The following is a 57,671-nucleotide window of genomic DNA, read 5'->3' as shown; positions in this document are numbered from 1 at the left end:
CCCATAAAATAAGCGCCAGCACAAATAAACCGATCACCAGTTTATTCTTTATTGAAAAACGGATAATGGAATGGATCATGAAATACTTTTAGTTCAGGTACAAATCGTCAAACGGCAGACGTGAACGCTTCGCCGCAGCGGCGATACCTCGCATCCTGGTTATTCGCTCGCAGGCGAACCTCAACATGGCTCATGCGATCGCCAGGCGATCGTACGCATGAACGTCATTACCGGTGTTTTGACAGACTTACTTTAAAAAAATGCAGGGTGTAGCATACACCACAGCCATACCTGGTATACTATAACCAGTTATGTCTGAAAAGTTGTCGATGATTTTTATTAAGCGCCGCGGGGAGGTTGAAAGATATCTGCTACTGCCAGTAAGGAGTGATTATCTTCATTATGCAGAATAAACTCGTTCTTTGTTTCGGTGCTTCTTACCGTACATTCGATCGCGGTAGTAGCCGGACATTCACAACATACGCTCGTGTAGGTTACGCTACAGTCAGTATGCCGGAAGGGCAATTGCTGGTCGCGCTGGTAATCCTCATCATGTATATATTGGTGAATGTAGTGCTCGTTCAAAAAAGCCAGCAGGGAAATCTTCGGGTCCTGTTGCCGGTGCTCTACGAAATGTTGTATCAATACCGGCATACGCAGAAACTGATGCAGTTCTGAGAACGACAGCATATAAATACTCATGAAAAATATGGCAACGGTCTTTTTCACGGCCCAAATGTACAAAACAGCCCGGCAATTCACACCCCAATAATCATTTTTTAACCTCGGTTAAGGCCCTAACAACTTATTATCGAACATGGTATTACAATGATTGTTGATAAGTATAAGTGTATCTTTACCTTCCCATCAAGATTGTTCTATGGTATTTAACCGACCGTTTCCTTTAGATACACCCTCGCGTAAATCGTTCCGGTATACTTTTTACGCAGCGCTGGTGGTGTACCTGATCCTGGTGCTGTTACAACCTTTTGGTATTGATGAGCTGAATACCCCCACCCTGTTACTTCACGCCGCCTTATATGCGCTGGTCACTTTTATCTGTACAACAGTCAACACCTTTCTGCTGCCCTGGCTTTTACCAGCCATTTACCGCGAAGAAAAATGGACAGTGGGCAAAGAGCTGTTGCATATGTGCTGGCATCTTATCCCCATTGCCATTGGCAACTGGCTGTTGACCCACTGGTTGTACCGGTCGCCATTATCGGCTCAGAACCTGTTCAGCTTTTTATGGATAACGTTCGTGGTAGGTATTTTTCCCCTCGCACTGAATGTTTTATTAAAACAACAGCGGCTGCTAAAAAAATACCAGGCCGGCGCTTCCCGCCTCGAAGAACAACTGAAGCAACCGGAAAATCTGCCGCAGGCCACCACACCGCTATTTTCAGTGCCGGAGACTATTGTTTTTACCAGCGAGAATGGCAAAGAGCAATTCGTCATTCCCGCCAACGATATCCGGTACATTAGTTCGGCAGACAATTATGTGCGGATCCATTATATAAAAGACGATCGGCCCGTCTCGCAGCTGTTACGCAAAACCTTGCGAAAGGCAGAAGACACCCTGTCGCCATTCCCCGAATTTTTCCGCTGCCACCGCGCCTACATTGTTAACCTGGACATGGTAGAACATGTGAGCGGTAATGCCCAGGGGTATAAACTGCAGTTGACGGGCGTACAAGAGCTCATTCCAGTTTCCCGGAATCTGAATAAAGAATTGGCTGAGCGCTTATCACCCGCCCGCATCAATCGCTCAGCAGGGCAAAAGCTTTAAGGCAGGACTAACATTTCAAGCATGTTCCCAAAGCGCAAAAGGCTGACTTTTGAAACCCGGCAACGGCAATTGGCCCCTAAGCCCGGCCGCAGCCATGCAATTCGCCCCCTTTAGGGGTTGGGGGGTTGCATTTCGTCCCATGCATTTGGAAAAGGCCCTGACAGACAGGCATTTTTGTGAAACAACCAGCGTTCTGCCGGTTTCACAAAAAACAACAAATTATGACCAGCCTGTTAAAGATCATGCTCGTGCTGCACATCATCAGCGGTTTTCTGTCCCTGGCCTGCGGCCTTTTTTCAATGTTGAACAAGAAGGGCGCCCGCCAGCACCGGCTTACCGGAAAGCTGTTCTTTTATGGCATGACCGGCGTTTTTATCACTGCTACATGTATATCCATCGCCAGGAACATTCCTTTCCTGTTCATGGTGGGCTTCTTCAGTTATTACCTCGCCTGTTCAGGCTATAGGGCTCTATATCTTAAAAAACTGCATTTGCAACAGCAGCCTGCAGTGCTCGACTGGATCATCAGTGTAACGGGCATTGTAGCGGGAATAGCACTCATTGCGTTCAGCTATGTGTGGTTCACCCAACGGGGCATGTGGGGAAGCGTGCCGCTGACCTTTGGTACTTTTTGTTTGTTAAGCGGCTGGAAGGACATCAGGCATTTTTTCAAACGCCCCAGCGGCAGATCACATTGGTTCTTCACCCATGGAAGCAGAATGGGTGGCGCTTTTGCCGCTACCGTAACAGCTTTTATAGTAGTAAATGTGCAGATCGGGTCGCTGAGCTGGTTACTCTGGATCTTACCCGGCGTATTGATCGGTAGCTGGACGAGCATAATTTTAAGCCGATATCGTAAACAATTGCAGGGAAAGAAAGCAGGTTCCCACGAACCAGCAGTAACTCCCTAGTTTACGAAACTCCAGAAGATACCTACCCTGATCTGTAAACCAGGATAAGGATAATTGATCGTTGGCACATTGTTATTGGTAAATCCGCCCTGGGGAAATTTGATTGAGTTCAGATTTTCAGCGCGTACATAGGCACTAAAGCTTTTGATGCGGAAGTGCAGGTAGGCGCTGATATCGGGCATTTGCAACTTCACAGTCGTTAAGTCCTGGTAGAAATATTGCCCGTTTAATGGTGAATATTGCGGCGCCTTGTAAGGCGTGAAATAACGCATTTCACCGCCAAAGCTGATGCGCAGGTTCTTAAAACCAAGCGTTCCATCATACCCAATCTGATTGCGGGTTGAGATCAGGGGCACGTTCACAGGACCATCGCCTACCCGTTGCTGTAATACTACCCATGTTTTCCAGTTCCAGTTTCCACCGATCCTGAAGATCTTTTCGGCCGACACCTGCAACACATTGAATAAGGTAGAAGCCTGGGCCGCCTGGAAATAATTAGTGAAATAAGTATAATTTGTAGTAAGGTAATAGCGGCCGGTCAACTTCAGCCTTAATTTGGGTTGTTCGAATGTGCCAAAAAGAACAGAAGTATTTTCCTTATTGAAGTCGTTGGAAACGGTATCGAGGTAAAAGCTGCTGATAGGATTGAACACAAAGGAAGGTGTGCGGTTCGTGTTTTGAAAACCAACTTCCAGGTAGCCGATCTGCCGGCTGATGAGGCGCCGCAGGCTCACATAAGCATTATAATCACCGGCATTCAACCCCGTCACATAAAAATTACCCAGGGCCTCAATATCCCATTTCTGGTTCCTGGTGCGGTTACGGTATTCACCATGCACAAAGAAGTTATGATAATCGCGGTTATCTATATTAACGTAATTCGAGTCAAAGGTTCCTTTCAGGCTTTGAAAAGAAGCGCCCAGCTTCAGGAATTGTTGTGCGTTCTTGGCATCGGGGAAGGTGTAAATAGAAAAATCATTCGTGAGCTCACGCCAGTGTTCTCTTAAAAAATATTCCTGCCTGGCCGTATCCAGCTTGATGGAGTACAGGCTGTCATAATATACACTATCGGCATAAGTATCCCGGAAACGGTTGTGATAGGTATTCAACGCGATGGTATGTTCCAGGCGAACACGGGGATAAAATAACGGAACAACTGTCGTATCGTTTACGACCATCGAGTCCTTTTGTCCCAAGTCGTACTGCTGCCGCATCATATAAGTGGCATTGGTATGAAAAGTACCTGTTGCAATACTGGTGCTGAAGAAATTGCGGCTGCCCGGCTGATCGGGGCCCAGCTTGGTAGGAATATTCGAACGCTCATCAAAAGCGCCGCCGACACTGTCTTCCAGGTAGCCATCGTTTACAATACCACCATTTTCGCCCGATTGCAGTTTGTTCCCAACAATAACAATGAAGTTCTGGTAACGTTTATTCTTTGACTGGTACCAGGATGTAAACCGGTAGTTATTATGATTGGTATTCTGATTCTGAAAAAAGCCGGGGGAATTGATCAACCGGTATTCAAATGACATATTCCAGTTAGGCTTCAGGTTCTGCGTATGCATCAGCCTGATATATTGTTCAGACCGCGAGCCGAGCACATAGTTCAGTTCAGCGTATGGCCGGGTGGTATTGTAGAAGCGGGCATCACTCGCCGTAAAATTATAAACATCGTATGCATGAAACCCATGATCCCAGCCTGCTTTCATAATGGGCTCATACAACAGGCTGCGGGAAGCATTCCCTAAATTGCCCAGCGTAATATGATACCAGGGCAAATCTATCTTTTTATTGAAATCGAATAACACAGAATCAAAATTCTGCATCCTGCTCGTATCGAGATAACGGAAATGGATAGTGATTGAATCTTCCAGGCCGGTACGGTGGGCAATGGAATCGCCCCCACCCTGCCCCATCGTCATTCCGCTGAAACGGCCCTGGGCTCTGCGAAGCAGATCGTCCTGCGCATTGGCAGAATGCACAAAGCCGGTGATTAATAAGAGGGGCACAAAAAATATGTTCCGGATCCTTAACAAGTATGAGCGATTATTAAACAAGGCGACAAATTAATAATTAATAAACCGTTACCGGTTATAGGAAAGTTAATTGTATATCTACTGGTCAAAGCTCGGCAGCAGGATTTACAGGTTAGCTACCAGTTCTTTAAAAATAATGGTAAGCTTGGGTTCAGCTTCTTTCGCTGCCAGTAACACCTCTTCGTGCGTTATAATATTATCTTCTTCTCTTATACCAATATCGGTGATCACGCTGATAGCAAATACCGGTAGTCCCATATGTATGGCCACGATCACTTCCTGCACCGTACTCATGCCCACAGCATCTCCGCCCAGCCGGTGGATCAGCTTATATTCAGCCCTGGTTTCAAATGTTGGACCAGTAACCCCGAAATAAACGCCTTCCTGCAATTTTATGTTGGCAGCAGCTGCAATATTTCTTACTTTTTTGATCAGCTCTTTTGAATACGGCTCACTCATATCAGGGAAACGCGGCCCCAGCTCTGAATGATTTTTTCCGATCAGCGGGTTGATGGTGCTTAAACTGATATGGTCAGTGATGACCATCAGATCGCCCACTTTAAAAGCCGGGTTTACCCCGCCGGCGGCATTGGATAACAGCAAATGGCCAATGCCCAGCAGCTTCATTACCCTTATAGGATACACCACCTGGTCAGGCGTATAACCTTCGTAAAAGTGAAACCGGCCGGCCATTACCACCACTTTTTTGCCGTTCAGTTCGCCAAAAATCAGTTTGCCATGATGGCCTTCAACAGTAGAAACCGGAAAATGCGGAATGGCCTCGTATGAAATTTCTTTCTCTACCTGAATTTCCTGCGCAAAATTTCCCAGCCCACTCCCCAGAACAATGCCCACCTGTGGTGTATGGGGATATATGCTTTTAATAAAGGAAGTGGTTTCTTGTAATTGCTGGAGTATTCCGGGCATAACTGATTAATAATATTGGTGTGATTGCTGGTTGAAAATGCGTGCAAATATAAGAAATGCAGGTTACAGGTTACAAGTTACAGGTTGCAGGACTTACAACTGGTAGGCGGTATTTGGGTTTCCCTGTAACTTGCAACCTGAAACCTGTCACAATCGACATTCCCGCAATCGTTCCCGTAAATAGGATGCCCCGGTAACGGGAAACAGGTAACAGGTAACATGATTTTTGCTTATTTTCGCCAAAATTTTTTACGGCATGAATCTTCACGAATACCAGGCAAAGGAATTATTGAAAAAATACAATGTACCGGTGCAGGAAGGAATACCGGTTGACAGAGCCGACGCGGCCGAAGAAGCATATAAGAATTTAAAAGTTCAGTTTGGCAACAACTTCGCGGTTGTAAAAGCTCAAATACATGCAGGTGGTCGCGGAAAGGGCAAAATTCAGGGCACCGAACAACGCGGTGTGGCAGTAGGGAAAAGTGCCGAAGAAATTAAAACAATCGCTTCCAATATACTGGGTGGCACGCTGGTCACCATTCAAACCGGCGCGGCAGGTAAAGTAGTAAACAAAGTACTGGTTGCCCAGGACGTTTATTATCCTGGTCCTAACCCGGTAAAAGAGTTTTATTTATCTATCCTGCTCGATCGTTCAAAAGGGCAAAACGTGATCATGTACAGCACCGAAGGCGGTATGGACATTGAAGAAGTAGCCCACAACACGCCCGACAAGATCTTCAAGGAGTGGGTTCACCCCAGTGGTGGCCTGCAACCCTTCCAGGCTCGTAAAATAGCCTTTAACCTGGGTTTGAAAGGAGAAGCTTTCAAAAATTGCGTAAAGTTCGTAATCAACTTATATAATGCATACGTAGGTCTGGATTGCGCTATGCTCGAGATCAACCCCCTGTTCAAAACAGCTGACGAAAAGATCATTGCCGTTGACTGTAAAATGAACCTCGATGACAACGCCTTGATGCGTCATCCCGAGCTGGAAGCATTGCGCGATATCAGCGAAGAAGATCCTACAGAGGTAGAAGCCGGTAAATACAACTTGAATTTCGTGAAACTCGATGGTAACGTAGGCTGTATGGTGAATGGCGCCGGTTTGGCCATGGCCACCATGGATATGATCAAACTGAGCGGCGGTGAACCTGCCAACTTCCTTGACGTAGGAGGTACTGCCAACGCTACTACGGTTGAAGCTGGTTTCCGCATCATTTTAAAAGACCCGAAAGTGAAAGCGATCCTCATCAATATCTTTGGTGGTATCGTACGTTGCGACCGGGTTGCACAAGGTGTGATCGATGCCTATAAATCAATCGGCAATATTACCGTTCCCATCATTGTACGTTTACAGGGAACCAATGCAGAAGAGGCTAAAAAACTGATCGAGGAAAGCGGATTGAAAGTACAATCAGCCATCCTGTTAAGCGAAGCTGCTGCACTGGTGAATAAAGCAGTTGCTTAATTACAAAGCAGAACTTACTTATAAGATAGTCCCCATTTCATTCGAAGTGGGGATTTTTTTGTGGTTACATGTTACAAGGTGCAGGTTACAGAGGCCCGAAATATGTGCCCCCAAACTATCATTCAAGATGCTATTAGTAAAAGCTGCTTATGACAAGAAACCGTAAACCGTGTAACTGTAACTTGTAACTTGAAAAGCGGCGAGGTGTAAACTGGTTTTGAACTACTGACCAAAATTAAGGGTTGCTTCGCGATTGCTTAACCGGTTACCGCATACACGGTGACCGTGCAACCTGGAACATGTAACTTGTAACCTGAAATCGTGAACCGGAAACCGGCGACTGTATTCCATTATCACATTATCAAATTAGCTAATTATCACATTAGCACATTAGCATATTATTCCTCCCCCTTCATATACTTCTTCAGCCAGCCAATGACAAAACTTACCCGTTTATGGGTGTTCTGCAGCAGTTGATAGTACACGAGTGATTTTACTGATTCGGGCTTATCTTCCAGCGGATATTGCGGCCGGCCTTCTTTATCAATAACTTCAAAATGATTGATGATGTACCGGTAATGACCTTCCTTAATTTCAATACTCATCTGCAGGCCCACGGGTACGTAGGATGGAGTGGCCAGGCCACGCAGTTTCGCTTTTACATTAATATACCCTTTACCTGATACCACCAGGTTGGCCGGCTGTTCGCTGCGTGCTACAGTGTCCCAATGTATAAGGAATGGCTGGTTAAAGAAGGATTTGGCCCTTTCTATGGCATTGGCTGTATTGTCGGTGATGATCTCGCCATAATATTGGAACTGGCCTTCAGTTGAACGGGGCAACTGGGCTGCAGCATCAAATACCAACGCTATAATTAGCCATATAATAAGTACTGGCCGCATGATTCGTTTACAAGTTAACATATTGAACGGATTCGATAAAAACCACTCAACACAATTACCGGCTATCGGCAAAATTGTTGATCTGAAGCAGGTCTTATGACGGAGGCTTATAAAAACAAATGTCCCCGCAACGGAAAGCGGGGACAACTTTTTTTGAGAGACGGTTTCTGTTTTCAAAGGATTACTGGATCAGTTTTCAAAAGGACTCTTGGATCTTTTCTGGTTTTTCAATGGGACGGTGGACCTGGTTTTTCTTTCGGACTTTGGACGTTTTGGATCGTTTTACACAGGAATACGGTTCGGTTTTTCGGACATCGGACGTTGGTTTTTCTTACGGATTTTGGACCTTGGTTTTTCCTGGATTTCTGGACCTGGTTTTTCTTTGGATCGTTGGATGTTGGTTTAGTTTTTCTTCTGGATTTTTGGATCTGGTTTTTCTTTAGGACGTTGGATACTTTTAATGTCTTATTGTTTGACGGTGTAAAGATCGAAACATTATTGGCACTTTTAACATTTAATCATCACTTATTCGCTCATCTCCTGGGTTAACTTATTTGCATCTAGGGTTATACCCTTACGTGACACTTTACTTTCTAAAGAACTGATATACTAACGGGTATGCTCAATAAAAAACCCACCTTCACCAGGCGGGCAATATCGTTAGTAATAGTATATACCTCAGCTTTGCCGGTCTTCACAGGTTGGGTATTGTTATATATATTTCTGTTTTCGGTTCTCATTGATCGTTGGATGTGCAAATGTAGCTAAAAGGATTAAACCGTCATAGCCGGTATAAATATGTAACTATTTCTTTAAATTAGGAAGCATCTGATAATATTAAGTTAATGATCTCTGCGATTATTTTAGGATCGACTACGATGAAACCTTTATGCTTCGTATTTTTCGCAAAAACAGTAAATCGTACATTTACGAACCGCATAGATCATTCATTTACTAACGGCAATCCATTATATCGGGGATATCTAATTGCTCTCATTATCTCATCAAACTTGTAAGCAGCCTGCATCTTTGTTTACATTCATTTGTTTAAGAGAACACGCATGCTACTGCTGTTTATAGTGAGGTATCGATTCAGCCAGGTGTTTTCATAACAGTCTTCAACTAACCTCTATCAGCGAGCTCGTGTTGTTACGAACAACCAACCGTATTTTCTGTAATTATAAAATTAAGTACATCCCTCCTGTGGAAAAACTTGCTTTTGGCTAGAATTTTGTCAAATAAATTATCAAACCATTCGTTAACCTGATTAATCTGTAGCAAATGAAAAATCCCGTACGACTCTTCTTCGGCTTCATCTTTGTAACCTATGTGATCATTTACAGTCTGATGGCCCTGCTCGCATAGTTACTGACCTGCACCTAGCTGTTCTCCGTTACAAAGTTCTGTCATTGATCTCGATCCGTATATACTACTTTCCTCATTGTATATCCGATCTCAGCGCTTACTTACCGTTGTTGATCCTTACCCATACAAATAGCTATTATACCCGGCAGCCATCGGGATACCAGGTGACATGTACCATTATCGTACCTTCGTGATATGTCAACTGTTACCATCAGAACCATTCAACCGGCCGATAATCAGGCATTGGCCGTTATCATTCGCAATGCATTAACTGAATTCGGCGCCAACAAGCCGGGCACCGTTTATTACGACGCAAGCACCGATGCGTTATACGAACTGTTCAGGCAGCAGGGCAGCATTTACTATATTGCTGAAGTCGATGGTGTGCTCATTGGTGGTGCCGGCATTTATCCATCACCAGGCCTGCCGGCTGATACCTGCGAGCTGGTGAAGATGTATTTGTCGCCTGCCGCCCGCGGCCAAGGCATTGGAAAAATGCTGATAGAAAAAGCGCTGCAGTTTGCCCGCGAAGCCGGTTACCGTAAAGTGTATATTGAAACGATGTCCGAATTAAGAAAGGCTATGTCGGTATATGAAAAATTCGGATTTAAATACCTGGATGGCCCTATGGGGAACACAGGGCACTTCGGCTGTGGGATCTGGATGCTGAAAAGTTTATAGTTTATTGTTTTTGGTTCATTAATTCCGGATTACCGCACTCTTTTTAATAAGGATTATGCTCGAACTTTGCCGGGTCACTGTCATAAGAGCAAGCACAAACCGCAAACCACAAACTACAAACCACAAACCATAAATTCTAACATGCTTTCACTTCATAAATCGGACTAAACAAATACAGCTTTCCTGTATCCACCTCAAGACACTGGAAGCGCTTGCGCAGTTTCTTTCCTTTTTTAAAAATGCGGCCTTCGCCAATATCGAACAACTGGCCTTCGGGCAGTTGTTCAACCATTACCAATCCATTATCGCGGTCAAACTTTTTCAATACCCGCATCAATCCCTCGTCGGCGCAGCTGCTGGCCGGCAGATCGTGCATCGTTTGTTTAAGCGCCTGCTCAACCAGTGGCGGAAAGATCTCCCTGCCCATAAAATCCTTCAACATGAGCGCGTAGCAATTCTTCCATTCCCGGCCATGCGGCGCTACACGATGTCCGAATTGCATAAAGGTGACCAGGTGAGCCAGTTCATGGATCAACGTAATGAGGAAAGCGTAAGGATTTAGATTTCCGTTTACACTTATGCGGTGATTCTTGTCGGTAGTGGCGTGGCGGTAATCGCCCAGCACTGATTTTCGTTCGCGGGTGATGGTTAAATGAACCCTGTACTGATGTAGATATTCCAGTATCCGGGGAACGGCCGTTACAGGAATGTATTTACTAAGATATTCTAATGGCGCCTGCTGCTTAGACATTCTTTTTTTGCTTGCTCAATTTCATCAGAATAACCACTTCAATGGTAGTATATAGCAGGTACAGGAACATACAGCCGAAAATGCCCGCTTTATTAACTCCTTTGCCTGCAATGCTAATATAAATAAATACAGCCACCAGGCAAATCATCATTTTTGAAAAAACACCACCATAGACCGTGCGTACAATAGCCTGCGGATTTTTTGACCCCAGCGAGCGGGAGAACAGGAAAAAAGATACCGCCGTGGCGGCAAAAAGGGTCAGGTTACCGATGATCAGCACATCTACATTTACGTCCCGTTGGTTAAACCACGCCCGGTTGGTCAAAAACAGCGCTGTAGTGATTACAAAAAGGAGGATCAGCGGACGAAAAGACCTCGAAACCGAATTATTTGTCATTGTTTTTTAAAATGGAGGGCAAAGGTAGACCAGAAAGTTGAAAAGTGGATAGGGATAACGAGTTGACGAGTTAATAGTTAATGATGTTCATGCAGTTAATAAGGTAAAGGCAGCAAATAAAGGTAAGAGGCGGAAGTATGAGGTAGGAATTACGCGTGAATGTAAGAAATACCGCATAAGCCGATTGCCGACTATTAAAGCAGCATCTGGGATATTGGAAAACCGGCAACCGGTAACTGGGAACCGGCAACCGGTAACTTATGATAGTAATTTATGCCTTGTAACTTGTACCATGAAATTTGTAACAAATAGAATCCTCCTCCGGTAACAATAGGTTATCGAATAGGGAGCGTTCAACAAGTACATAGGGGGCCTGACCAGGTCTATTCCACTACAGGCTCTGAAGCTTTTTTGCTCTTTTTATCAGCAATCACTTCATTTACCTGACCATTGGTTGCTGTGGTCATATGGCACTGACCATTGAAATTGGCGCTGGGTTCTATCTGCAGTTTACCTGCATATAAATTCCCGTTTACAAAACTGCCGCCTTTTAATTGCAACAACTCTTTCACTTTAATGGTGCCTGATACTTTGCCCATGATATCGGCCTGCTGGCCCGAAATATCGCCTTCCACTGAACCATTGGAGCCAATTACTACTTTAGCCTGGCACTGGATGTTGCCCTGCAGCGAACCATCGATGCGGATATCGCCATTGCTTGAAATATCGCCTTTTAATACGGTTCCGGCAGCAATAATTGTGGCGGCTCCTGTTCCGGGTGCAGATACATCGCCTGTTGATTCGGATTTGGATTTTTGATTGAACATACGATATGGTTAGATTTATTCTTCAATATTTTCCGGCTGAGGAATGGAAAGCGTGGTAGTGTCTAATTTTACGCCGACATTCCCCTGTAACACACTTTTAACGTTATCCAGATACTTATCCTTATACTGCATCGCCTGCTCCAGCGAATCAGTTCGCACTTTCAGTTCCCGCAACTCACGCATGGTGTTAACATCTCCATATCCAGGTATGTACATACGCAACGGCGTGAACACGATAAGTGCTACCGTTAAACCAGTCAGCAACACAAAAATGGTGCTAAGTGTGATGTAAACACTCAGTCTGGATAATTTAAACGTCACAACCTCTTCGTAAGTATCATCGTTCATCACTACCAGTCGGTACCGGTTCTGCAAGCGCTTCAGGGTAGATTGGGCATCGAATTTAGCCATAGAGAGAGTTTCAAAACGCTAAAGGTAATAAGTTATTTTAATGAATGGTCACGAGTATAAAAATTAACGTACTTACAAAATATTTTTCTTGAAAATCAGTTAATAAGATTTTAGTTTGTGGTAGAAATTCAAAGGTATTGACGAGGACACTTGCATTAATTATTCTTTTAATTTTTTCGCTGCCGAAATTGTACGCGCAGCCTACGCTTTCTTTTGACCTGAAAAAGCCTCAAAAGTTTGAAAACCGCAAGCTGGCCTCTGAAAAAACGGAGAACAGAAAGTTTCACGTAGTACGCCGCTTTACCCAGAACGGCACCACCAAGTTCAATTATCATTACAACGCTTATAAAAAACTGGCCGATGTAATTGCCCGCGCCAAAGCCCAGCATAAAGACGATTATGCCCGCCTGCTTTCTTTTTACAATTACAGCCTCGAAGTAACCGCAAGAGACAAAACAGAGCTCGATTCGGTCATTTATAAAGCCAACGCCGGCATACTGTTACACGACCTGCGCAACAGCTGGGTCGATAACCTGTATATGCTCATGGGCCAGGCTTACTATTTCAAGAATACGCTCGACTCTGCCTATCTCAGTTTTCAATACATCAACTACGCTTTTTCTCCCAAGGAAAAAGACGGCTACGATAAACCGATCGGTTCCAATGCCAATAAAGATGAGGGCGGCAGCGCTTTCACCATTTCCACCAAAGAGAATACCAGCCTGCTGAAAAAAGCATGGTCCCGGCCGCCCAGCCGCAATGAATCCTTCATCTGGCAGATCAGGACCTACCTGGCAAAAGATGAACTGCCCGAAGCGGCCGGCATGATCGAAACTTTAAAGAACGACCCGAACTTTCCGGCGCGGTTAAAAACGGATTTGCACGAAATGCAGGCCCTGTGGTTTTATAAACAGGACATGTACGACAGCGCCGCTTATTATTTGAACCTGGCCCTGGATAATGCTGCAAGCCACGAAGAACGCGCCCGGTGGGAATACCTCATCGGCCAGTTGTATGAAAAAGCAGGTAAAACAGCAGAAGCCACTACCTTTTTTGAAAAAGCGGTTAGCCATACGCTGAACCCGGTAATGGAAGTGTATGCCCGTCTGAATGCCATCAGGCAACAAAAAGGAGACGACAAAATCATCCAGGAAAATATTAATGAACTGGTAAAAATGTCGCGTAAAGACCGTTATGCATCTTACCGCGACATCATATTATATGCTGCGGCTGAAATGGAACTTGAACGGAATAATATTCCCGGCGCCAAAGCGCTGTTATTGAAAGCAACTGCTTCGCCGGGTGAAGATCCGGGCGTTCGGCCCAGAGCTTTCCTGCTGCTGGCCGAACTGTCGTTTAAGGAAAAGAACTATGCCGATGCAAAACGGTTTTACGACAGCATCGCCAACGTTGGTCCCGATATGGCCGACCCTGCCAAACTAAGTAAGTTAAAAGCAACCCTGGCCAGGATCGTAGCCTATCAAAACACCATTCACCGCGAAGACAGCCTGCAACATATAGCCGCCATGCCTGAAGAAGAGCGCGAGGCTTATTTAAAAAAGCTGGTAAAACAGTTGCGTAAGACCCAGGGACTGAAAGATGAGGGAGGCGCTGGCGAAGTTTCCGGCGGACCGTTATCGTTCAATGATAACAGTGGTCCCACCGACATGTTCAGCAGCAATGCCAAAGGCGAATGGTATTTCTATAACAATGCGCTGAAAGCGAAAGGATATACGGAATTCAAAGGGCAGTGGGGCAATCGCCCGAACGTAGACAACTGGCAAAGGATGGCTGCTATCAAACAATCGGGACCTATCACACCTGGTAATGTCGACGAAGTACAGGAAGGCGGCACGAACGCACCGGCTGGTCCGCTTACCTATGATGAATTGCTGAAGACGGTGCCGCTTACACCGGCCCAAATGACCGCTTCCAATGATTCCATTGAAAATGCACAGTTCTATTTAGGAAAAACCTATCTCGAGGGGCTGGAGGATTATACCTCTACCATTGATACGCTTGAGGTTTTACTTAACCGTTTTCCCAACACCAAACACCGGCCTGAGGCCCTCTTCCTCCTTGCCTATTGCTATACTAAAACAGGCGATGTGGCAAAAGCGACAGCTGCACAGAATGAGCTGAAACAGAAATACCCCGGCACCAGCTTTGAAAAAGTGGTGTCAAACCCCAATGGCATTTCTCCAGACAGTAGTGCCAAACTGGAAATGACCCGCCGGTACGACAATATCTACAACTTATACATTGAAGGCAATTTCGAAGAAGCGCAGGCGCAAAAGAGAATTGCCGATAGCATGTACCAGCAAAATTACTGGACACCCCAGTTGCTGTATATTCAGTCTGTATATTACATCAAACAACGCCAGGACGATTCTGCTACCAAATCATTGCAGCATATTGCCCGCCTCTTCCCGAATTCACCCATGTCGGCAAAGGCGCGTGCATTGATCGATGTATTGAGCCGTCGTAAGCAGATAGAAGATTACCTTACGAATCTGCAAATTGAGCGCCCGGTAGAAGACAGCACCGGCACCGCAGAGCCGGTTGCCGTTGTAACGCCGCCACCCGTTGCCCAACAGCAACCTGTAACTGTGCAACAACCCGCTGTAACACAACAGCCAGTCTCAACCCAGCAGCCGGTTGCTGCCAAACCCGAACCACAGCAGCAACAGCAGCAAACTGTTGCCAAAGCGGATCAACAGCCGCCGGCCGCCAAAGATCTCAAACCGCAGCAGCCTGCTACGGGGCCTGTAACGCAACAACAGCAACCCGATGTTGCAAAAACAGACAGACCGGTTACCCCGGCAAAACCGCCTGTTACACATGCAGCGCCGCCCCCGGCGAAAAAAGATTCGGTGGCTGCGAAAGTGGAAGCGCCCAAACCACTGGTGCTCACAAACAATACAGCAATTCCGCATTATGTAGGCATTGTGCTTGATAAAGTTGACCCGGTCTATGTGAATGAAGCCCGCAACGCGTTCACCCGTTATAACCGCGAACAATATTCAGCCAAAGGATTTTCAGTGATCAACCAAACGATCAGCGATGACATCAAACTCGTGATGATCGGTTCATTCCCCAATGCCAACGAGGCCATCACGTACATCGATAAAACGCGTAAACTGGCAGCTACCGAGATCGTTCCCTGGCTGCCTGCTGCCAAATATTCTTTTGTGATCATTACCGATAACAATCTGCAGGTATTGATGAACACAAAGGATGTAAATGCCCTCAAAAAATTTCTGTCAGATAATTATCCCGGTAAATTCTAATCCGGTTCTAATAACAAAGTACAGACCCGTGAGCCAGGGCGCAGGATCTAACAGATTAACAGCAATCCTTTTTTAACTCATTGATAGTGAGATACAACTCATTTCTTTTGACCTTTCCTCCCGTGCCTTGTGTCTTGAGCCTTGCTCACTTTCATCGGGTGCCCTGCGTTTTGTGCCTTGAGCCTTACAATTATTAAGAATACTTTCGTAGCCGTTCTGAGTTTTTATCCGCTATAAAGCATGATTTTTGCAATTCGTAAAATCCCGGTCGGTTAAACCCGGTTTTACAAAACTCCCAACTATGACGCGCGCAATTAAAATATTCTGGAAAATATTTCTTATTGGATTCCTGGTAGTTGTGTTGTTTATCACCCTTATAAGCTTCGGCATTTTTGGAAAAATGCCTTCATTGGCCCAGTTGGAAAACCCCTCCATTACCCTGGCCAGTGAAGTCTATGGGGACGATGGCACCATGTTGGGGAAATATTACAAAGAAAAAGGGAACCGCAGCTTTGTGCAGTATAAAGACATTTCAAAACATGTGGTAGATGCGCTGGTAGCCACCGAAGATGAACGCTTTTACGATCACTCAGGTATCGATGGCCGCTCCCTGGCCCGCGCTATTTTCTTCATGGGTAAAGAAGGAGGCGGCAGTACCATTACCCAGCAGCTGGCGCTGAATATGTTCGATGAAAGAGCAGACAACAAGCTCGCCCGTTTATTGCAGAAAATAAAAGAGAATATCATTGCCGTTAAACTGGAAAGGAATTTTACCAAACAGGAAATACTGGCCCTGTACCTGAATACGGTTTCCTTTAGTGATAACGTATACGGCATTCGCAATGCGTCGCGTACTTTCTTTTCCAAAGAACCCGACCGCCTGAATGTGGAAGAAGCAGCCGTGCTCATAGGCATGTTGAAAGCCACCGGAACGTATAACCCCCGCACGAATTACAAAGCCTCTTTCGAGCGCAGGAATACTGTGCTCGATCAAATGACGCGCAATAAATACCTGTCTGAAGCCAAAGCCGCCGAGCTGAAAAAAGATCCCATCCGGCTCAACTATAAAAAGCTTAATGAGAACAATGGCATTGCACCTTACTTCCTGGATGTTCTCAGGGATGAATTGAAAAAATGGTGCAGTGAACATAAAAAGCAGGATGGCGATAATTACGACATTTACGAAGACGGATTGCATGTCTATACTACCATTAATCCTCGCATGCAATTGTATGCAGAAGAAGCCGTTGCCAAACACATGCCGGTATTGCAGCGGGCCCTGGCCAGCCAGCGCAGCCTGAAAACAGATGCTGTGTGGAAAGGCCATGCCAATGTGCTGGAAGCCAGCATGCGCAATTCAGACCGCTGGAAGAACCTGAAGGCAGAAGGATTGAGCGATGAACAGATCAAAAAATCTTTCAAGCAGAAAGTACGCATGAAAGTATTTGCCTGGAACAGCAAACGGGAGAAAGATACCATCATGTCGCCGCTCGATTCCATTAAATACCACCGTGAAATGCTGCAAACGGCTTTTATGGTCACCGACCCTATGACCGGACATGTAAAAGCATGGGTAGGCGGTATTGATTTCAAGAACTACAAATACGATCACGTAAACCTGAAAACTAAACGGCAGGTTGGTTCGGCTATAAAACCATTTCTGTATGCACTGGCTATTGAAGAATATGGTTTTACCCCTGAAACGATGTGCGAAGCCACGCAGCAATACTTCCCGGGTTCAGGTTATGTGCCTGCAAATCCTAACCCCAAAGTTTCTGGTGTACGCACCATGGCTACCGGCCTGGCTTACTCTATAAATGAAGTAGCAGCATATATCATCAAACAAACCACCCCGAAACGGTTTGCAGAATTTTTATCCCAGATAAATATACCCACCAAAGTGCAGCCCTACCCTTCAATTAGTTTGGGTACCTGCGAACTGTCGCTGTACGAAATGATGTGGGGATATAGCATGTTCCCAACCGGAGGTGTTAGTATAAAGCCAATTTGCATTACCCGCATCGAAGACAAGAACGGCAATGTGCTGGCCCGCTTTGAACCAGACCGTAAAGAGGTGATCAGCCAGGCTTCAGCCTATACCATGGCCCGCATGATGCAGGGCGCTGTGGATTATGGCACTGCCGCCGGATTACGCGGGCGCCTGGGTGTTGCTGAAATGGCTGGCAAAACAGGTACCACTAATGACAACTCCGATGCCTGGTTCTTTGGTTATACACCCCAGCTGATGGCCGGTGTATGGATAGGTTGCGACGATCGCTTTATTCGTTTGGAAGGCGGACTGGGATATGGCGGCGCAGCTGCGCGACCAATTTGGGAAGCGTTCTTTGCCAAAGCGTTTACCGATAAAACACTTGGGCTCGACAGGCAGGCCAGGTTCGTGCAGCCTGAAAATATGCGCAACCAGTACTATGATTATCTTGGACCGATCGATCATACACCACCACCCGGCGCCGAAGGCGAGAATGTAGGTAATGGCGGCGCCGATGCTTACCTGGATAAACCCGATACGCAAAACGTTCCGACCGAGTCAAAAGAGGCTATGGAAGAACAAAAAGTATTGCAGGAAGCTACCAGCACCAAAAATCAGATCCCTAAGGATTCAGCTTTGCCTGCAGATACTAAGAAAAAGAAAGGTTTCTTCAGAAGGCTTTTCGGAAAGAAAGAAGATAACTAACCGGTTTTGCCGGTAAACCTCATTATACTTAATAAAACACCCGTTGTCAGTATTTTCTGTACCGGCAACGGGTGTTTCGTTTATGGCGACACCCGACAATAGGAATAAAAACAATGTTGAGAGAATGATAAAGACGTCGCAGGAGGGGAAAGACATTAGCAAATGTGCAAATCATAAAATCCACTTTTAACCAGATGGCCTCATGTTATAAGTCGCTTATACAATAAACCATGAACTGCTCTCCGCCAGCTGAATATAAACGAAAAAGCCGCCTGGTTACAGGTGGCTTTTTTAACTTTCCTTAGGCGATTCGGGGTAACGTTTACTTACATCCCAACAGCTCACACAACCGTGCTTCAAGGTCGGGGCCGCGCAGGTTCTTACCAACGATCTTTCCGTTAGGATCGATAAGGAAGTTCTGGGGAATGCTTTCAATTTTGTATTTCCGGGCAACTTCGTTATTCCAGAATTTCAGGTCGCTTACCTGCGTCCAGGCCAGTCCGTCGTCTTTAATTGCCTGGATCCAGGGTTCGCGGGCTTTGTCGAGCGACACACCCAATACCGTGAAATTCTTGCTTTTAAATTTATTATAGGCGGTAACTACATTTGGATTCTCCATGCGGCAGGGTTTGCACCAGCTGGCCCAGAAATCGACCAACACATATTTTCCGCGGAACGAATTCAGCGATACCGGTTTGCCGGTAGTGTCGTTCTGGGTGAATTCAATTGCCTCGGTGCCAACGGCGCCTATTTTACTGTCAGCAAGTCCCTCCTGGATTATTTTACCATAGAATCCCTGCTGCGCAACTGCACTCAGCTGTTTATACCGCTTCTCCAGTGTTATGGGATCCTGTTCCAGTTCGCGGGTCACCACCAATAAAAATGCCGCTACCGGCGATGCCTTTTTCTCTGTCACAAATTTATCTATCGCGCTTACAATGGCATCGTACGCCTGTTTATAAGCAGCCATTAAAGAATCGTTCGGCTGTGTATTAGGCTTGCTGTAGATCTTTTGATTAAGACCGGTAAGTGTTTGAAACAATGGGTTGAAGGTGCGCTGGAACTCCATGAAATCGTTGTTCACAGCCGAACCTTTTACCTCTAATTGTTGCACATTATCGATATTACCCTTTATGGTGATATTCTCATTACCCATAAAGAGTACCGACTTCTTATTTCCGGCCACATCGAAATTCAGCTGATGCAGGTTGGGTTCAGCCACCTTGCCTTTCAGCACAAAACTGCCCTTGGTTACCTGGGCCCTTGCCAGCGTATCGGTAGGTTTGTTCATGTCAACCAGCGATATGCGGGTGTTGTCGGCCAATCCGGTAACCGTACCTGTGATCACAAATCCCTTTTCCTGCGCCATTACCGCAACAGGTATAAAAAAAAGTCCTGCTATCAGCTTCTTCATATTACTTTTTATTGGAGTGTCGGTTCTGTAAAATACTTACGACCTGTTGCAAATTATAACCTTTTGCGTTAAGTAATACCAAATAATGGAAAAGCAGGTCTGCAGCCTCGTTGAGGAAAAGCTCCTCGTTGCTGTCCTTGGCCTCAATGACCAGTTCAACCGCTTCTTCACCTACTTTTTGGGCAATTTTATTGATGCCTTTGTTAAAAAGCTGGCGCACATACGATTTCTCGTCTTCGCTTTTCTTACGTAACTCAATGATATCCTGCAAGTAATACAAAAAGTCCTCAGAATGGTTCCGTTCGCTCCAGCAGGTATCGGCGCCGGTATGGCAGGTAGGGCCCAGCGGCTGGGCTTTTATGAGCAGGGTATCATAATCGCAGTCAGACAATATTTCCTTTACCAGCAGGTGATTGCCACTCTCCTCGCCTTTTGTCCACAGCCGTTTTTTGCTGCGGCTGAAAAAGGTCACTTTACCTTCGGCCATTGTTTTCTGCAGGGCTTCTTCGTTCATAAAACCCATCATCAGTACCCGGTGGGTAATAAAGTCCTGGATGATGGCCGGCACCAGGCCGTCGCTGTATTTCTTGAAATCTACTTTCATGGTGAATGGTCAATGGTCAATGCCTGCCCGTCCGGATCCGCGAGCAGGCGGAGAAGGCGGGGGAATTGACCGATTTATAAATAATTTTTCCCTGGTAGTTGTGTTAAACCGGCCTGATCTCAATATTTCTGCCCTGCAAATATCCCTTTAATTCGGGAATTGCAATTTCTTTAAAGTGGAAAATGCTGGCGGCAAGGGCTGCATCCGCATGGGCCTGTTCAAACACATCTACAAAATGCTGCATGGTGCCGCCCCCGCCTGAAGCAATCACCGGAACCGGCAGTTTTGTAGCCAGCTCCCTGGTTATATCGAGCGCAAAACCCTGCTTTGTTCCATCGTGATTCATAGACGTAAGCAAAATTTCACCCGCGCCCAGCTCTACTCCCTGTTTCGCCCAATCGAAGCAGCGCGCCTCCGTTTTGGTACGGCCTCCATTTAAATACACATACCATTCGCCGTCTTCCTCCTGCCGGGTATCGATAGCCAGCACTACGCACTGGCTGCCGAATTCCTTCGACAATTCCTGTATCAACTGCGGATTTTTAAAGGCAGCTGTATTTACAGAGATCTTATCGGCGCCGTTCTGTAACAAGGCGCTCACATCATCTACACTGCTGATGCCTCCACCTACGGTAAACGGGATATTGATATGGTGCGCAATACGGTTCACCAGTTCACGCAACGTCTTGCGCTTTTCAACTGTTGCAGTTATGTCAAGGAAAACCAGTTCATCGGCGCCCTGTTGCGCATATAGAGCACCCAGCTCAACCGGATCACCTGCATCGCGGAGATTCACAAAATTGGTACCCTTTACCGTGCGGCCATCCTTGATATCTAAACAAGGTATTATTCGTTTACAAAGCATGTTTATACTTTTTAGGGAAGCTTTCTTTGAGTTTTAGGTTTTCTAACCCTATAATGAATTTCTGATTTCGAGATTTTGAGATTTTGAGATTTTGAGATTTACACTTAATGGAAGGCTTATAACTGATCTCAAGGTCTCTGATTGCCAAGACCTCAAACCTGATATTACTGATTTCGGGATTTCGAGATTTTGAGATTTACTCTTATTGCAAGCCTCATAAGTGATCTCAAGGTCGCTGAATGCTAAAATCTCAAACCTGATATTTCTGATTTTGGGATTTTGAGATTTAAATCTCGAAATCCCAAAATCAGAAATCAGTTATATTTCTTCAATTCTTCCAGCGTAATCCTGTTCTCGTAAATCGCTTTTCCAACAATGGCGCCATTACAACCAATGTCTGCCAGGATTTCAAGATCTTTCAGGGAACTAACCCCGCCACTGGCAATGAAATGTAATGCCGGGAAACGTTCGATGATCTTTTTATACAGGTCAACCGACGGCCCCGCCAGCAAACCGTCTTTACTTACATCTGTGCAAAACACCTGCTGCACACCGTGTTCGATATATTTCTGCAAAAAGTCGTAAATAGTGATATCAGTCGTTTCCAGCCAGCCGCCCACAGTGATCTTCTCCTCTTTCACATCAGCGCCCAACAGGAACTTTTCTGCTCCAAACTGCAACAACCATTTTACGAACTCCGCTTCATTTTTAACGGCTAAACTGCCAATGGTTGCCAGTGCAGCGCCTGAGTTGAATACAATGTTTACATCTTTCTCCGTTTTGATACCGCCGCCAAAATCAATCACCAGCGCCGTTTTACCGGCAATGGTCTCCAGCACTTTCCAGTTCTTCACGGCACCGGCTTTGGCGCCGTCGAGGTCTACCAGATGCAGGCGTTTCAGGCCTGCATCTTCGAATTGTTTTGCCACCTCTAACGGATGTTCATTGTAGATTTTCTTTTGCTCATAATCGCCCTGCGTCAGCCGCACGCATTTTCCATCTATAATATCAATAGCGGGAATGATCTGCATATTCGTTGATTGCAATAGTTGTTTTTCCATTTTTATAAAGTCGAGGCCGTATTGCTGCCAGGGTTTGCCCACAGCCTGCATACCAAACTTTTTGTAAATACCGGTTGCTGTTAACCTCGCATTACACCAGATCTTCTTTTTACCGCGGGCTTTTGCCCATGCCATCACATGTTGCAGTAAAGTAGTACCATAACCTTTGCCCTGCCGGTCGGTCCGGGTGGCAAATTTTCTGAACTGAACTGCGTTGTCCTTGTCAAATACCGAAATAACAGACACCAGAACGCCTTCAGCATAAAGCCCTAAATGCAAACCAGCTTCATCATCTTCCAGCTGAACAAAAGCTATGCTTTCCTGCGGATACATCACCGCCTGTCGCATGGCCCACACTTCGGGTAAGGAAACAGGTTGTATCGTCATCTTACAGGCTCAAAAAGTTTTTCAATAGCTGCTCGCCCACTTTAGCGCTTTTCTCGGGGTGGAACTGGGCGCCGTAAAAATTATCGCGGTGCAGGGCAGCACTATAGGGCTGCACATAATCTGCTGTTGCAATAGTATGTTCGCCCAAGGCAGCATAATAGCCATGCACAAAATAACAGTAACTGTTCTCGGGTAACCCCTTAAACAATGGTGATTTCAGGTTGAAGATATTATTCCAGCCGATCTGGGGCACTTTAATACCCCTGTCAGTTGGTGGGGAGAATAGTTTTACGTGTTCGTCGAAGATGCCCAGACAGGTAGTGTCATTCTCTTCACTGTAGGCACACATCAGTTGCATACCCAGGCAAATGCCCAACACAGGTTGTTGCAGGTTCTTGATAACGGTATCCAGCTTATGTTCTTTCAAATAGCGCATGGCGCTGCTGGCTTCCCCTACTCCGGGAAAGATCACCTTATCAGCGTTTTGGATCTTTTCATAATCATCGGTAACCAGCGCGTTCACGCCAATGCGTTCCAGCGCATACAATACCGATTGAATATTCCCTGCGTTATATTTTATGATTACCAGGTCCATTTTGTATGTATATCAACTTTTTATATCAGAAATAAACTTTTTCACAGCCCCTTCCATGTCAGGGGTATTTTCCAGCGCTTTTATGAATGCTGTTCCTATGATAGCGCCGTTGGCATGTTCGCAGGCTTGCTGAAAAGTTGGTTTGTCTTTTATCCCGAAACCCACCAGCACCGGGTTTTTAAGTTGCATCTTTTTCAACTTTTGCAAGTAGTTATTCACCGCATTCATGTCCTTATCTTTCCCGGTGGTAGAAGAAGAAGAAACCGCATACAAAAAACCGGTGCTTAAACTGTCGAGCCTGCGAATGCGCTCTTCCGACGTTTCCGGCGTAACCAGGAATATGAATTTCAGTCCGTAACGCTGAATGATGGCGCCATATTCGTTCTCATATTCATATTCCGGCAGGTCGGGTAAGATCAATCCATCAACAGGCACATCTGCAGCATGCTGACAGAACTTTTCAAACCCATATTGCAATACCGGGTTCATATAACCCATTAATATAACCGGTACATGTATTTGCTGACGAAATCCTCTTAACTGTTCGAAGAGCGTAGCAATCGTCATCCCGTTGGCCAGTGCCTTGGTGCTGCTGGCCTGGATCACGGGACCATCTGCCAGCGGATCGCTGTACGGCATACCCAGCTCTATCATGTCAACCCCGCTATCCTGCAGCGCCTTCATTACAGGCAGGGTGCTGTTCAGTTGCGGATAGCCGGCAGTGCAATACACGTTGAGTATATTCCTTGTTTTCAGTTTGAATAGTTCCTGAATTCGATTCATTGTGTTTTTATTGAACCTTTTTTGTTTCACGTTACAGGCTTAAGGCTGCAGGTTGTTTTTCCCTGTAACTTGTAAACTGTAACTTGTAACCTGTAACTTGTACCTGTATTTATTTCATGTCCATGGCTTTCATATACGTGGCCATATCTTTATCGCCTCTTCCACTTAAACAAACTACTACAACTGAATCTTTGGTGATCATCGCATTCGCCGGTATGGGCGCTTCTGATCTTTTTGCTTTTAGCGGGTTCAGGTATTCGAGGCTGGCCAGGGCATGGGAACTTTCCAGGGCTGGAATAATTCCTTCCTGTTTAGCCAGGTTAAAAGCGGCTTGTAATGCTTCTTCATCAGTAGCGCTTAAAAATGCACCCCGGCCTGAATCAAACAAATGCGCATGCAGGGGGCCAATGCCGGGGTAATCCAGTCCGGCAGAAATACTGTGCGGTTCCACCACCTGTCCATCTTCCGTTTGCATCACCAGGCTTTTGCTGCCATGCAACACCCCGGGTTTGCCTAACTGGGTGGTAGCAGCGCTAAGTCCGCTGTGCACCCCATGGCCGGCAGCTTCAACCGCCACCAGTTGCACCGTTGGCTCTTCCAGGAAGTGATAAAAAGCGCCGGCGGCATTACTGCCTCCGCCTACGCAGGCAAGTACATGCGTTGGTAATTCACTGCCTGTCTTCTCTTTTAACTGCCACCGTATTTCTTCGCTGATGACGCTTTGAAAACGCGCCACCATATCGGGATACGGATGTGGTCCTACCACGCTGCCGATTATATAGTGCGTATCAACCGGGTTATTGATCCAGTCGCGGATGGCTTCATTGGTTGCATCTTTCAATGTTTTACTGCCGCTGGTAGCCGGAATTACCGTAGCGCCTAACATTTTCATGCGGGCTACATTCGGCGCCTGGCGCTCGATGTCTTTTTCGCCCATATATACAATACACTCTACGCCTTTCAGTGCACATACCGTTGCGGTAGCAACGCCATGTTGTCCGGCGCCGGTTTCGGCAATAATACGTTTCTTGCCCAGCCGCTGCGCCAGCAGGATCTGCCCAATGGTATTGTTTACCTTATGTGCGCCGGTATGACAGAGGTCTTCCCGCTTCAGGTAGATCTGTGTGCCGTATTGCTGACTGAGGCGTTGTGCATGATACAGTGGCGTAGGGCGGCCTGCATAATCGCGTAACAGCATTCTGAATTCTTGCTGAAAAGCAGGATCGTAAATAATGTCGAGGTACTTCGATCTCAGCTCTTCCACATTGCGGTGCAGCATCTCGGGAATGTAAGCACCGCCGAATTTTCCATAATACCCCTGTTCATTGGGTTGCTGATATGTTGTTGTGTTCGTCATTGTAATGCTTTATTTAATGTGTCGCCATCTCGTTACTCTTCAACCGGCTGCCCGGGTGTTTGCAGCAACAATTGCATAAACGTGAGATCCAGCCAGCGGCCAAATTTGTAGCCTACCTGTTTAAAGGTGGCCACTTCTTCAAATCCAAAGCTGCGGTGCAATTGTATGCTGGCTTCGTTCGCGGCATCTATTCCCGCAATTATAGTATGCAGGTCCAATGCTGAAGCTGCCTGTATCAGCGGTTCGATCAGTTTTTTGCCAATTCCCCTGCCGCGTTGATCCGCTGCCACATACACCGAGTTCTCTACCGAATACTTGTACGCCGCCCAGGCGCGAAAGGGCCCTATTGAACTGAAGCCAACCACCCGCCCATTTTCTTCTGCTACAAATACCGGGAAGCCCTGTGCTTCCTTTATCCGGAACCATTGCCGCCGCATTTCAAGCGTATGCGGCTTATAATCATAGACCGCCGTGGTATTCACAATAACGTCGTTATAAATGTCCAACATGGCTTCCAGGTCCTTCTCTTCGGCAGTGCGTACTTGAATCATATCTATTGGTTAATACCGGCTGTTCAACCGGGTTACAAATTGTTTCACTTTTTCCATGTCCTTTATGCCCGGACTTACCTCGAACTTACTATTGATATCTACAGAAAACAATGCTTTACCAACCGGCAGCGCGGCAAACTCTTTCAGTTGTTCTTCATCACCGGGTTCTATACCACCACTCAGAAAAAAAGGTTTACCGATAGCTGCTTCTTTAAGCATGTTCCAGTTAAACTTTTTTCCGGTTCCTCCATAACCTGCGCCCATGGTATCGAACATAAACATGTCGCACACATCCATATACGATCGCACCATCCATTCTATGTTGTCGTTCTCGCTCACGCGGAAGGCTTTTACAACCGATACATAATCTGCGATCTTTTCGCAATACTTTGGGCTTTCATCTCCATGTAACTGTACCATGTGCAGGCGGCATTCGTCTACCATATGCAATACTTCCTCTATGGAAGCATTTACAAATACGCCTACCTTGTTAATGTTGTTCTCTTTCCTGATCTGGCTGGTGGTAAGGCCTTTGAATACATAGCGCTGACTTTTGGGATAAAAGATAAAACCGGCAAATGTCACGCCCATGTGGCCTAATTGTTCCAGTTGTTCAGGCAGGGTCATACCGCAAACTTTTACTCGCATAGCGTTGTCAGATTTTAAGTGTTAGGGTGGTGGCCATGCAATCGCTATATTATTTTGACTCCAGTTGCGCTATGAATTTATGAAAGGCCTCACCGGGATGCGCTTCTTTCATAAAATTCTCTCCTATCAGGAACCCACGAAAGTCATGTTGCTTAAAAAGCCTGATGTTGTCGACCGAACTGATACCGCTTTCAGCGACCTTGATCTTGTCGGCGGGAATGCGTTCGGCCATCCGCAGGCTCCGGTCAATATCGACCTCAAAGGTTTTCAGGTTGCGGTTATTAATACCTACAAGTTTTGTTTCATCACAGATGTGCTCCAGCTCTTCTTCGGCATGTAATTCCAGCAATACCTCCAGTTGTAAAGAAGCGGCAAAAGATGCTAACCGTTTAACCTCAGCTGGTGTCAGGCAGGCTGCGATCAACAGGATAACATCGGCTCCCATGGCCCTGGCTTCCATGATCTGGTATTCATCGATCATAAAATCCTTGCGAAGGATAGGCACCTGGTTCACTCTTGCTTTGATGAGATCGGCCGTACTGCCGCCAAAGAATATTTCATCGGTGAGTACAGATAATCCGGAGGCGCCAAACCTTGCATAGGCTGAAGTCACTTCAACCACATCGGCGGCTCCATTTATGATGCCTTTGGAAGGCGACTTCCTCTTGAACTCGGCAATAATGCCGGTTTTGGATCCATCAAGCAAAAACTGACTGAGTGACAATACAGGCCGCGTATAAAACGCCTGCTTTTCCAGCTCCTTTACAGGTGTCTGTTCCTTTCTTTCAGCAACTTCCTTTCGTTTATGCTCTATTATTTTATCTAGAATGTTCATTGTTTAACGTGATCATTTGTGAATGTGGATCGTGAATCGACAATCGTCAATCGACAATCGTGCTTAAACTATACCCACTTCTTTTCTCGTACCTGCACATATAAATTGAAAAACTCAATAACTTAATAACTTATGAACTTCTTATTGTAACGCAACCAGTTTCTTCAATGCCTCATTCGCCTTCCCGCTTTCCAGACTTACAACTGCTGCGCCATACGCATCATCATAAGTTTTATAATTACCGGTGCAGAACAGCGCCATGGCTGCATTCGCCAATACCACCGCATTCTGCGCCCAGGTTCCTTCCCCTTTCAGGATCCTGGTGAAGATTTTGGCTGCTTCTTCTACCGTATTGCCACCATATATATCGGTTGGATTAACCATTCGTTTTCCCAATTGCTCGGGCGTCATGATCTTTTCGCCGTTATTAGTGATCACCTTTGTATCGTTGGTAAGGGAAATCTCATCGTACCCATCCAGGCCGTGAATGATTGTGAACGCTCTATCGGTTAACTGCAACAGGTAATTATAAATGCGCGCCATTTCGAGATTGTACACACCTATCAGCTGAAAGGGCGGAAATGCCGGGTTCACCATGGGACCAAGCATGTTGAAAAAAGTGCGCATGCCCAGGTTCTTTCTGATGGGCCCTACTGTCTTTAATGCCGGATGAAACAAAGGCGCATGCAGGAAACAGATATTTGCTTCATCCACTTCCTTCTTCAGCTGGTCGGGGTTATTCTTCATTTTATATCCCAGCTGCTCCATCACGTTCGATGCTCCACTGATGGAAGATGCGCCGTAATTGCCATGTTTGGCCACTTTTTGTCCGGTACCAGCCACAATAAAACAACTCAGGGTAGAAATATTGAAGGTATTTTTTCCATCACCGCCGGTACCTACGATATCAATGACAGGGAAACCGTTGAGGTCAACTTTCACACACAGTTCCAGCAGTGCATCCTGGAATCCCTGCAGCTCTTCAATCGTTACGCTGCGCATGAGGTATACAGTCATAAAAGCCGTTACTTCATGTTCGTTGTAAACACCTTTACCAATGTTCATCAAAACGTCTTTCGCCTGCTCGCGGCTAAGTGTTTTATGTTCAAAAAGGTATTGTAATATTTTTTTCATATTATGATGAATAGAGAATCGTTAATTACTGAATTTCGTTAGCACATTAGCATATCAGCACATTAGCTAATTATGCTTTGAGCCAGTTTCTAAGAATCTCTTCTCCTTTTGGCGTTAATACACTCTCCGGATGGAACTGCACGCCCTGCACATCGTATTGTTTATGCTGTAAAGCCATAATAAAGTTGTTGGAATCCCGGGCTGTGATCTCCAGCTCTTTTGGGAACGCTTCTTCACTTACTACCCAGCTATGATAACGGCCTACCTCAAACTCGTCGGGCAACCCATTGAAGAGCGGTTTATCACGATTAATCACCTGTACCGGCGTAGCTACTCCATGGTACACGGTACTAAGATTGACCAGTTTTCCACCAAAGGCCTGGCCAATAGCCTGATGACCTAAACAAACCCCCAGGATCGATTTGGTTGCCGCATATTCTTTAATCAGCGGCAGCAACAAACCTGCTTCCTCAGGGATGCCCGGACCCGGCGACAAAATGATCTTATCGTAATCCTTCACTTTTTCCAACGGGATCTGATCGTTGCGGTGTACATCTACTTTTTGATGCAGGATCTTTTCAACCAGGTGTACCAGGTTGTAGGTAAAGGAATCGTAATTATCGAAAACAAGGATCTTCATGTTCATTTATGTTATGCTGCTCCGCCTTCTCCGCCAGCCGGCGGCTTTGGCGGACAAGCCGGGTACTATTAAATTATTTCCTGGGCAAATACGATCGCTTTTTTCAAAGCGCCCAGTTTGTTATTTACTTCCTGCAATTCACTTTCGGGTTTGCTGGCAGCCACCACACCGGCGCCGGCCTGGTAAATCAGTTTGTTTTGCCGGCTCATGAACGTGCGTATCATAATGGCATGATTGCATTGTCCGTCAAATCCCATAAACCCGATAGCGCCGCCATAGTAACTTCTGGCCGTGGGTTCAAAGGCATCAATGAGTTCCATGGCCTTGAACTTGGGCGCACCGCTTAATGTACCTGCGGGAAAAGTTTTGGCCAGCAAGGCAAACGGATTGCTTCCGGTACGCACTTTACCGCTTACTTCACTTACCAGATGTATAACATGCGAATAATACTGCACTTCGCGATAGTGATCTACTTTTACATCATCGCACAGGCGGCTCAGGTCATTGCGGGCCAGATCAACCAGCATCACATGTTCTGCATTTTCTTTGGCATCCTGCAAGAGGCGCTCTGCTTCGCGTTGATCTGTCTCGTCATCGCCGGTTCGTTTAAACGTGCCTGCAATGGGATGCACGATGGCTTTGCCGTTCTGCATGATGAGCTGTGCCTCGGGAGAAGATCCCATCAGTTTGTAATCGCCATAATCGAAAAAGAAAAGATAAGGCGAGGGATTGATGCTGCGCAAAGCCCGGTAAACGGCGAATTCATCGCCGGTAAAGCCCTGCTCAAAACAGCGGCTAAGCACGATCTGGAATACATCGCCGCGTAAGCAGCTCTGAATACCTTTCTTCACCATGTCGATGTAATCGTTGTCGGTCATGTTGGAGGCCTCAGGTCCTTTCGCTTTGAACGGATAGACCGGCACATCTTTACTGCGGATCAACGATTCTACCACCGCCAGTTCGCTTTCAACGCCTGGCATGGTGTTCTCGCAAATAAATAATTCGTCTTTATGATGATTGATGGCTATTACATATTGGTATAGCCTGTAACGCATGAGCGGGATCACCGGTTGGCCGTTGGGCGATTTCCGTTCAACGCCCAGGTGAATGGTATCAAAAAATTGAACCGCGTCATAAGTCGTGTAGCCGTATAAGCCCTGGGCGAATTTGGCTTCCCGGCTGCCGGGAAGGGCTTCAAAGCGCTGCATGAACTCCCACAGTTTTTCCGGTACTTCGGCGCTGTTTGAAATGGAGGCTTTTTCAGGAGGCTGACCAGGTAATTTATATTCGATGCTTTTTGAAGAAGTGATCTCAATACCGGCGATGGCATTGATACAAATGAAAGAGTAACTGTTATCTGCGGCGTGGTGGTCGGTACTTTCGAGCAGTACTGTATCGCGAAAGCGATCGCGCACCCGGAGGTAAATGCCTACCGGTGTGAACACATCGGCCAGCAGCTTTTTACAATTGGTAGTGATATTTATCTTTTTCATTTATCAGCCTCATTAAGAACGGTCAAAAAAAAACCCCGACAGTATCGTCGGGGCTGAATATGGTGTTAATAAACATCAAACAGTAGCTTACAAGCCCCTTTTAGAGTTTGTATGCCACCACCAATGATTATTTTGTAATTGCTTTTTCATTGAGTTACAAAAGTGCTGTGCAAAAATGATTTGACCAAATTTTTTTTGTTTAACTGTATTTATTTTTAGCGGGATGTTGGCGGGTATCGAAAATATTCACTATTTCAAGCCATTCTTTAGTTTTCCTATAATATAGGCGATTGTGCTTCGTAATGGAAATGCTTCAGATTTCAGGATCGTTTTGGGATCGTAACCCCATAAAAGGGTGTTTAACGATCTGTTGTATTTTATGTTCCAATAACTCTATAAAACGTAAGGCAATATCCTCATTCCGGTCTCCAACAATATTCCACTACGTTTCTATAATCCTGGATCGCATTATCAGACCACCTTATTTGCGCAGCCATGATCTTGCCTCTTTCTTTACCTCTTCATGTGACTTCCATTGTCCATTGTTCAGCTGCTCTAATGATTCCTTCAACCGCTTTTGTTGTTCTGGCGTTAGCTCCTCTATCGCGCCCTTGTCTGCCGCCGTTTCATAGGCCACCGCCGCTTCATGCAGCATTTACAATGCCATTTCATCCTCAAGATTATCAATATATTGGTGTAATTCTTCCTCCAATTTCTTCTTGTCCATAACCAACAATTTAAATAAAAATACGATTTTTACCCTTCAATTGCAGGTGAGCCGGAATTAGTTGAAATTGATCAACATACGTTACCGATCATGGCAATAACTTAACCCCCGGACCGTTTGCCGAATGAATAATTTTTATAATTATTGCATATTCCTATTCATTATGGTAATACAACACAAACAATTAGAAGGAAAGGGTATGTTTTACGTCGGGCAGGATGGCGCTATCCTGGCAGAAATGGTGTACACAATGGCCCCTAACAAAATGATCATCGAACATACTGAGGTCGATGAATCCCTGGAAGGAAAAGGCGTTGGAAAACAAATGGTACATACCGCCGTTGAATATGCCCGCACCCATAACATCAAGATCGTACCCCTCTGCCCTTTTGCAAAATCTGTTCTGGACAGGACAAAAGACTGGCAGGACGTACTGGCCTAAGGCTACAAGAGACAAAACACAAGGCACAAGCGAAACTCATTGTTCCCGTTCCTTGTGCTTTGTGCCTTTACTTCAACTGTCTTTTATACAACTGAATGGTATTTTCATATCCCAGGTACAGCGCATCAGCAATCAATGCGTGGCCTATTGATACTTCCAGTAAACCAGGAATGTGCTTTGCAAAATAAGCCAGGTTATTCAGGTCAAGATCGTGGCCGGCATTGATACCCAGCTTCAGCTCATTGGCTCTTTTGGCGGCCTGTACATAGCTGGCGATCGCTTTTTCGGGGCTGTTCGCATATTCGCGGGCGTAGCCTTCGGTATACAGTTCAATGCGGTCGGTACCGGTTTCAGCAGCGCCATTAACCATTTCTACCACCGGATCAACAAAGATCGATACACGGATCCCTGCTTTTTGAAATACCTGGATCATCTCCCGCAAATAATCGCGGTGGGTAATGGTATCCCAGCCATGGTCTGATGTCAGCTGCCCCAGGGCATCCGGAACAAGCGTAACCTGGTGGGGTTGTGCTTCCAGCACCAGGTCTACAAATTTCTGCTCACTGCAATTGCCTTCAATATTGAATTCGGTAGTAATGATCTTTTTAATGGCCCGTACATCGTCGTAGCGGATATGCCGCTCGTCGGGACGCGGATGCACTGTTACTCCATCGGCGCCAAAACGCTGGGCATCGATGGCTGCCTTAACTACATCGGGGTTATTACCTCCGCGGCTATTGCGTAACGTTGCAAATTTGTTGATGTTTACACTCAGCTTAGTCATGCCCAAAAATAAGACATAGTTACCAGTTACCCGGAAGGCAGGAGGGCGATTAATTATAGCTTGAGGCTTTGTAGGGCACTGTTGAAGGTTACAGCTTTCAGGGTACCGGGCCTTTATTGCGGCAGTCGTTATTAGCCGAAGGCTTGTCGTTTATCAAAAATAAAGCGTTCAGCGTTAAGCATTAAGCGTTTAGCATAAACAAAAAAGGAGCTGTTTCGCAACAACTCCTCTACGTGGGGGTTAGGGGTTAAATATTTCTCTAGCCTTTTGAAATTTGTGTGCTGTACAAAACATCGCCTTCCAGGTCTACAATGTCGAGTGAATAAACACCTGACGGCAAAAACTCTACTTCGCTTATGTTGGTTATGTTTATTCCTTTTACCAGGAACCAGCTGAACATCTTCACGATCTTATCATCCTCATCGAACATCCGCACAATTACATGTTTGCCCTGGGCACAAGTAACATCTAATGTGATCGAAGTGAAAAAAGGGTTCGGGCGGACTACAACTTTAGGGATCATATTTTCTGATTTTTGAACTTCTGACGAAGTTTCATTTCCATTCGGTCCGGCCTGATCGATCTGCAATAACCTGTTCAGTTTTTGCCGCATCGAAACAGCGTTTTTCTCCGCCTTGTGCTTTTCTGTGCTTTGATTATGGCTTAATGGTATCACAAATAATGGTTTAATTAAAGATTACTAATCAAATGCCACATTTCAATACACTCATAATCAGCAATATAAGCTACAGGGTCTTTTCTATTCGTCTCTTTTTGGGAGTAAATTTTATTAATTTGGGAAACTATGTCGGCGTTTTGCGCCCCTACTACAGGTTTCTCTTTGCTACGGTAAATGAACATGTACAGGTTTCCATGGCGCCAAGGAAAAAAACATTTACTTCACCACTTTGGTGCTGCATAAAATGTGGCCTTTTTCATCCATTACATCCAGCAGGTACATTCCGGTATCCAGTTTATTCAGGTTGTTAATATTGCTGATGTTAACGCCTTTCTTCAGCTTCCATAAAAAAAGACTGATGATCTTTCCGGTGGTATCTACCATCCGCACTACACCGGGTTGATCCTCCGAGGCTGTGATCTCCAGCGTCAGGGATGAAATGAATGGGTTGGGTCGGGTTGTTATTACATTTACAGCCATCATAATGCTCACGTTTAAGGGTTTAGGGTATTGTTATTATCCTTCTCAGGTTCTATATGCATTCCTATAAAGTGCCAAAAAACAAATCACTTAAAATCAGGAACTTATAAGTTTATGTTGCAACGTCTTATTCTCATTTCCGGAAAAAAGGTGGTAAAACGGGAATGGTTGACCATAATGACAAAACGAGATGGCTTCTGTTGGGCACCAGCTCTGTTCCGTACCTGCGCCATACCAGATTCGCCTATGTTTCGTAGATATTCCGTATATGTCTCGTATATAAGCCGTTCCTTTATAGGTACGGGATATCTACGGCACGCCTATGTGTTACCGGCGTGACAACGGCGACAGATTTGCGCTCCTGGTACGCTTCAGGTACGAAGCAGATACCCGGAAAACGGCCACGGGACCACGGTTTAAAACCTGGCCACCAGCTTCAGGTTCAGCAAACGTGGAGTAAGCCGGTTGGGCATCGCAAAGACAGTATTGGAAAAGTCTTTGATCAGCATGTAAGAGATGGTATTGTCCCGGTCGATCAGGTTGAACACCTCGAGTGTAGCCCAGATGTTCTCAAAATTGCGGAAGGGACTGTGGCTGCGGCGGTTGCTTTTTTCGCTATCGAGCAGCAGGGCGCTGAAACCAATATCAATCCGGATATAAGGATCTATGACCAGGGCATTGCGGTATTTTACACTATTGGGAATATTGTACGGCATGTTACTTCCGTAAAGGAAATTGAGATACACTTTCAGATTCTTGTTAGTGCTGAGGTAATCCTGCAGGAACATCCCAAAGGTGAACAAGCGGTCTGAGGGCCGGCGTAACCAACCTGCTTCCTGCAACGAACTATCCGTCACTGTTCCGGCGCCATCGATCTTGTAATCGTAATAGGTATCGCCTTTCAGGTTCTCACGGGTACGCATAAACCCAAGGCTAACCCAGCTTTCTGCATCTTTCACCAACTCGCCGAAAAGGCGGGTCTCGAATCCGGCAGCATATGCTTTTGCCCGGTTCTCGCCAAAATAACGCAACCGCACGTTGTCAATATCGTACGGCACCACATCCCACATGTTTTTGTAATAAGCTTCAGTGGTTATGCGGAACGGCCGGTTACCAGAGCGGAAATTATAATTGAACCCGGCTGTTACCTGCCAGCTTTTTTGTGCTTTCAGGTCTTTGTTCACGGTGCCATCATAGCGGCGTAATTCCCGGTAAAAAGGCGGTTGGTTGTAAATTCCGGCAGCGCCGTGAAAGATGATATCGCGTTTCCAGTGCGCAGGCTTCCAGGAAAAACCAATGCGGGGCGATAACAGTAATTCGTTATTCAGGTCATTGTAGTTATACCTGATCCCGGCCTGCAATACCACGCCCATGGAATCATGCAAAATGATATTGTCCTGAATGTAACCGGTAAGCCGCGTAATGGTAATATCGGCTTTTGAATTCAACACTTTGTTCAGTATAAGACCATTGGGATCATGGGGCAAACTGTAACCGGCGGAATCCTGGTATTCCCATTCGTGCAGTTTATCGCTGATGGTTTGCCGCTCGGCGCTTTGTCCCCATTGCAGATAATGTCTGCCTTTATCGAGCATGCCTTTATGTGAGGCGTTCCATACCTGTATGTTCAGTTTGTTACGGGCATAGGTTTGATACAGCCCTGCGCCCAGCGGATTATTGATCAGTCCGAAATCAGCTTTGCTTTTATCAAATTCGCGTTCGCCAAAGATGTACGCTCCGGTTATATCGAGGCCTTCGCGTTCGTCGTTCTCAAAACGGCTCAGCATCCATTTCAACCGCAGGTTCTTTTTAGGTTGCTGGGTTAATGCCAGCCCCACCATATTGGTGCGGTAACGGTCTTCTTCGCGGCCATCGAAATAGATGTCCAGTCCCAGGTTGGCGCTGAAATACGGCGAGAATACCGAAGATGTGAGCTGACTGTATTCAGGTATGAGCGTGAATTTCGTTTGGGAGATATTGCCCAGCAGTTCGATGCTGTTCTTCGCATTGAGCTGATAGGTCAACAGCGCCTGCAGGTCGGAAGAAGAGGGCACATAGTTTCCTTGTGTTTCCTGGCTCTTGAGCAGGTTGCGGTTACTGCGGTTGCGAACGCCTATGAGGTAGCCGAATTTATTGTTTTTGGTGATGCCTTCCAGGTGCAGTCCCTGTTCCAACAAGCTCACATAAGCAGAGCCGCCGAATTGCCGGGGCTTTTTATATTGAATGTCGAGCACCGACGACATTTTATCACCATATTTGGCCTGGAAGCCGCCGTTATAAAAACTTACATTACGGGCGAGTTCAGGATTTATAAAACTCAATCCTTCCTGCTGACCGCTGCGCACGAGGTATGGCCGGAAGACCTCGAAATCATTAACGTAGATCAGGTTCTCATCGTAATTACCACCGCGTACTGAATATTGAGAGGTTAATTCATTATTGGAACCTACAAATACTTTTATCAGGCTTTCTATTCCACCGGTGGGAGAAGGAATATTGATCGCGTTTTTGGGATTAATAACCACCAGTCCGGCCTCACGCCGCTGCCGCTGGTCGGTAATGACCACGGGTTCCAGTTCGCGGGTCCCCTGTTCGAGCCGCACTACCACATGTTCTTCTTCTTGCTCATTCAGCAGGAAATTGCGTTGCTCGGTTTTGTACCCCGTATAACTGAACACAATGGCAAACGCTTTATCGGCCGGCACCTGCAATCGGAACGTACCCGAATCGGAAGTCGTACTGCCTTTAAGGCGCCCCAATATCACTACCGACACATTTGCCAGAGGCTGCTCATTTTCTCCGACCACCCTGCCCGATACCCACGCCGACTTTTTCTGCGCGATCACTTTACCGGAAAAACAAACTGCAAAGCATAACAGTAATAAAGGGACAAATTTCACCGGGTTAGTTTTAATTGCCGTCGAAATTAATTGAAATTGATGTCATTGCAAAACGCTATCGAGCGCTGAACGCTGAACGCTTAACGCTGAACGCTGAACGCTGAAGGCTCAAGGCTAAAGAAGGCCTAAGGCTAAAGAAGGCCTAAGGCTAAAGGCTTAAGGCCAAAGGCGGAAGCTGAAAGCTTAAGGCCGAAATCTACATATAAAAATGCAAAAGCCTCACGGCGCGAAGCGCCTGTCCGGATCAAGCGTTAAGCCTTGGGCCTTCAGCCGCCCTAAACATTTTTGCGCGAAGCGCCTGTCCGGATCAAGCGTTAGGCCTTAAGCGTTAAGCATTAAGCATTCTAACGCTGGTCCACACTTGAAAAAGATCAATACTTACGTAAAGCTGTAAGTATATGTATGTAGCCACTTTATGAGGCGAACCAATTCCTGGAATATCATTCCCTGGCGTGGACAACCGCCTATATTGGCACGCCTTTAAACAATTGAAAACGAATCGTTTAATTTTTGGCACCCGGTTGGAAAATACTATATCAACAACGCAATCAGCAAAAAAGTGAGACGGATGCGGAGAAAGCAGCGAAGAGAAATGATCATGGCGTTTGAAGCTGATTGCCCGCCCGACGGTTTGGGTGGCCGGGTGAAAGGGGATTCCTACTTTGATTGTAAACTACATCAACATATTTACTTGGAAGGCGTGTTTTGTAAGGGGCTGATTTTCTAATCGGCCCATTTTTTTTTATCCTTACATATAAAAGCCAGGCTGGCAAAACGCTGTAAATATTATATTGCAAAATATAATTGACCTACCCCCTGCTCATTCCGTAGTACTGTTCCCTTTTCAAACCATTACCAACACTTAAACAAATTAACCAATGAACAATCCTGCTTTTCAATTTGTAGCGCCAGAGATCATGACCAAACTGGCGAGTATCAAACCGTATGTCCTGGTGATACTAACAAAAGGCGAGAACTACGGGCTTAGCGATACTCCCCGGATCATTCAAAGCGAGCACCTGCCTTACATCTTTGAACAACGGCGCGATAATCACATGGTATTGACCATGCCCATCATGGACAATGACACCAAATTCGCTGCTGTTGCCGTGTACAACACAACCGATAAAGAAGAAGTTAAACGTTTGATGGATAAAGACCCCGCCATCGTGGCCGGCGTATTCGATTATGAAATTGTAACCGGTATGGGCTTGCCGGGAGATAAATTGCCTTAATGGTTTCCGGCAATCTACTGTCTTATAGGCACCGTGCCACACAAAAAATAAAAATAACACGCACAAAAAAAAGCAACAAAGCATAATGTACATTCATTATGTTTTGTTGCTTCCTGGTTTTTCTGTTATAACTTGTTACCCGGATGAAATAAGTTTATAAAAAAACCGGTGGATTAGGAGGGTACTTTTCAAACTCGGTCATGATAATCCGCCGGTCAACGAAAACGGAACGAACTTTATTACAAGTTTAATTCAAAGGTTCTCTGGATCCAGCCAGTGGTGAATCCTACAACAACCAGTACAACAACTATTAATAATAAAATGGCCCATGCCGGCATTCCCCGGCGATGCATAGCCGTACGCCTTGTAGCATCATGATTACGGCGAACGGTATTGTCGCGACGTATTGTATTGTCATCGCGATAGCCATCGCGATCAGTTACCAATTCATTTTGTGTTACCACCCTTGCTTTTATAACATATCCGGCGTATCGGCTGCTAAATGAATCCACTTCAGCCTGATTATTTACCATTTGTTCTGCCACAAATAATTCTCCGTTTGCTGATGGCTGAAAAGCCTGGATCACCACCGGGAATTCTCTTTCGTTAATTACCATAACAAATAAATTTGTGTTCGAAACTATTCATGCAAAACCACTGCCATGGCCGCTTTTAACTTATTGGTTGAATATTAATGGAATTAGTAGCTGAGGAATTATTTTCACACCTCCGTGGCCGCTTTCTTCTTTCTTACTGTTGCCTTCCTGCCGGTTGTTTTTGCCGGAACGCGTTTGGCAGGCGCTTTTTTCGGTGCGGGAATGGCTTTGGTATCTGGCGCTTCATTCAGGTTTTCCGGCGCTTTTTCCAATTGCACGATCATATCCTTCAGGAATTTTATTAACCGTTTGCGCTGGGTTTTATCGCTCACATTCCATTTGTCTTTTTCGGCTCGCCGATGTGCCAGTTTGTATTTAAGACCTGTGAGCGCAGTTGTATAATCATTTGCGTTTAGTTTCCTAACGTGCTGGTGAGCCAGTATATACCAGTGATATTCTGTTCCTACGGGAACGCCTGATCCTTCCGGCGCTTTACCAGCCCTGCGTTTGGTTACGGCATAACTGATGGTCCACAGGTCAGGTGTCACTTTGGTTTCTTTCCACTCGCCTTTGTCGTAATACCATTTATGGCTACGGCCTATTTTCATGCCGGTGTAAACCTGTCCTTCAAACTCCTTGAACTGATTGTATGTTTTGGAAAGGTCCTTATCCGCTTCCTTTTGCGTTTTTGCCTTCGACTTTCCTGTTGATGTTGCCATATTCAATCTGTTTCATTTATATATGCAAAAAATGCCACCGGGCAATGGCTTCTATAAAACAGCTTCTTATGTAGACATTTTTTCTCAGGAACGCCTCTGCTACAGGGGCCAGCGAACAGCCTGTCTTTCCTTGGACGAACGATATAATGCAGTAAACAGTTCTACTGTCTTTCTTCCTTCTTTTGCAGTGACCAGCGGCTCCCTGTTTTCGGCTACTGCTCTAATGAAGTCGCGGTTCTGCTGGCGAACATAATATTCTACGGGGTCCACGGCATTGAATTCGGCCCTGTCTGCATCATGAAATGTCTGCAATTGTTGTTCTTCGCCAGGGATTGTCCAAATGTCGTTCAAAGGCGGTTCCAGTACGGTAGATCTACCCGGAAGGAACATGGCCCCGCCATCGGTTTGTACACCGGCCGACGCACCGTTAGACCCATGTATATGCACTTTGCCATAAATACCTGGTTTCTGCGCATTGCTGACTACAATATTCGCAACAGCGCCATTCTTAAAACGGACAACTGCAACCGCAGTATCTTCCACCTCTATATACGGGTGGTTGATGTTTTGCCAAACACCATACAGCTCTTCCATTTCGCTGCCCATATACCATTGCAGCAGGTCGAGCTGATGGGGCGCCTGGTTCACCAGCACACCGCCTCCTTCTTTATCCCAGCTTCCCCGCCACGGATCACTGTTGTAATATTTTTCATCGCGCCAGCCATACATCACCACGGTGCCCAACATAGGTGTGCCCAGTTTGCCGTCGTCAATGGCCTGCTTTATACGACTGCAGGCAGGATAGAACCGGCGCTGGCTTACCATTCCCAATTGCCTGTTGTATTTGGTGGCTGCTTCCATCATGGCATCACAATCGGCCAGAGAAACAGCCAGGGGTTTTTCTGTGAGTACATGTGCGCCCTGTTGCATCGCGATCACCGCTCCCTCGCGATGACAAGGATGTGGGGTGCAAATAACCACCACGTGCACCTGTTCGCGTTGGATCATCTCAGCTATGTTTGAATAGGCTTTAACGCCGAAGCGGTCAGCCGTAACAGCTGCTTTTTCCTCACTGCGGCTTTGTACCGCCACGAGTTCTGTTTCTTCAATTTTTTTCAATGCCTGGGCATGTACCTGCGCCATTTTGCCACACCCAATAATTGCAGATCTAAGCTTGCTCATAATGTTCAAATTTCCTGAATTCATTAAAGTAAACTGACCTAACGGGAATTTCTGATTGCGAGATTGCAGGATTTTGAGATTTGCTTTAACTCTCACCTCACAATTGATCGCTAAATCCCGAAATCTCAAAATCAATAAATCAAAAAATCAGAAAATCTTATTTCGCCCTTCCCAATTTCAGGAACAAAGGGAAATAAAAGTATCCTGGTTCCTGGCCTGGCCACAGTTCTTCGATCATTGACGCCAGTTCAGTCACCGGGTTATATTGATTGGCTTTTATAAAATGCTGTACGCTCGACCAGGTATTGAAATAACCTATCAGTTGCTGCCGCGTCCACTGTACCTGTATGTTGAACGTTGTTGAAGGTAAGGGTTCGTATGGAAAAGGCACCGTCGTGTAATGATCATCGATATAGGACCTTTCCTTATCCCAGTAAGCGCCTACTTTTTCGCGGTAAAAGGTTTTGATGAGGCTATTGAGCTTTTCATCAGCACTCATCAGCAGGCTGTATCCCCAAACGGCGATAACAGCGCCGGGTTTGGCTACCCTTTTTACTTCTTTTTCGAAAGCCTCAAAATTGAACCAGTGATATGCCTGGGCTACTGTAATGCAATCAAAACTGTTATCGGCAAATGGTGTTCTTTCGGCGGAAGAAAGGGAGTAGATGATCTTTTCATTCTGCTGCGCCTGTTGTATTTGTTTTTCGCTGATGTCGGTGGCCATTACCTGCTCGAAATAACGCGCCAGTTCAACAGCTGCCTGGCCGTTGCCGGTAGCACAATCCCAGGCAAGGTGCTTTTCATCTACATGCTGCACAATATATTCATACAATTCGGGCGGATAACCCGGGCGGTATTGTGCATATAGCGAAGCCTGGTTGCTGAAGAGGTCTTTGGCCATACATCAGTTAATTTTTTTCAACTGCGCAATGGTATCTTTTGGATCTTTCGATTTGAATACGGTATTACCTGCTACGAGCACATGCGCGCCAGCCTTAATGATATCAGGTGCATTTTGCAGCGTTACACCGCCGTCGATCTCAATTTTAGTGGCGAGTCCCTTTTCATCGATCATCCGGCGCAGCGTAGTTATTTTTTGCAGGGTCTGCTGAATGAATTTTTGTCCGCCAAAACCCGGATTCACACTCATGATCAATACCAGGTCAAGATCATGTAGTATATCTTTCAATAATTCAACCGGGGTGTGCGGATTCAAGGCCACGCCGGCCTGGATGCCGAGCGATTTGATCTGCTCAATATTGCGGTGTAAATGCGTGCAGGCTTCCAGATGTACGGTTATATGGTCGGCGCCTGCCTTTTTAAAATCTTCTACATATTTTTCCGGTTCCACGATCATCAGGTGCACATCGCATACTTTAGGTGTTGCTTTCCTGATGAACTCAATGATCATAGGGCCAAACGTAATGTTGGGTACAAAACGGCCGTCCATTACATCGAGGTGGACCCAGTCGGCCTCACTCTCATTGATCATTTTACAATCAGCTTCGAGGTTCAAAAAATTAGCCGATAAAAAGGAAGGTGCTACTATTGACATCTGAAAGTTGATAAGTTGATAAGTTAACTGGTTGAAAAGGCAGTCATGCCCGTCTTTTACGTTTCGCAAATGTAACCAATTCAGCCTATTTACTTATCAACCCTGTCAACTTGTTAACTGGTCAACTCCTGTACCTACTTCTTCACCCTGTTAATTCCCTCCCGTGCTTCCTCAAAATTCTTGTCAATGGCCAACGCCCGTTGGTAATTCACGAGCGCCAGGTCTTTTTTCCCCTGTAGTTCATAAATACGGGCCATCCAGTACCAGGCATCGGGATTGGTATTGGCAACTGTAGCCGCCATGGTAAACACTTTCAGCGCGCTGTCATGCTTTTGCAGATCATGCAGCACGATGCCTTTTTCAATATATGCATCGGCGAATTTCCAGTCGCGTGTAATGCATTCATTGAACATGGCCATGGCCTTATCGTATTGTTTGGTATCTGAATAAAAGCTGCCTTTCAGGTACAGCACATCGTTAATGATGCCGGTTGTATCTTTCCGTATGAGGTCGTCGCAGATAGTAATTACTTTGGGATTCAGGGTAGCGGCATACAAACTTGCCAAAGCCAGCCCGTTGTAGTTGATAGGTGCTATTTTATACGAATGTTCAAAGGCCTGAATCGCTGCCGGCGTATCTTTTAACTGAGTAAGCAATACACCCTTTTCATACCACACTTCAAAATTGAGCGAATCCTGTTGTGCCCACTCATCGTATTGTGCAATCGCTTTTTGCGTTTCGCCAATTTGCGTGTAGATCTCACTTAACCGCCGGTGCATATCCGGATTGCCAGGCCATTTGGCCAGACCTTCCTTTAACAATTTGATCGCTTCTTCAGGCCGGTTCACCAGCATCAGGTTCGATACATATTGCAATGCCACATATTCATCCGGTTTCAGTTCCCATGCTTTTTTATAATCAGCCATAGCCAGTTCATGCTGGTCATGCTGTGACAGCAGGAGCGCTCGTTGTAAATACAACTCCTGGTTTTGCGGAAATCTTTTTATACTGTCAGTTAATCCTGCATATGGAGGTGAATTCAATACTTCATCTGCCGATCTCTTATTGTTACCGGAACTACAGCTGCATAACCAACATAGTAAACCCACCAGTAATAATCCGTTTAACGGAAACCATTTTTTCATCTGTGTTATATATGTTTATTTCAAAGGCCGGCAAAGCTCCCGTACCAACATGTATGCCGATCAGGGGCAAAACTAACCGATTTTTATAAAGTACTTATGACAATATTCTGACAGCCAAACTATTTAACAAAATTATCTTCATTAATTGTTATAAGGTTTAAAACCCGCCCTGCTGACGTCGCCCGGGTGGGAATCAATTGAAGCGACATGATCAAAAATTTCATATTATACCTGCTGGTCGCCGGCCTGACAGGCGTTCTGCTTACTGCTTTTAACAGGCAACCATTGTTCAACAAGCTTGCTTCGCAACCTGCAGACACACTGCTGTACCCGGAAGAAAAACATTTCCGGAATATACAACAGTTAACGTTCGGCGGCGATAATGCCGAAGCATACTTCAGCTATGATGGTGAATGGCTGGTTTTCCAGCGCACGAGTGTCAAAGACGGCATTCCATGCGATCAGATCTTTGCCGGAAGGTTACCCGCGCCGGGCGCTCCTTTTGAATATAAAATGGTAAGCACCGGTAGAGGAAGGACGACCTGCGCGTTCTTTACAAAAGATGGAAAACATATCATTTATGCCTCTACCCATCTGGGTGGCGACATCTGCCCGCCTTTGCCCGACCGGTCGAAATACAGGAATAGATACATCTGGCCATTATACAGCAGCTATGATATTTTTATGGCCGACCTCAATGGTAAGATCGTTAAACAACTTACTCATAGCAAAGGCTATGATGCTGAGGCCACCTTGTCGCCTGATGGCAAAAAAATGATCTATACCAGCGTTAAGGACGGTGATCTTGAGCTCTATGTAATGGACCTCAGATCCGGCAGGGAAAAGCGGATCACCCATACACCAGGCTATGATGGCGGCGCCTGGTTCAGTGCAGATGGTAAAAAGATCATCTGGCGGGCTTCACGGCCGCAAACACCCGAAGCCTTACGATCTTACAAAGAATTACTGGCCGAGAGCCTGGTGGCGCCAACGCAAATGGAAGTGTTCATTGCCGATGCTGATGGCAGCAATGCCCAACAAATAACGCAATTGGGCCAAGCCAACTGGGCCCCCGCCTTTATGCCCGATAGCAAGCGCATCATCTTTGCTTCAAATCATGAATACAAAAGAGGCTTTCCGTTCAATTTGTATATAATGCATGCAGATGGCAGCGGACTGCAAAAGATCAGCCGGGATAAAGGGTTCGATGCATTTCCGATGTTCAGTCCCAACGGTAAAAAGATCGTATTCTGCAGCAACCGGAATAACGGCGGTACCAGAGATACCAATATCTTCATTGCCGACTGGATAGATGATGCAGATCAGGAATAAAGGGTGCCACACTTCGTTTTCTTTGGCAGAAGTAAGTGTGGCACACATCTTATATTAGTTAATCATAATCAAATTTGAGATTATCCTAATCCAACGTTAGCTTTGCGCCAAATCTCCCCCATATGAATTTTTTAGTTGTACTACATAGTTATTTACGTTGGATCCTGTTAATACTGTTGCTGGCTTCTATAATCAAAAGTTTGTCCGGCATGAATGGCAGAAAAACATTGACGGCAGGTGACAAAAAAGTATGGCTGTTCACCATGATCACAGCCCACACTACACTGCTTATTGGTTTAATACTGTTGTTTGTTGGAAGGATCAGCTTCACCAATATACCTGAGGGTGTAAGCGTGATGAAAGATGCCACCTACCGCTTTTTCCTCGTAGAACATCCATTAATGATGCTTATAGCTATTGTGTTTATTACCATTGGCAGAGGTCAGGCAAAGAAATCGATACCCGATGCGGTTAAGTACAAAAAAGCTTTCTGGTTCTTTGTTGTTGCATTGATCCTGATCCTGGCCGCAATTCCATGGCCTGCGCGTGAGATCGGCCGTCCTTTGTTCCCTAGTATGTAGTGTAGAATATACATTTTTTATCATATTAATGAATGCCATCCGCTCTTTTGGGATGGCATTTTGCTTTTACCAGGTGCCTGCTAAATGCCGATTTTGAGTTATCCCGTGGAAAATTAACCCATTACAAACCAGGCATTTCTAATCTGACTCTAATTCAAAATCGTTCTATCTGCTTCATTTCAATTCACTTATCACGGTTCATCGTGGCATGTAACAAACTCAAACACAACACAATAATAGGTTTATAGCCGCGTTTTTGGATGCAGTGCAGCCTTGACCGATACCGGAGCAGGACACTACAGGACATACGTTTGACTTTAAAACGATACGTTTGCGCGCCCGGAATTGAACCTATCAACCAACAGACCACCGGAACATCCCATTAACCTTTCCATGTTGAACAGTGGTGTTGAAATGGTTCAGTCGTAGTACAGAAAAACGATATGCTTATTTGCTTGCTCCAGTTGAATAAATTACCGTAAAACTTATTGGAACTGAATTTATAAAGTTTAATTATTTCGGCAGACTTTTTGAATTTTACACATAAACGTTATCATGACACTTAACACCTTGGCGAGAATCCGTACTGGCGTTTTATTTGTATGCTTACTATTCTCCTGTTCGACCCTTTTAGCACAAAATCAAACTATCAATGCTGTGTATGCAGGTACTGCGTATGAATACGATCAAAGTTCTGATGCCGGCGAAATGGTGAGGACTGATTACGTGTATTACTTCCGGCCCAACTTTTCATTCTGCAGCGACCTGAATAAAGCAGACTGGCAAAAACGGGTAGACGGAACCTACTCTATTGTAGGAAACCAGTTAAAAATGAAATTCCTGAGCGATGGTTCAGAAAAGATCATCCTGTTAGGCATTACCGGCGAAACCGGTCAATCCGGTGCAGCCACTTTTATCAGACTGAACATCGTTAACAGTGTACCAGCTGGTTTTTACAAATTCGTAAGGTCAGCCGGCAAACAGGATGGCTTTTATTTCACTGACGGCAAGTTCAAGCGTACTACCGACTGGACAACTATTTCAGGTGGCAAAACCAATAGTGGTGATGGCGGTTCTTATACCATCAATGAAAGCCAGCTGGCGCTGAAATTCGACAACGGAAAAACAGCCAACTATAGTTTCTTCAGCAGCAATGAGAAAAAAAGCATTGTTGTGATCAATGGTGAAATTTATTACCTCGATGAAGAAGAAATGGCCAAACATGCCGGCGCTTCAAAACCCGCGGCGGTTGCAGTTGCAGCAAAACCCAATGATGTACTGGAAGCTGGTATGAACCTGCTGAAAGCGGCCAATTTGACCCATGGTGCAAGAAATCTGGATAACCTCAATACAATGAAAGCGGTGATGAATACCAATAATCTTACGCTTACTATGACGGCCGACTTTACGCGCCAGATAGTGCGTTTGGAATCATCCCTGCAAGGCAATACCATCCTGTTAGAGCAAATGGAAGGCAACAGCGGCTGGAGTTTCGACGGTAATGGCTATGCTACCTTGTCGCCCCAACGTGTTACAGAGCTCAAACGCTACCTGTACTGTGGTCTGTTAGGTTTGAAATCAGATATACTTGCTAAATCAACTGCTACCCTGCAAACACAGCAATATGGCCTGACCTCTGTAATGGTAATGGTGAACAGTATGCGTTCAGGTTATATTATCAACGACAAGGACAAACGGCTGGAAGCGTTGATCATGGTTGATCCGCTGAGTGGAACCACCACCTTTACATACTCTGATTTCAAGAAAACAGGCGGTATCCTGTTGCCTTATACAGAAGTTATGCAATCAGGTAAACACGCTCAAACCATCAGCTACGAAAGCTACGACATTAATCCAACATTGCCGGCAAACACCTGGGCAAAACCCAAGTAATTGAAGGTTACTGAAAAATAATACAGGTCTCACAAATTATGTGGGACCTTTTTTGTTTTAAGTACCAGTTACCAGTAGCCATTTACCAGTCGCCGGTTTTCCCAAAGGTTGGGTTTCGGTTACAAGTTTCAGGTTACAGGGGTTTCAAGTTGCCTGTAATAATTTGGATTTGCCGAAGCAAAAGCCCGGGAACAGGTAACCGGTAACAGGCAACTGTTTTCCCTGCAACTTGTAACATGCAACCTGGAACAGTTTCAACATTGCCGATTGCCGTTTCACCTTTGCCGACTTTGAGAATTCCGTATATTGCCACCCAGAACTGCAACTATGATCACATACAATCCTAAAGACTGGTTTACCTTTATCTTTCGCTTTCACAAGGCCGATACGCTACGCAAACTTCTGCCGCTTATTATTGGGATCAGCGTTTTCAGCTGGCTCATTGCTTTCCTCGAACTGAATGTATTCAGGTTATCGGAGAACAGCCATGTAAAGAATATAATCTCTATGCATACCCTTCTCAGCTTCGTGATCTCGATGCTGCTGGTATTCCGTACGAACACGGCTTATGACCGCTGGTGGGAAGGACGTAAACTATGGGGCTCCCTGGTAAACAACAGCCGCAACCTGGCCATAAAGCTGCATAGTATATTGGGGCATGAAGAAAAAGCAGACCGCTCATTCTTCCGGCGCATCATACCCATGTATGCCAGTGTGCTGGCACATCACCTGCATGCCGAGAGCACCCGGCTGGCGCTGGACGAAAAGGAACATCCTGAACTGAGAAATATTGATACCAATCGCCATGTTCCCAACCAGGTGGCCTCGATGATGATACAGCGCGTGCACCGCTTATATGAAGAAGGAAAGATAAAAGGCGATCAGCTGATCATCCTCAATGCGGAGCTGCAATCATTCACCGATATTATGGGTGCCTGTGAGCGCATTAAGAACACGCCTATCCCCTTTTCATACAGTGTGTTCCTGAAAAAATTCATCTTTTTTTATGTAATGACCCTGCCGTTCAGCTTTGTTATCAGCCTGGGTTATATTGCCATACCGGTAGTGGCCTTTATATTCTATGTACTGGCCAGTCTCGAGCTGATCGCTGAAGAAATTGAAGACCCGTTTGGCGGTGACGAGAATGACCTGCCGATGAACAAAATGGCATCGAACATAAAAAAGCACGTAGCCGAGATCATCATCTAGGCAGACAGTTTACTCGTAAATATCATGAAATAATTTTTTCAGATGCTCATTGCCGGTGGTTGTCGCCGGCAATTGTTGTATCTGCTTTTCAATATTTTCAATGCGGTCTTTAAACACCGGGTGGGTGCTCAGGAAGGAAGATCGTTCTGCACCGCCGCTTTCCTTTTGCAGCATTTGCATTAACCGCACCATACCCTGGGTATTGATATTATTTTTTGACATCAGCTGCAGGCCATTGTTGTCGGCTTCTGTTTCCAGCGACCGCGAGTATTCCAGTTGTTTCAATGCATCTGCATTATTAACGACCACCGAAGTAATGCCTGATTCATTACCAAAGACCATGGCCAGGAACATTTTGCGCGCCAGGTCACGGAAGATGTTCCGCAGGGAGTGACGCAGGGCAATATGCGAAGCCTCATGCCCGAGCAAGGCAGCCAGCTCTTCCGGGGTTTTCATATTTTCGAGGATGGAACTATACACCACTATATGTCCACCAGGTATCGCAAAGGCATTCATTTCATTTGATTCCACCACCGTTATTTTTACCGGGTAGCCGACATCATAATGCAATTGCGCATAAAAATCATTCAGCACGGCCGTCTTATGTGCATCGATCTTGTATTGCTGTATTACCGACTGGTACATTTGTTCGCCCATGTTGATCTCTGTTTCTTTGGCAAAACCACTGGCTATCCGTTCGCCCAACCAGGGCGCTAGCCACAGGTACAGCGCCAGCAATATGCCTATCAGCACCAGGGCAATAACCCCCAGTTTCAGCCAGATGCTGCCCAGTGCGCGGGTATGCGCTTTGCTGAACAGGCGATGCCCCCGCAAAGTTTGTTTCAATGCCAGCACGAGCTGCGGGTCGCGGATGCCGAGGCGTTCCACTTCTCCCCGGTTGTTCCGGTATTGCAATTCGCTGCCAACAACCTGTTCATTGAATGCCACAAGGTCCTTTGTTAGCCAATACACATCTTTTTCCTGGTTGTCTTCATCACGATACCGGATGGTGATGGTTACCGGCGATAAAAAAACAACAGCCTGGTAAAAATGGCCCACCGCATTATGATAAGTTGCTGAATAAGTAATGCTCATACTGGCGCTAAATTAGCAATTTCGGGATTTTGAGATTCCGGGATTTTGAGATTTCGGGATTTTGAGATTTGCCCATTTATTAGCGCTTCGAGCCTTAGCTAAATCCCCAAATCAAGAAATCCCGAAATCAGAAATTCCTTCATACTTCGGCCTTATATTTGACTATAGAAACTTCCACTATGAAACAGTATTCCTGGTTCCTGCCTGTAGTAGCTTTTCTGATCTGTATAACTGCCTGTACCAGCAGCAAAAAAGTAACCATTCAACCAACGAAAGAAACGCCGGCCCGGCTTTTACCGGCATTACCAGCTTCCAGGATAAATATTCCCTTCAAAATATATATGAAGCCATTGCTGGCGATGATGGATTCAGGAACCGCCAGGGAATTCACCAATGACAAGTGGCCTAATTACACGCAATCGGGTTGCGATTTCCGTTATAAATTCCGCTTCGTACGTTCACCGTTTGTTTTTGGCTGTGTAAATAACAAAGTAACAATAGGTTTTCGCGGTAATTACCAGATCGCCGGCAGCAAAGCGGCTTGTTCATTCGACAAGCAGGTAACGCCCTGGGTGAGCGGCAGTTGTGGTTTTGGCAACGAACCGCTGCGCCGGGTTGACCTCAACATCAGTTCTACGCTTACCCTGTTGCCTAATCACCAGGTGATCACTTCTACCAAATTAGATAAGATCAACCCACTGGATAAATGTGAAGTGACGCTCATGCAAAACGATCTTACCGGCGAAATAATGGACAGCATCCGGTCGTCGATCGAAAGTTATTGCGGCAGCTTCGACAGGTTTGTTCAAACGCTTAATGATAATGAAATGCTGCGGCAGTGGCGTTCTGGCGGCAGCCGGGTTATGCCCATCAGCACCTACGGGTTTTTAAACCTCAATCCAACAGAGCTACGGGTGAGTAAATTCAATATTTACAAGGATACATTATATTTTTCCATCGGCTATAGCGGACAGCCCAGGTTTTCCTCAGACAGTGCGCAACTGGTAACACATGCCGCCCTGCCGCCAATCAATAATTCAGAATACTCAACCGGCATCAGCACTTACCTTGATGCCGTATACCAGTATAGCTTCTTTAATAAACTCATGACCGACAGTTTGGTGAACAAACCATTTGAAGTAGAAGGAAGAACCTTTGTGATAAAGGATGTAAAGATCAGCGGAACGAATGAAGGCAAAATCCAGGTGGATGTAGCTTTCACCGGCAACCGCAAAGGCGTATTGCATTTGACAGGCACACCTGTTCTCGATGCGGAAAAGCAGGTATTGAGCATGCCCGATGTAAGTTTTGCCGTTGACACAAAAGACATGATGGTAAATATCGCCAAGGCCCTGTTCCGGAAAAAGATCATGAAACAATTGGCCAACCAGTCGGTACTTGATATTGCGGCGCTTATAGAAAAGAACAAAAAGGTCATCGAGGCACGATTGAATCAAACGGTGACGCCCTGGATGAGCACATCAGGTACTTTTCAACAATTCAGGCTGGTTGGATTGCTGCCGCAAAAAGACTATATCCAGGTTCAGGCGTATATCCGTGGCACCTTAATGCTGATCGGGCAGCCTCCGGTAAGTATGCTTAAGAAGTAAATAATGTACAACGCGAATAAACTACATGTACTAAGAAGTAAGAAATAGGAAGTACGAAGTAAGAAATTACCTTTCCCCTTAATTTATTACCTATACTTTACATGAGACTTCTTATCTCTTACTTCTTACTTCCTATTTCAAATTCCTGCCAGGAACACATTACAAAAAAGCCGAAAGGCATACCTTTATATCAGATTCATTCTTTAAAAAGTTTTCAGTACGAGGCAACCTGCAAACCCATTCCTGCGTAATAGCCTTTGAGTTATGAAAAACAATTAGTTAGCAAAGAAATTTTCCCGCAAACCAACACCCTTGCTAGATAACTCAAACATTTCCTCCTTACTGAATGGCTGTCGCAAAAATGATCGCAACAGTCAAAAGGAGTTATATTACCTTCTCCGGGGTTTTGCTATAAAGATCTGTTACCGGTATACCAACGCGATGGAGGAATGCGAAGAAATTATGAATGAAGGCTTTGTAAAACTCTTCAAAAACATTCACCAGTTTGATGAAACCCGGCAGGAAGATACTTTATTGTCGTTGAAAGGGTGGTTCAAACGAATCCTGATAAATACCTGTATTGATCATTACCGAAAAACGAACTCATCGGTGAATGGCCATGTGCTTACACATGAATCGGAGACCATTGCCGATCAGGGCGAAAATGGTATTGATATGTTATCGTATAAAGAAATAATTGAAGCGATCCGGTTACTTTCGCCGGCGTACCGGGCGGTCTTCAATTTATTTGTGATAGAAGGGCTTAGCCATGAAGAAATTTCACAAACACTGGGTATTTCAGTAGGCGCCTCAAAATCCAACCTGTCGAAAGCCAGGGACAACCTAAGAAAACTATTGCACAACAAAAACTTGGTAAAAACGTATGCATCCCCTCCACGATAATGACCTAGACCGTATCAGCCGCGAAGCTGCCGAGCACTTCGAGGTAGATTCAGGCGCTTCTGGATGGGCCGATCTGGAAAAGCGCCTGGATGAAGAATTGCCGCAAAAAAAGAAAAAGCGGCGCTTTCTGTTCTGGCTGTTTTTCATTACTGCCACTACAGGCGGCGCTTTAACCGCGCTATTGAAATACCAGCCGCTGACACCACTGGCCAACAATGTACCCGATGTTCATGCGCCGGCTTATACAACGGCTACCGGGCAGAACAATCAGGCTACTTATAACCAAAAAGACCAGCCAGCTGCACCCGCTCCATCACGCAGCACTGCTGATCAGGAGCCTTCTGCATCGACTGCCCAGTCGAAAACGAATAAAACCGGCGACCGCCAACCCACTGCCGCCACTAATCTGGCGTCAACACCCGGGAAGAGCAGTGCGCAACCTATTGCCAAACCGGGCAATGTTCAAAAACAAAAGCCAACCAATGCAGTGGGTGTTGATAAAGCTCCGCTTACCTTGAATTATGCGACTATTCCGCCTGCCAACGCCGGAAAAGACAAAATACGTTCAAAAAGAACATCACGCGGCAAACAGGGCAAACAGCAAAACAGAACCGACCATCAAAAGAACTTGTCAGTAGATCCAGCGCCGGAGAAAACGGGTGCTGATACACCAGTTCCAACTGTAGACGGCTCAACAACCGGAGAACCCGTTGATGCCGATAAGGGAACAGTTACACCTGCCGCGGCCACTGATCAGCAAGCTACTACTCAGCCGGCCAATAAATTACCGGCAACAGCAGCTGATTCCATAAAAGACCCCGTTCAACAGCCCGTTAAAAAACAAGACCGCAAAAAAGATAACATCAGCCAACCACTGGAGATAGGACTGGTGGCTGGTCCTGACATGAGTGCTGTGTCGTTCGGCCCATTGTATAAAGCCGGTTACGTTTTCGGTCTGCAGCTGGGTTACCGCTTATCGAACCGCTGGTCGGTAAATACCGGTGTATTGTACACTAAAAAGTATTACCAGGCCGATAGCCAGTATTTCAAATACTATTCGCCCTGGCCAAACTGGAAACTGGATGAGGTAAAAGGGAACTGTTCTATGTGGGAGATCCCTGTAAATGTGCGTTACGATGTTGCCTTTAACGATAAACGGCGCTGGTTTGCAAGTACCGGTTTATCTACTTACCTGATGGATAAAGAGAACTACACGCTCTATTATAATACGCCGGGAGGCCGCTATTCGCGCCCGCAGAACACAGACAGCAATTCAAGCTATGTATTTTCCATCTGGAATTTATCGGCAGGGTTCGAACGCTCGCTGGGCAGGAATTTCTCGATCCAGGCGGAACCTTATTTAAAAGTTCCTTTGAAAGGATTGGGAACGGGCAGCATGCGGATGAACAGTTATGGCATTTTCTTTACGCTGAAGTACAAGCCCGGCTTTCAGAACAGAAGGTCAGACAACCGGAAATAGCTTTGCTATTACCGGATCTATCGGATACATTGCTTTAAGATCAACACCCGCCTGCCCCGGTACTCACCGGGGCAATTATTTTGAAAGGCAACTACAACGCCTCAAACCACAATTTTTTCTCATTATTCCATTCCCCGTTGTAATTAATGAATAACTCTTCGCCTGGTTTTATGGCGCGCACCGTTTTAATGGAAATAAGATGACCCTCGTAATCCATTTCGTATTCGCAGTTCGATCGGTAGGAATGATTATACACCGGCACATAACCCAGCGCCATACAACATTGATCCTGCTGTTCGCCCCATTCAAAAATATAGTCGTGTAATAAAGTTTGATCAATGAGCTTACGGTCGGCCAGGGATAATACGATCACCGGGGCTATTTCAATAACGGTACGAGCTTTCAGTTTTTCAGATGTAAAAACGCCGCGTCCCATTTTGGGGGTTGGCGCTATGTACAGACAGGGCAGTATCATGTAGGGTTTGTATTATTTCAATTACAAGGCACAAGATAATCAATTGGCAACAGGCAACAGACAACCGGCAAGGGTTTCCCGATTTTTCACACATTCAGGTTATCTTGCCAATGACTAGCATGTTGCGGTGTATTCCATTAGCTGATTTGCATATTAGCAAATTAGCACATTAGCTATTTGTCTATCGTCAATTGTTTAAATTTGGCCCATGAGCTTGGAAAATGAAAATGCCAGAGATCAATTCCTGCACCTGGTTCGACAGGAAGATGTGTTGCAGATGCGGGAATTTTTGAACGACCAGAATATCAGCGAGGTGGCTGAACTGATCAATGAATTTCCTGAGTACTCCAGCCAGATCATCGGCAATATGAGTATTCACCGGGCAGCCAGCGTGTTCAAGATCCTTGACCTGCACACGCAGAAGGCGATCATCCAGGAATTGCAGCCTTTTAAAACGGCCGAACTTTTGAATGAGCTGCCTGCCGATGACCGTACCTCCTTTCTGGAAGAATTGCCCAGTGAAGTGGTTAAAGAGCTCATTAAACTGTTGGATCCTGATGAACGGCGGGTAACGCTGTCGCTGCTCGGCTACCCCGAAAGCAGCGTAGGGCGCCTGATGACGCCTGATTACATTGCCGTCGGGGTCGACTGGACCGTTCAGGAGGTACTGGATCACATCCGCGAAGTAGGCAAGGACAGTGAGACCATCGATGTGATCTACGTGGTGAACGAACGCGGCGAGTTTGTTGACGATATGCGGATCCGCGAGATCATTCTCGCTCACCCGCAAAAAAAAGTAGACGAAATCATTGATTACCGTTCCATAACCCTGCATGTGAATGACGACCAGGAAGTAGCCAACCAAACCTTTAAAATGAACAACCGCGTGGCCCTGCCGGTAATAGATGATAAAAACATCCTGCTGGGCATTGTGACCATCGACGACGTGTTGTGGGTGGCTAATGAAGAGTTCAGTGAAGACATTCAAAAGATCGGGGGTACCGAAGCGCTGGACGAACCTTACCTGGAAATGCCTATTATGAAGCTTTTTAAAAAAAGGGTCGTATGGCTGATAGTGCTGTTCCTGGGTGAAATGCTTACGGCCACCGCTATGGGCTATTTTGAAGATGAAATTGCCAAAGCAGTGGTACTTGCCCTATTCGTTCCTCTCATCATTTCAAGTGGCGGTAACAGCGGTTCACAGGCTTCCACTCTTATCATCCAGGCCATGGCGGTGGGCGAGATCACCATTGCCGACTGGTGGCGGGTAATGCGGCGCGAGATAACTTCCGGTGTCATGCTGGGCACCATCCTCGGACTCATCGGTTTCATCAGGGTGGCCTTATGGAATTCAATATTTCATACCTATGGCAGCCATACCGTACTCATAGGCAGTACAGTCGGTTTCTCATTGATTGGCGTTGTGCTGTGGGGCACCATCTCAGGCTCTATGCTGCCCATTATTCTGAAAAAACTGGGCGCTGACCCGGCAACGTCCTCGGCCCCATTTGTGGCCACCCTCGTCGACGTAACCGGACTGGTGATCTATTTTTCGGTAGCCTATTTATTTTTGAGCGGCAGCCTGCTCTAAACAGGCATATCGGGTGAGGCATGACCAGGTTTTGAATAAATACCACTCATCAATTGAGGTCAATATTCCAGCCCGTTTTCCTATAATTTCCGTTTATGAAAAAATTGCTGTTCCTGCTGTTACTACAGCCAACCCTTATTTCCTATAGCCAGCTCAGTCCATTAACGGTAGAAAAGATCATGCGTGATCCCAAATGGATCGGTACCTCACCGGCCAACCTGCAATGGACAGCCGACGGAAAACACCTGCTGTTTAGCTGGAACCCTGAAAAAGCGGCCGCAGATTCGGTGTATTACATTACGCCCACAGCGATCACTCCTCAGAAAACGACCCGGGCTTTCCGGCAGACAGCCATCACCGACAACCAGATAAAGTATAATGCCAAACGTGATCAATATGTATATACACAGGAAGGCGATATTTACCTCGTAACTGTAAAGACCGGCAGTCGCCGGCGGGTAACGCAAACCGTTGCGGTTGAAAGCAATCCGCAGTTCTCATTCCATGATCAAAAAATAGTATACATCCGCGAACAAAATGCCTGGGCCTGGGATCTGCAAACCGGCGCCACCACCCAGCTCACGAATTTTCAAACAGCCACTACCCCACCCGCTGCACCGGCCGGCAATCAACAGGAAAAATGGTTGCAGCAGGAAGCGCTGCTAAATTCGGTTGTGCTGCAACGGCGCAAACAAAAGAAAGACCTGGCCGATTCCCTGGTAAAGCAATTTGCCAGAGAGAAGTTAGTACGCGCCATTCCGCTCAATGGCAAGACGATGTCATTGCTCACCATTAGCAACAATGGCCGTTTTATCTCCTACCGTTTGATCACTACCGTTCCCGGCAAATCGACCATCGTGCCCAGTTATGTAACAGAAAGTGGATACACGGAGGACCTTCCTGCGCGAACCAAAGTGGGCACAACACAAAATACGCAGGAGCTGTTTGTTTACGATACCGAAAAAGACACGGTGTTTGCAGTAAACACTGATTCCATTCCCGGCATCCGCGACCTGCCCGCTTACCTGAAAGAATACCCAACAGTATATGCCGAAAAAAGCAGGAACCCGCCATTGCGTGCTGTTAATTTTATAAACATCAATTGGGCGCCAACGGGTAATTATGCCGTGGTTGAAGCGCGGGCGCAGGATAATAAGGACCGCTGGTTGTTACTGCTCGAGGGAGCAACCGGCCGTTTATCATTGCTCGACCGCCAAAGAGATGAAGCCTGGATCGGCGGACCCGGCGCCGGAGGATTTCCCGTTTTTAATTCAGACTGGATGAATGACGAAACGTTCTGGTTTCAGTCAGAAACAAGCGGTTATTCGCATTTATATACCATTAATGTTAAAACAAGAGAAAAGCAGGCGCTCACCAGTGGAAATTATGAAGTGCAGAACACGCAGCTCTCGAACAATAAAAAATACTTTTACATCACCACCAACGAAGTGCATCCCGGTGAGCAACATTTTTATCGCCTGCCCGTATCGGGCGGTAAAGCGGAACGCATTACCACACTTACCGGTTCAAACCAGGTAAAATTGTCGCCCGATGAAAAATGGATTGCGTTTTTACATTCATACAGCAACAAACCATGGGAACTGTACCTGCAACCCAACAATACTTCCGGCGGCAACGCCAAAGCAAAACCAGTGCAGGTAACCACGATGGGCCAAAGCGAAGAATTTAAAAGCTATAACTGGCGCGATCCGGAATTGGTCACGTTTACCGCCCGCGACAGTGCGAAGGTGTATGCGCGGCTTTTCAGGCCGGCCCAATCCCATACCGGTAAACCAGCGGTGATATTTGTGCACGGCGCCGGTTATTTGCAAAATGCTCATAAATGGTGGAGTAGTTATTTCCGCGAATACATGTTCCATAATCTGCTTGCCGATAACGGCTATACGGTGCTCGACATCGATTATCGGGGCAGCGCCGGTTATGGCCGCGACTGGCGTACGGGCATTTACCGTTATATGGGCGGCAAGGACCTGGATGATATTGAAGATGGCGCCCGCTACCTCGTTCAACAACTCGGCGTAAACCCGCAGCATATAGGGATATATGGAGGATCATATGGCGGTTTTATTACATTAATGGCATTATTCACAAAACCTCGTATATTTGGGGCCGGAGCCGCATTAAGGCCCGTTACCGATTGGGCCCATTACAATCACGGCTATACCTCCAATATTTTAAATGAACCTTTTAGTGACAGCATTGCGTATCGTCGCAGCT

At 45.9% G+C, this 57,671-nt stretch carries 51 protein-coding genes and 1 pseudogene (2 of these 52 cut by a window edge); 17 read left to right on the top strand and 35 right to left on the bottom strand.

Going from position 1 to position 57,671, the window contains the following annotated elements:
- A protein-coding gene (locus JUB15_RS00530) for a CusA/CzcA family heavy metal efflux RND transporter (RefSeq protein ID WP_207510287.1) crosses the window boundary here: on the bottom strand, positions 1–79 show its 5' portion. It extends 4,292 nt beyond the left edge of the window; 79 of the gene's 4,371 nt are visible here — the first part of the coding sequence; its start codon is at positions 77–79; its stop codon lies off the left edge, out of view.
- A gap of 260 nt (positions 80–339) precedes the next feature.
- Positions 340–729, bottom strand: coding sequence for a hypothetical protein (locus JUB15_RS00525; protein WP_207510286.1), 390 nt, complete (start codon positions 727–729; stop codon positions 340–342).
- Between the two features lie 151 nt (positions 730–880).
- Here JUB15_RS00525 and JUB15_RS00520 point away from each other — a divergent pair, with 151 nt between their 5' ends.
- Both JUB15_RS00520 and JUB15_RS00515 read left to right on the top strand, forming a co-directional pair.
- Positions 881–1,789, top strand: a complete 909-nt coding sequence (locus tag JUB15_RS00520; RefSeq protein ID WP_207510285.1) for a LytR/AlgR family response regulator transcription factor — start codon at positions 881–883, stop codon at positions 1,787–1,789.
- A 221-nt stretch (positions 1,790–2,010) separates the two neighbouring features.
- Complete coding sequence (locus JUB15_RS00515; protein WP_207510284.1) at positions 2,011–2,700, top strand: hypothetical protein; 690 nt, start codon at positions 2,011–2,013, stop codon at positions 2,698–2,700.
- On the opposite strand, the gene JUB15_RS00510 is transcribed toward JUB15_RS00515, so the two are convergent.
- Positions 2,697–4,712: a putative porin gene (locus tag JUB15_RS00510; protein WP_207510283.1), complete on the bottom strand. Its 2,016-nt coding sequence runs from the start codon at positions 4,710–4,712 to the stop codon at positions 2,697–2,699. The two genes, JUB15_RS00515 and JUB15_RS00510, sit on opposite strands and share 4 nt — an antisense overlap.
- A 132-nt stretch (positions 4,713–4,844) precedes the next feature.
- Entirely contained in the window at positions 4,845–5,666 is an 822-nt protein-coding gene (locus JUB15_RS00505; protein WP_207510282.1) for a purine-nucleoside phosphorylase, read from the bottom strand.
- Between the two features lie 256 nt (positions 5,667–5,922).
- On the opposite strand from JUB15_RS00505, the gene sucC reads away from it, so the two are divergent.
- The gene (gene sucC, locus JUB15_RS00500; RefSeq protein ID WP_207510281.1) at positions 5,923–7,134 is read left to right on the top strand and encodes an ADP-forming succinate--CoA ligase subunit beta; all 1,212 of its coding nucleotides are present in this window, start codon (positions 5,923–5,925) and stop codon (positions 7,132–7,134) included.
- A 398-nt stretch (positions 7,135–7,532) separates the two neighbouring features.
- Here the strand turns inward: sucC and JUB15_RS00495 are convergent, their stop codons facing one another.
- Complete coding sequence (locus JUB15_RS00495) at positions 7,533–8,036, bottom strand: hypothetical protein (protein WP_207510280.1); 504 nt, start codon at positions 8,034–8,036, stop codon at positions 7,533–7,535.
- A gap of 1,560 nt (positions 8,037–9,596) precedes the next feature.
- On the opposite strand from JUB15_RS00495, the gene JUB15_RS00490 reads away from it, so the two are divergent.
- Complete coding sequence (locus JUB15_RS00490; RefSeq protein ID WP_207510279.1) at positions 9,597–10,082, top strand: GNAT family N-acetyltransferase; 486 nt, start codon at positions 9,597–9,599, stop codon at positions 10,080–10,082.
- A gap of 136 nt (positions 10,083–10,218) precedes the next feature.
- Here JUB15_RS00490 and JUB15_RS00485 read toward each other — a convergent pair whose 3' ends face one another.
- From JUB15_RS00485 to JUB15_RS00470, 4 genes are all read right to left on the bottom strand, one after another.
- The gene (locus tag JUB15_RS00485) at positions 10,219–10,833 is read right to left on the bottom strand and encodes a SprT-like domain-containing protein (protein ID WP_207510278.1); all 615 of its coding nucleotides are present in this window, start codon (positions 10,831–10,833) and stop codon (positions 10,219–10,221) included.
- On the bottom strand, positions 10,826–11,230 hold the full coding sequence (locus JUB15_RS00480; protein WP_207510277.1) for a hypothetical protein: 405 nt from the start codon (positions 11,228–11,230) through the stop codon (positions 10,826–10,828). The genes JUB15_RS00485 and JUB15_RS00480 overlap by 8 nt, the downstream gene beginning before the upstream one ends.
- Before the next feature lie 383 nt (positions 11,231–11,613).
- Positions 11,614–12,057 carry a bactofilin family protein gene (locus tag JUB15_RS00475; RefSeq protein WP_207510276.1) on the bottom strand — a complete coding sequence of 148 codons (444 nt, stop codon included), beginning with the start codon at positions 12,055–12,057 and terminating at the stop codon, positions 11,614–11,616.
- A gap of 15 nt (positions 12,058–12,072) precedes the next feature.
- Positions 12,073–12,468 carry a hypothetical protein gene (locus tag JUB15_RS00470; protein ID WP_207510275.1) on the bottom strand — a complete coding sequence of 132 codons (396 nt, stop codon included), beginning with the start codon at positions 12,466–12,468 and terminating at the stop codon, positions 12,073–12,075.
- 188 nt (positions 12,469–12,656) lie between these two features.
- Here JUB15_RS00470 and porW point away from each other — a divergent pair, with 188 nt between their 5' ends.
- Positions 12,657–15,758, top strand: a complete 3,102-nt coding sequence (porW, locus tag JUB15_RS00465) for a type IX secretion system periplasmic lipoprotein PorW/SprE (RefSeq protein ID WP_207510274.1) — start codon at positions 12,657–12,659, stop codon at positions 15,756–15,758.
- Between the two features lie 301 nt (positions 15,759–16,059).
- A complete protein-coding gene (locus JUB15_RS00460; RefSeq protein ID WP_207510273.1) occupies positions 16,060–18,453 on the top strand; it encodes a transglycosylase domain-containing protein in 2,394 nt (797 codons plus the stop codon).
- 322 nt (positions 18,454–18,775) lie between these two features.
- Here JUB15_RS00460 and JUB15_RS00455 read toward each other — a convergent pair whose 3' ends face one another.
- The 14 genes from JUB15_RS00455 to JUB15_RS00390 form a co-directional block, all read right to left on the bottom strand.
- Entirely contained in the window at positions 18,776–19,867 is a 1,092-nt protein-coding gene (locus tag JUB15_RS00455; protein WP_242696148.1) for a TlpA disulfide reductase family protein, read from the bottom strand.
- Position 19,868: 1 nt separating this feature from the next.
- Complete coding sequence (gene hisIE / locus JUB15_RS00450) at positions 19,869–20,471, bottom strand: bifunctional phosphoribosyl-AMP cyclohydrolase/phosphoribosyl-ATP diphosphatase HisIE (RefSeq protein ID WP_207510272.1); 603 nt, start codon at positions 20,469–20,471, stop codon at positions 19,869–19,871.
- 103 nt (positions 20,472–20,574) lie between these two features.
- The gene (gene hisF / locus JUB15_RS00445) at positions 20,575–21,336 is read right to left on the bottom strand and encodes an imidazole glycerol phosphate synthase subunit HisF (protein ID WP_207510271.1); all 762 of its coding nucleotides are present in this window, start codon (positions 21,334–21,336) and stop codon (positions 20,575–20,577) included.
- A gap of 314 nt (positions 21,337–21,650) precedes the next feature.
- Complete coding sequence (gene hisA / locus JUB15_RS00440) at positions 21,651–22,784, bottom strand: 1-(5-phosphoribosyl)-5-[(5-phosphoribosylamino)methylideneamino]imidazole-4-carboxamide isomerase (RefSeq protein ID WP_207510270.1); 1,134 nt, start codon at positions 22,782–22,784, stop codon at positions 21,651–21,653.
- A gap of 1 nt (position 22,785) precedes the next feature.
- Complete coding sequence (hisH, locus tag JUB15_RS00435) at positions 22,786–23,379, bottom strand: imidazole glycerol phosphate synthase subunit HisH (RefSeq protein WP_207510269.1); 594 nt, start codon at positions 23,377–23,379, stop codon at positions 22,786–22,788.
- A gap of 12 nt (positions 23,380–23,391) precedes the next feature.
- Positions 23,392–24,162 carry a tryptophan synthase subunit alpha gene (gene trpA / locus JUB15_RS00430; RefSeq protein WP_207510268.1) on the bottom strand — a complete coding sequence of 257 codons (771 nt, stop codon included), beginning with the start codon at positions 24,160–24,162 and terminating at the stop codon, positions 23,392–23,394.
- 109 nt (positions 24,163–24,271) lie between these two features.
- The gene (gene trpB / locus JUB15_RS00425) at positions 24,272–25,519 is read right to left on the bottom strand and encodes a tryptophan synthase subunit beta (protein WP_207510267.1); all 1,248 of its coding nucleotides are present in this window, start codon (positions 25,517–25,519) and stop codon (positions 24,272–24,274) included.
- Between the two features lie 32 nt (positions 25,520–25,551).
- A complete protein-coding gene (locus tag JUB15_RS00420; protein ID WP_207510266.1) occupies positions 25,552–26,070 on the bottom strand; it encodes a GNAT family N-acetyltransferase in 519 nt (172 codons plus the stop codon).
- A gap of 9 nt (positions 26,071–26,079) precedes the next feature.
- Positions 26,080–26,718 (bottom strand): phosphoribosylanthranilate isomerase, encoded by a 639-nt coding sequence (locus tag JUB15_RS00415; RefSeq protein ID WP_207510265.1) that lies wholly within the window; start codon positions 26,716–26,718, stop codon positions 26,080–26,082.
- Positions 26,719–26,767: 49 nt separating this feature from the next.
- Entirely contained in the window at positions 26,768–27,553 is a 786-nt protein-coding gene (gene trpC, locus JUB15_RS00410; RefSeq protein WP_207510264.1) for an indole-3-glycerol phosphate synthase TrpC, read from the bottom strand.
- 141 nt (positions 27,554–27,694) lie between these two features.
- Positions 27,695–28,687 (bottom strand): anthranilate phosphoribosyltransferase, encoded by a 993-nt coding sequence (gene trpD, locus JUB15_RS00405; protein ID WP_207510263.1) that lies wholly within the window; start codon positions 28,685–28,687, stop codon positions 27,695–27,697.
- A 70-nt stretch (positions 28,688–28,757) separates the two neighbouring features.
- Complete coding sequence (locus JUB15_RS00400; protein WP_207510262.1) at positions 28,758–29,327, bottom strand: anthranilate synthase component II; 570 nt, start codon at positions 29,325–29,327, stop codon at positions 28,758–28,760.
- Positions 29,328–29,395: 68 nt separating this feature from the next.
- Positions 29,396–30,820, bottom strand: a complete 1,425-nt coding sequence (locus JUB15_RS00395) for an anthranilate synthase component I family protein (RefSeq protein ID WP_207510261.1) — start codon at positions 30,818–30,820, stop codon at positions 29,396–29,398.
- Positions 30,821–31,301: 481 nt separating this feature from the next.
- Positions 31,302–31,475: a hypothetical protein gene (locus tag JUB15_RS00390; RefSeq protein WP_207510260.1), complete on the bottom strand. Its 174-nt coding sequence runs from the start codon at positions 31,473–31,475 to the stop codon at positions 31,302–31,304.
- Between the two features lie 235 nt (positions 31,476–31,710).
- Between JUB15_RS00390 and JUB15_RS00385 the strand changes: the two genes are divergently transcribed.
- Positions 31,711–31,989 (top strand): GNAT family N-acetyltransferase, encoded by a 279-nt coding sequence (locus JUB15_RS00385; protein WP_207510259.1) that lies wholly within the window; start codon positions 31,711–31,713, stop codon positions 31,987–31,989.
- Between the two features lie 67 nt (positions 31,990–32,056).
- On the opposite strand, the gene JUB15_RS00380 is transcribed toward JUB15_RS00385, so the two are convergent.
- From JUB15_RS00380 to JUB15_RS28870, 4 genes and pseudogenes are all read right to left on the bottom strand, one after another.
- Positions 32,057–32,773 (bottom strand): pyridoxine 5'-phosphate synthase, encoded by a 717-nt coding sequence (locus tag JUB15_RS00380; RefSeq protein ID WP_207510258.1) that lies wholly within the window; start codon positions 32,771–32,773, stop codon positions 32,057–32,059.
- A gap of 259 nt (positions 32,774–33,032) precedes the next feature.
- A complete protein-coding gene (locus JUB15_RS00375; RefSeq protein ID WP_207510257.1) occupies positions 33,033–33,449 on the bottom strand; it encodes a hypothetical protein in 417 nt (138 codons plus the stop codon).
- A 219-nt stretch (positions 33,450–33,668) separates the two neighbouring features.
- The gene (locus JUB15_RS00370; protein WP_207510256.1) at positions 33,669–33,935 is read right to left on the bottom strand and encodes a T9SS type A sorting domain-containing protein; all 267 of its coding nucleotides are present in this window, start codon (positions 33,933–33,935) and stop codon (positions 33,669–33,671) included.
- A gap of 2,303 nt (positions 33,936–36,238) precedes the next feature.
- Positions 36,239–36,697, bottom strand: a pseudogene (locus JUB15_RS28870) (carboxypeptidase-like regulatory domain-containing protein); the annotation flags it as partial.
- 1,013 nt (positions 36,698–37,710) lie between these two features.
- Here JUB15_RS28870 and JUB15_RS00360 point away from each other — a divergent pair.
- Positions 37,711–38,067, top strand: coding sequence for a YciI family protein (locus tag JUB15_RS00360; RefSeq protein WP_207510254.1), 357 nt, complete (start codon positions 37,711–37,713; stop codon positions 38,065–38,067).
- A 239-nt stretch (positions 38,068–38,306) separates the two neighbouring features.
- On the opposite strand, the gene JUB15_RS00355 is transcribed toward JUB15_RS00360, so the two are convergent.
- The 6 genes from JUB15_RS00355 to JUB15_RS00330 all read right to left on the bottom strand — a co-directional run bounded on the left by JUB15_RS00355 (position 38,307) and on the right by JUB15_RS00330 (position 43,264).
- Complete coding sequence (locus tag JUB15_RS00355) at positions 38,307–38,684, bottom strand: hypothetical protein (protein WP_207510253.1); 378 nt, start codon at positions 38,682–38,684, stop codon at positions 38,307–38,309.
- A 104-nt stretch (positions 38,685–38,788) separates the two neighbouring features.
- A complete protein-coding gene (locus JUB15_RS00350) occupies positions 38,789–39,382 on the bottom strand; it encodes a hypothetical protein (RefSeq protein WP_207510252.1) in 594 nt (197 codons plus the stop codon).
- Between the two features lie 99 nt (positions 39,383–39,481).
- On the bottom strand, positions 39,482–40,564 hold the full coding sequence (locus JUB15_RS00345; RefSeq protein ID WP_207510251.1) for a Gfo/Idh/MocA family protein: 1,083 nt from the start codon (positions 40,562–40,564) through the stop codon (positions 39,482–39,484).
- 157 nt (positions 40,565–40,721) lie between these two features.
- The gene (locus JUB15_RS00340) at positions 40,722–41,465 is read right to left on the bottom strand and encodes a class I SAM-dependent methyltransferase (protein WP_207510250.1); all 744 of its coding nucleotides are present in this window, start codon (positions 41,463–41,465) and stop codon (positions 40,722–40,724) included.
- 3 nt (positions 41,466–41,468) lie between these two features.
- A complete protein-coding gene (gene rpe / locus JUB15_RS00335) occupies positions 41,469–42,119 on the bottom strand; it encodes a ribulose-phosphate 3-epimerase (protein ID WP_207510249.1) in 651 nt (216 codons plus the stop codon).
- 134 nt (positions 42,120–42,253) lie between these two features.
- Positions 42,254–43,264 carry a tetratricopeptide repeat protein gene (locus tag JUB15_RS00330; protein WP_207510248.1) on the bottom strand — a complete coding sequence of 337 codons (1,011 nt, stop codon included), beginning with the start codon at positions 43,262–43,264 and terminating at the stop codon, positions 42,254–42,256.
- A gap of 207 nt (positions 43,265–43,471) precedes the next feature.
- Here JUB15_RS00330 and JUB15_RS00325 point away from each other — a divergent pair, with 207 nt between their 5' ends.
- The 4 genes from JUB15_RS00325 (at position 43,472) to JUB15_RS00310 (ending at position 48,279) form a co-directional block, all read left to right on the top strand.
- Positions 43,472–44,596, top strand: a complete 1,125-nt coding sequence (locus tag JUB15_RS00325; protein ID WP_207510247.1) for a TolB family protein — start codon at positions 43,472–43,474, stop codon at positions 44,594–44,596.
- Between the two features lie 122 nt (positions 44,597–44,718).
- Positions 44,719–45,177: a hypothetical protein gene (locus JUB15_RS00320; protein WP_207510246.1), complete on the top strand. Its 459-nt coding sequence runs from the start codon at positions 44,719–44,721 to the stop codon at positions 45,175–45,177.
- A gap of 657 nt (positions 45,178–45,834) precedes the next feature.
- Entirely contained in the window at positions 45,835–47,070 is a 1,236-nt protein-coding gene (locus JUB15_RS00315; protein ID WP_207510245.1) for a hypothetical protein, read from the top strand.
- A 327-nt stretch (positions 47,071–47,397) separates the two neighbouring features.
- Entirely contained in the window at positions 47,398–48,279 is an 882-nt protein-coding gene (locus tag JUB15_RS00310; protein WP_207510244.1) for a bestrophin family protein, read from the top strand.
- A 9-nt stretch (positions 48,280–48,288) separates the two neighbouring features.
- Here JUB15_RS00310 and JUB15_RS00305 read toward each other — a convergent pair whose 3' ends face one another.
- Positions 48,289–49,374, bottom strand: a complete 1,086-nt coding sequence (locus JUB15_RS00305) for a M48 family metallopeptidase (RefSeq protein ID WP_207510243.1) — start codon at positions 49,372–49,374, stop codon at positions 48,289–48,291.
- Between the two features lie 179 nt (positions 49,375–49,553).
- Here JUB15_RS00305 and JUB15_RS00300 point away from each other — a divergent pair, with 179 nt between their 5' ends.
- The 3 genes from JUB15_RS00300 to JUB15_RS00290 all read left to right on the top strand — a co-directional run bounded on the left by JUB15_RS00300 (position 49,554) and on the right by JUB15_RS00290 (position 53,367).
- Positions 49,554–50,984 (top strand): DUF4403 family protein, encoded by a 1,431-nt coding sequence (locus JUB15_RS00300; RefSeq protein ID WP_207510242.1) that lies wholly within the window; start codon positions 49,554–49,556, stop codon positions 50,982–50,984.
- 312 nt (positions 50,985–51,296) lie between these two features.
- Positions 51,297–51,887 carry an RNA polymerase sigma factor gene (locus tag JUB15_RS00295; protein WP_207510241.1) on the top strand — a complete coding sequence of 197 codons (591 nt, stop codon included), beginning with the start codon at positions 51,297–51,299 and terminating at the stop codon, positions 51,885–51,887.
- Positions 51,868–53,367: an outer membrane beta-barrel protein gene (locus JUB15_RS00290; protein ID WP_207510240.1), complete on the top strand. Its 1,500-nt coding sequence runs from the start codon at positions 51,868–51,870 to the stop codon at positions 53,365–53,367. The genes JUB15_RS00295 and JUB15_RS00290 overlap by 20 nt, the downstream gene beginning before the upstream one ends.
- 91 nt (positions 53,368–53,458) lie before the next feature.
- Here JUB15_RS00290 and JUB15_RS00285 read toward each other — a convergent pair whose 3' ends face one another.
- Entirely contained in the window at positions 53,459–53,842 is a 384-nt protein-coding gene (locus tag JUB15_RS00285) for an SET domain-containing protein (protein ID WP_207510239.1), read from the bottom strand.
- A gap of 208 nt (positions 53,843–54,050) precedes the next feature.
- On the opposite strand from JUB15_RS00285, the gene mgtE reads away from it, so the two are divergent.
- Positions 54,051–55,433 carry a magnesium transporter gene (gene mgtE, locus JUB15_RS00280; protein WP_207510238.1) on the top strand — a complete coding sequence of 461 codons (1,383 nt, stop codon included), beginning with the start codon at positions 54,051–54,053 and terminating at the stop codon, positions 55,431–55,433.
- Positions 55,434–55,528: 95 nt separating this feature from the next.
- On the top strand, positions 55,529–57,671 hold the 5' portion of the coding sequence (locus JUB15_RS00275) for a S9 family peptidase (protein ID WP_207510237.1). 239 nt of this gene lie beyond the right edge of the window; the window shows 2,143 of its 2,382 coding nt (coding positions 1–2,143); the start codon lies at positions 55,529–55,531; its stop codon lies off the right edge, out of view.

This window comes from Longitalea luteola (genome assembly GCF_017356035.1).
Lineage (GTDB): Bacteria > Bacteroidota > Bacteroidia > Chitinophagales > Chitinophagaceae > Niastella > Niastella luteola.
The sequence above is the reverse complement of the archived record's forward strand: the minus strand, read 5'-3'. Positions and strand labels throughout refer to the sequence as shown.

Excerpts from the sequence above, each read along its gene's own strand:
- JUB15_RS00520 (WP_207510285.1), top strand. The coding sequence starts at position 881 with ATGGTATTTAACCGACCGTTTCCTTTAGATACACCCTCGCGTAAATCG.
- JUB15_RS00515 (WP_207510284.1), top strand. The coding sequence starts at position 2,011 with ATGACCAGCCTGTTAAAGATCATGCTCGTGCTGCACATCATCAGCGGT.
- JUB15_RS00505 (WP_207510282.1), bottom strand. The coding sequence starts at position 5,666 with ATGCCCGGAATACTCCAGCAATTACAAGAAACCACTTCCTTTATTAAA.
- sucC (WP_207510281.1), top strand. The coding sequence starts at position 5,923 with ATGAATCTTCACGAATACCAGGCAAAGGAATTATTGAAAAAATACAAT.
- JUB15_RS00495 (WP_207510280.1), bottom strand. The coding sequence starts at position 8,036 with ATGCGGCCAGTACTTATTATATGGCTAATTATAGCGTTGGTATTTGAT.
- JUB15_RS00490 (WP_207510279.1), top strand. The coding sequence starts at position 9,597 with ATGTCAACTGTTACCATCAGAACCATTCAACCGGCCGATAATCAGGCA.
- JUB15_RS00485 (WP_207510278.1), bottom strand. The coding sequence starts at position 10,833 with ATGTCTAAGCAGCAGGCGCCATTAGAATATCTTAGTAAATACATTCCT.
- JUB15_RS00480 (WP_207510277.1), bottom strand. The coding sequence starts at position 11,230 with ATGACAAATAATTCGGTTTCGAGGTCTTTTCGTCCGCTGATCCTCCTT.
- JUB15_RS00475 (WP_207510276.1), bottom strand. The coding sequence starts at position 12,057 with ATGTTCAATCAAAAATCCAAATCCGAATCAACAGGCGATGTATCTGCA.
- JUB15_RS00470 (WP_207510275.1), bottom strand. The coding sequence starts at position 12,468 with ATGGCTAAATTCGATGCCCAATCTACCCTGAAGCGCTTGCAGAACCGG.
- JUB15_RS00460 (WP_207510273.1), top strand. The coding sequence starts at position 16,060 with ATGACGCGCGCAATTAAAATATTCTGGAAAATATTTCTTATTGGATTC.
- JUB15_RS00455 (WP_242696148.1), bottom strand. The coding sequence starts at position 19,867 with ATGAAGAAGCTGATAGCAGGACTTTTTTTTATACCTGTTGCGGTAATG.
- hisIE (WP_207510272.1), bottom strand. The coding sequence starts at position 20,471 with ATGAAAGTAGATTTCAAGAAATACAGCGACGGCCTGGTGCCGGCCATC.
- hisF (WP_207510271.1), bottom strand. The coding sequence starts at position 21,336 with ATGCTTTGTAAACGAATAATACCTTGTTTAGATATCAAGGATGGCCGC.
- hisA (WP_207510270.1), bottom strand. The coding sequence starts at position 22,784 with ATGACGATACAACCTGTTTCCTTACCCGAAGTGTGGGCCATGCGACAG.
- hisH (WP_207510269.1), bottom strand. The coding sequence starts at position 23,379 with ATGGACCTGGTAATCATAAAATATAACGCAGGGAATATTCAATCGGTA.
- trpA (WP_207510268.1), bottom strand. The coding sequence starts at position 24,162 with ATGAATCGAATTCAGGAACTATTCAAACTGAAAACAAGGAATATACTC.
- trpB (WP_207510267.1), bottom strand. The coding sequence starts at position 25,519 with ATGACGAACACAACAACATATCAGCAACCCAATGAACAGGGGTATTAT.
- JUB15_RS00420 (WP_207510266.1), bottom strand. The coding sequence starts at position 26,070 with ATGATTCAAGTACGCACTGCCGAAGAGAAGGACCTGGAAGCCATGTTG.
- JUB15_RS00415 (WP_207510265.1), bottom strand. The coding sequence starts at position 26,718 with ATGCGAGTAAAAGTTTGCGGTATGACCCTGCCTGAACAACTGGAACAA.
- trpC (WP_207510264.1), bottom strand. The coding sequence starts at position 27,553 with ATGAACATTCTAGATAAAATAATAGAGCATAAACGAAAGGAAGTTGCT.
- trpD (WP_207510263.1), bottom strand. The coding sequence starts at position 28,687 with ATGAAAAAAATATTACAATACCTTTTTGAACATAAAACACTTAGCCGC.
- JUB15_RS00400 (WP_207510262.1), bottom strand. The coding sequence starts at position 29,327 with ATGAAGATCCTTGTTTTCGATAATTACGATTCCTTTACCTACAACCTG.
- JUB15_RS00395 (WP_207510261.1), bottom strand. The coding sequence starts at position 30,820 with ATGAAAAAGATAAATATCACTACCAATTGTAAAAAGCTGCTGGCCGAT.
- JUB15_RS00390 (WP_207510260.1), bottom strand. The coding sequence starts at position 31,475 with ATGCTGCATGAAGCGGCGGTGGCCTATGAAACGGCGGCAGACAAGGGC.
- JUB15_RS00385 (WP_207510259.1), top strand. The coding sequence starts at position 31,711 with ATGGTAATACAACACAAACAATTAGAAGGAAAGGGTATGTTTTACGTC.
- JUB15_RS00380 (WP_207510258.1), bottom strand. The coding sequence starts at position 32,773 with ATGACTAAGCTGAGTGTAAACATCAACAAATTTGCAACGTTACGCAAT.
- JUB15_RS00370 (WP_207510256.1), bottom strand. The coding sequence starts at position 33,935 with ATGATGGCTGTAAATGTAATAACAACCCGACCCAACCCATTCATTTCA.
- JUB15_RS00360 (WP_207510254.1), top strand. The coding sequence starts at position 37,711 with ATGAACAATCCTGCTTTTCAATTTGTAGCGCCAGAGATCATGACCAAA.
- JUB15_RS00355 (WP_207510253.1), bottom strand. The coding sequence starts at position 38,684 with ATGGTAATTAACGAAAGAGAATTCCCGGTGGTGATCCAGGCTTTTCAG.
- JUB15_RS00350 (WP_207510252.1), bottom strand. The coding sequence starts at position 39,382 with ATGGCAACATCAACAGGAAAGTCGAAGGCAAAAACGCAAAAGGAAGCG.
- JUB15_RS00345 (WP_207510251.1), bottom strand. The coding sequence starts at position 40,564 with ATGAGCAAGCTTAGATCTGCAATTATTGGGTGTGGCAAAATGGCGCAG.
- JUB15_RS00340 (WP_207510250.1), bottom strand. The coding sequence starts at position 41,465 with ATGGCCAAAGACCTCTTCAGCAACCAGGCTTCGCTATATGCACAATAC.
- rpe (WP_207510249.1), bottom strand. The coding sequence starts at position 42,119 with ATGTCAATAGTAGCACCTTCCTTTTTATCGGCTAATTTTTTGAACCTC.
- JUB15_RS00330 (WP_207510248.1), bottom strand. The coding sequence starts at position 43,264 with ATGAAAAAATGGTTTCCGTTAAACGGATTATTACTGGTGGGTTTACTA.
- JUB15_RS00325 (WP_207510247.1), top strand. The coding sequence starts at position 43,472 with ATGATCAAAAATTTCATATTATACCTGCTGGTCGCCGGCCTGACAGGC.
- JUB15_RS00320 (WP_207510246.1), top strand. The coding sequence starts at position 44,719 with ATGAATTTTTTAGTTGTACTACATAGTTATTTACGTTGGATCCTGTTA.
- JUB15_RS00310 (WP_207510244.1), top strand. The coding sequence starts at position 47,398 with ATGATCACATACAATCCTAAAGACTGGTTTACCTTTATCTTTCGCTTT.
- JUB15_RS00305 (WP_207510243.1), bottom strand. The coding sequence starts at position 49,374 with ATGAGCATTACTTATTCAGCAACTTATCATAATGCGGTGGGCCATTTT.
- JUB15_RS00300 (WP_207510242.1), top strand. The coding sequence starts at position 49,554 with ATGAAACAGTATTCCTGGTTCCTGCCTGTAGTAGCTTTTCTGATCTGT.
- JUB15_RS00290 (WP_207510240.1), top strand. The coding sequence starts at position 51,868 with ATGCATCCCCTCCACGATAATGACCTAGACCGTATCAGCCGCGAAGCT.
- JUB15_RS00285 (WP_207510239.1), bottom strand. The coding sequence starts at position 53,842 with ATGATACTGCCCTGTCTGTACATAGCGCCAACCCCCAAAATGGGACGC.
- mgtE (WP_207510238.1), top strand. The coding sequence starts at position 54,051 with ATGAGCTTGGAAAATGAAAATGCCAGAGATCAATTCCTGCACCTGGTT.